The organism is Rhodoferax sp. OV413 (assembly GCF_900104385.1).
GTDB lineage: Bacteria > Pseudomonadota > Gammaproteobacteria > Burkholderiales > Burkholderiaceae_C > Rhodoferax_B.
In genome coordinates, this window is the sequence record NZ_FNJA01000001.1 from 445,719 (window position 1) to 500,922 (window position 55,204).

General features: G+C 62.4%; 60 protein-coding genes, 2 tRNA genes and 1 riboswitch (1 of these 63 running past the window's edge). Of the genes, 35 read left to right on the plus strand and 27 right to left on the minus strand.

The features are described from left to right. Positions 1-121: 121 nt before the first annotated feature. The 3 genes from rho (at position 122) to BLT66_RS02080 (ending at position 3,652) form a co-directional block, all read left to right on the plus strand. Positions 122-1,384 carry a transcription termination factor Rho gene (gene rho / locus BLT66_RS02070; protein ID WP_092755185.1) on the plus strand — a complete coding sequence of 421 codons (1,263 nt, stop codon included), beginning with the start codon at positions 122-124 and terminating at the stop codon, positions 1,382-1,384. Between the two features lie 110 nt (positions 1,385-1,494). Beyond that, on the plus strand, positions 1,495-1,770 hold the full coding sequence (locus BLT66_RS02075; RefSeq protein WP_092755188.1) for a type B 50S ribosomal protein L31: 276 nt from the start codon (positions 1,495-1,497) through the stop codon (positions 1,768-1,770). 136 nt (positions 1,771-1,906) lie between these two features. Further along, positions 1,907-3,652, plus strand: a complete 1,746-nt coding sequence (locus BLT66_RS02080) for a hypothetical protein (RefSeq protein ID WP_092755191.1) — start codon at positions 1,907-1,909, stop codon at positions 3,650-3,652. A 62-nt stretch (positions 3,653-3,714) separates the two neighbouring features. Here BLT66_RS02080 and phoR read toward each other — a convergent pair whose 3' ends face one another. The 7 genes from phoR to pstS are packed head-to-tail and all read right to left on the minus strand — an operon-like array spanning position 3,715 to position 10,324. After that, positions 3,715-5,055, minus strand: coding sequence for a phosphate regulon sensor histidine kinase PhoR (gene phoR / locus BLT66_RS02085; protein ID WP_092755194.1), 1,341 nt, complete (start codon positions 5,053-5,055; stop codon positions 3,715-3,717). 49 nt (positions 5,056-5,104) lie between these two features. After that, positions 5,105-5,836, minus strand: coding sequence for a phosphate regulon transcriptional regulator PhoB (gene phoB / locus BLT66_RS02090; protein WP_092755197.1), 732 nt, complete (start codon positions 5,834-5,836; stop codon positions 5,105-5,107). Further along, positions 5,833-6,534 (minus strand): phosphate signaling complex protein PhoU, encoded by a 702-nt coding sequence (gene phoU / locus BLT66_RS02095; RefSeq protein WP_092755199.1) that lies wholly within the window; start codon positions 6,532-6,534, stop codon positions 5,833-5,835. Before phoU ends, phoB begins: the two co-directional genes overlap by 4 nt. 18 nt (positions 6,535-6,552) lie before the next feature. After that, on the minus strand, positions 6,553-7,335 hold the full coding sequence (gene pstB, locus BLT66_RS02100; RefSeq protein ID WP_092755202.1) for a phosphate ABC transporter ATP-binding protein PstB: 783 nt from the start codon (positions 7,333-7,335) through the stop codon (positions 6,553-6,555). A 2-nt stretch (positions 7,336-7,337) separates the two neighbouring features. Continuing rightward, entirely contained in the window at positions 7,338-8,225 is an 888-nt protein-coding gene (pstA, locus tag BLT66_RS02105) for a phosphate ABC transporter permease PstA (protein WP_092755205.1), read from the minus strand. Continuing rightward, positions 8,222-9,253, minus strand: a complete 1,032-nt coding sequence (gene pstC, locus BLT66_RS02110; RefSeq protein WP_369821568.1) for a phosphate ABC transporter permease subunit PstC — start codon at positions 9,251-9,253, stop codon at positions 8,222-8,224. Before pstC ends, pstA begins: the two co-directional genes overlap by 4 nt. 27 nt (positions 9,254-9,280) lie before the next feature. Continuing rightward, entirely contained in the window at positions 9,281-10,324 is a 1,044-nt protein-coding gene (gene pstS, locus BLT66_RS02115; protein ID WP_092755211.1) for a phosphate ABC transporter substrate-binding protein PstS, read from the minus strand. 169 nt (positions 10,325-10,493) lie between these two features. Here pstS and ppx point away from each other — a divergent pair, with 169 nt between their 5' ends. The 10 genes from ppx (at position 10,494) to BLT66_RS02165 (ending at position 20,355) form a co-directional block, all read left to right on the plus strand. Continuing rightward, entirely contained in the window at positions 10,494-11,999 is a 1,506-nt protein-coding gene (gene ppx, locus BLT66_RS02120; RefSeq protein ID WP_092755214.1) for an exopolyphosphatase, read from the plus strand. 125 nt (positions 12,000-12,124) lie between these two features. Further along, positions 12,125-12,874: a PEP-CTERM/exosortase system-associated acyltransferase gene (locus BLT66_RS02125; protein ID WP_092755217.1), complete on the plus strand. Its 750-nt coding sequence runs from the start codon at positions 12,125-12,127 to the stop codon at positions 12,872-12,874. A gap of 96 nt (positions 12,875-12,970) precedes the next feature. After that, on the plus strand, positions 12,971-13,762 hold the full coding sequence (locus BLT66_RS02130) for a sulfite exporter TauE/SafE family protein (RefSeq protein WP_092755220.1): 792 nt from the start codon (positions 12,971-12,973) through the stop codon (positions 13,760-13,762). 46 nt (positions 13,763-13,808) lie between these two features. Further along, complete coding sequence (locus tag BLT66_RS02135; protein WP_092755223.1) at positions 13,809-15,587, plus strand: nitrite/sulfite reductase; 1,779 nt, start codon at positions 13,809-13,811, stop codon at positions 15,585-15,587. Positions 15,588-15,598: 11 nt separating this feature from the next. Further along, positions 15,599-16,027: a DUF934 domain-containing protein gene (locus BLT66_RS02140; protein ID WP_092755226.1), complete on the plus strand. Its 429-nt coding sequence runs from the start codon at positions 15,599-15,601 to the stop codon at positions 16,025-16,027. Positions 16,028-16,040: 13 nt separating this feature from the next. Further along, positions 16,041-16,664: a phosphoadenosine phosphosulfate reductase domain-containing protein gene (locus BLT66_RS02145; RefSeq protein ID WP_092755229.1), complete on the plus strand. Its 624-nt coding sequence runs from the start codon at positions 16,041-16,043 to the stop codon at positions 16,662-16,664. A 25-nt stretch (positions 16,665-16,689) separates the two neighbouring features. Beyond that, positions 16,690-17,622: a sulfate adenylyltransferase subunit CysD gene (gene cysD, locus BLT66_RS02150; protein ID WP_092755232.1), complete on the plus strand. Its 933-nt coding sequence runs from the start codon at positions 16,690-16,692 to the stop codon at positions 17,620-17,622. Continuing rightward, positions 17,622-18,935, plus strand: coding sequence for a sulfate adenylyltransferase subunit 1 (locus tag BLT66_RS02155; protein ID WP_092755235.1), 1,314 nt, complete (start codon positions 17,622-17,624; stop codon positions 18,933-18,935). Before cysD ends, BLT66_RS02155 begins: the two co-directional genes overlap by 1 nt. 40 nt (positions 18,936-18,975) lie before the next feature. Further along, a complete protein-coding gene (fdxA, locus tag BLT66_RS02160; protein ID WP_092755238.1) occupies positions 18,976-19,305 on the plus strand; it encodes a ferredoxin FdxA in 330 nt (109 codons plus the stop codon). A 3-nt stretch (positions 19,306-19,308) separates the two neighbouring features. Next, positions 19,309-20,355 (plus strand): NAD(P)/FAD-dependent oxidoreductase, encoded by a 1,047-nt coding sequence (locus BLT66_RS02165; RefSeq protein WP_092755241.1) that lies wholly within the window; start codon positions 19,309-19,311, stop codon positions 20,353-20,355. A gap of 50 nt (positions 20,356-20,405) precedes the next feature. On the opposite strand, the gene BLT66_RS02170 is transcribed toward BLT66_RS02165, so the two are convergent. The 11 genes from BLT66_RS02170 to BLT66_RS02215 form a co-directional block, all read right to left on the minus strand. Further along, positions 20,406-21,020: a hypothetical protein gene (locus BLT66_RS02170; protein WP_143029131.1), complete on the minus strand. Its 615-nt coding sequence runs from the start codon at positions 21,018-21,020 to the stop codon at positions 20,406-20,408. Between the two features lie 125 nt (positions 21,021-21,145). Further along, entirely contained in the window at positions 21,146-21,658 is a 513-nt protein-coding gene (locus BLT66_RS02175; protein ID WP_092755247.1) for a hypothetical protein, read from the minus strand. Positions 21,659-21,941: 283 nt separating this feature from the next. Next, on the minus strand, positions 21,942-22,565 hold the full coding sequence (locus BLT66_RS02180) for a recombinase family protein (RefSeq protein WP_092755250.1): 624 nt from the start codon (positions 22,563-22,565) through the stop codon (positions 21,942-21,944). Positions 22,566-22,869: 304 nt separating this feature from the next. Continuing rightward, complete coding sequence (locus BLT66_RS02185; protein ID WP_092755253.1) at positions 22,870-23,811, minus strand: rolling circle replication-associated protein; 942 nt, start codon at positions 23,809-23,811, stop codon at positions 22,870-22,872. A 392-nt stretch (positions 23,812-24,203) separates the two neighbouring features. Then, positions 24,204-25,358, minus strand: coding sequence for a zonular occludens toxin domain-containing protein (locus BLT66_RS02190; protein WP_092755256.1), 1,155 nt, complete (start codon positions 25,356-25,358; stop codon positions 24,204-24,206). Continuing rightward, entirely contained in the window at positions 25,358-25,657 is a 300-nt protein-coding gene (locus BLT66_RS02195; protein WP_092755259.1) for a DUF2523 domain-containing protein, read from the minus strand. Before BLT66_RS02195 ends, BLT66_RS02190 begins: the two co-directional genes overlap by 1 nt. Before the next feature lie 3 nt (positions 25,658-25,660). Then, on the minus strand, positions 25,661-26,986 hold the full coding sequence (locus BLT66_RS26380) for a hypothetical protein (RefSeq protein WP_143029132.1): 1,326 nt from the start codon (positions 26,984-26,986) through the stop codon (positions 25,661-25,663). A gap of 99 nt (positions 26,987-27,085) precedes the next feature. Next, complete coding sequence (locus BLT66_RS02200) at positions 27,086-27,337, minus strand: major capsid protein (protein ID WP_092755262.1); 252 nt, start codon at positions 27,335-27,337, stop codon at positions 27,086-27,088. Positions 27,338-27,412: 75 nt separating this feature from the next. Continuing rightward, a complete protein-coding gene (locus BLT66_RS02205) occupies positions 27,413-27,613 on the minus strand; it encodes a hypothetical protein (RefSeq protein ID WP_092755264.1) in 201 nt (66 codons plus the stop codon). Positions 27,614-27,799: 186 nt separating this feature from the next. Beyond that, positions 27,800-28,120, minus strand: a complete 321-nt coding sequence (locus BLT66_RS02210) for a hypothetical protein (protein WP_092755267.1) — start codon at positions 28,118-28,120, stop codon at positions 27,800-27,802. 266 nt (positions 28,121-28,386) lie between these two features. Next, entirely contained in the window at positions 28,387-28,656 is a 270-nt protein-coding gene (locus BLT66_RS02215) for a hypothetical protein (protein ID WP_092755270.1), read from the minus strand. A 27-nt stretch (positions 28,657-28,683) separates the two neighbouring features. Here BLT66_RS02215 and BLT66_RS02220 point away from each other — a divergent pair, with 27 nt between their 5' ends. Both BLT66_RS02220 and BLT66_RS02225 read left to right on the plus strand, forming a co-directional pair. Continuing rightward, on the plus strand, positions 28,684-28,926 hold the full coding sequence (locus BLT66_RS02220; protein ID WP_092755273.1) for a hypothetical protein: 243 nt from the start codon (positions 28,684-28,686) through the stop codon (positions 28,924-28,926). Between the two features lie 506 nt (positions 28,927-29,432). Continuing rightward, the gene (locus BLT66_RS02225; RefSeq protein WP_092755276.1) at positions 29,433-30,725 is read left to right on the plus strand and encodes a purine-cytosine permease family protein; all 1,293 of its coding nucleotides are present in this window, start codon (positions 29,433-29,435) and stop codon (positions 30,723-30,725) included. 42 nt (positions 30,726-30,767) lie between these two features. On the opposite strand, the gene thiD is transcribed toward BLT66_RS02225, so the two are convergent. Continuing rightward, positions 30,768-31,610, minus strand: coding sequence for a bifunctional hydroxymethylpyrimidine kinase/phosphomethylpyrimidine kinase (thiD, locus tag BLT66_RS02230; protein WP_092755279.1), 843 nt, complete (start codon positions 31,608-31,610; stop codon positions 30,768-30,770). Between the two features lie 41 nt (positions 31,611-31,651). Further along, positions 31,652-31,750, plus strand: a riboswitch (TPP riboswitch). A 26-nt stretch (positions 31,751-31,776) separates the two neighbouring features. Between thiD and BLT66_RS02235 the strand changes: the two genes are divergently transcribed. From BLT66_RS02235 to BLT66_RS02260, 6 genes are all read left to right on the plus strand, one after another. Then, positions 31,777-32,856 (plus strand): FAD-dependent oxidoreductase, encoded by a 1,080-nt coding sequence (locus BLT66_RS02235; protein ID WP_092755282.1) that lies wholly within the window; start codon positions 31,777-31,779, stop codon positions 32,854-32,856. Continuing rightward, on the plus strand, positions 32,853-33,050 hold the full coding sequence (thiS, locus tag BLT66_RS02240; protein ID WP_092755285.1) for a sulfur carrier protein ThiS: 198 nt from the start codon (positions 32,853-32,855) through the stop codon (positions 33,048-33,050). The genes BLT66_RS02235 and thiS overlap by 4 nt, the downstream gene beginning before the upstream one ends. A gap of 3 nt (positions 33,051-33,053) precedes the next feature. Further along, a complete protein-coding gene (locus BLT66_RS02245; protein WP_092755288.1) occupies positions 33,054-33,854 on the plus strand; it encodes a thiazole synthase in 801 nt (266 codons plus the stop codon). A 38-nt stretch (positions 33,855-33,892) separates the two neighbouring features. Next, positions 33,893-34,714 (plus strand): thiamine phosphate synthase, encoded by an 822-nt coding sequence (gene thiE, locus BLT66_RS02250; protein ID WP_255406804.1) that lies wholly within the window; start codon positions 33,893-33,895, stop codon positions 34,712-34,714. Between the two features lie 60 nt (positions 34,715-34,774). Further along, a tRNA-Asn gene (locus BLT66_RS02255) sits at positions 34,775-34,850 on the plus strand. A gap of 84 nt (positions 34,851-34,934) precedes the next feature. Beyond that, a tRNA-Asn gene (locus BLT66_RS02260) sits at positions 34,935-35,010 on the plus strand. Between the two features lie 61 nt (positions 35,011-35,071). Here BLT66_RS02260 and BLT66_RS02265 read toward each other — a convergent pair. Continuing rightward, positions 35,072-36,484, minus strand: coding sequence for an MFS transporter (locus BLT66_RS02265; protein ID WP_176954947.1), 1,413 nt, complete (start codon positions 36,482-36,484; stop codon positions 35,072-35,074). A gap of 168 nt (positions 36,485-36,652) precedes the next feature. Here BLT66_RS02265 and BLT66_RS02270 point away from each other — a divergent pair, with 168 nt between their 5' ends. Then, positions 36,653-37,549 carry a LysR family transcriptional regulator gene (locus tag BLT66_RS02270; RefSeq protein ID WP_092756975.1) on the plus strand — a complete coding sequence of 299 codons (897 nt, stop codon included), beginning with the start codon at positions 36,653-36,655 and terminating at the stop codon, positions 37,547-37,549. Positions 37,550-37,582: 33 nt separating this feature from the next. Continuing rightward, positions 37,583-38,197: a flavin reductase family protein gene (locus BLT66_RS02275; protein WP_092755297.1), complete on the plus strand. Its 615-nt coding sequence runs from the start codon at positions 37,583-37,585 to the stop codon at positions 38,195-38,197. Between the two features lie 59 nt (positions 38,198-38,256). Here the strand turns inward: BLT66_RS02275 and BLT66_RS02280 are convergent, their stop codons facing one another. The 4 genes from BLT66_RS02280 to BLT66_RS02295 all read right to left on the minus strand — a co-directional run bounded on the left by BLT66_RS02280 (position 38,257) and on the right by BLT66_RS02295 (position 41,190). Further along, positions 38,257-39,084, minus strand: a complete 828-nt coding sequence (locus BLT66_RS02280; protein WP_092755300.1) for an anti-sigma factor family protein — start codon at positions 39,082-39,084, stop codon at positions 38,257-38,259. Then, positions 39,081-39,587 (minus strand): RNA polymerase sigma factor, encoded by a 507-nt coding sequence (locus tag BLT66_RS02285; RefSeq protein ID WP_092755303.1) that lies wholly within the window; start codon positions 39,585-39,587, stop codon positions 39,081-39,083. The genes BLT66_RS02280 and BLT66_RS02285 overlap by 4 nt, the downstream gene beginning before the upstream one ends. A gap of 22 nt (positions 39,588-39,609) precedes the next feature. Further along, a complete protein-coding gene (locus tag BLT66_RS02290; protein WP_092755306.1) occupies positions 39,610-39,996 on the minus strand; it encodes a COG4315 family predicted lipoprotein in 387 nt (128 codons plus the stop codon). 105 nt (positions 39,997-40,101) lie between these two features. Further along, positions 40,102-41,190 (minus strand): YeiH family protein, encoded by a 1,089-nt coding sequence (locus BLT66_RS02295; RefSeq protein ID WP_218922546.1) that lies wholly within the window; start codon positions 41,188-41,190, stop codon positions 40,102-40,104. Positions 41,191-41,309: 119 nt separating this feature from the next. Here BLT66_RS02295 and BLT66_RS02300 point away from each other — a divergent pair, with 119 nt between their 5' ends. Both BLT66_RS02300 and BLT66_RS02305 read left to right on the plus strand, forming a co-directional pair. After that, positions 41,310-42,263, plus strand: a complete 954-nt coding sequence (locus BLT66_RS02300; protein WP_092755312.1) for a LysR family transcriptional regulator — start codon at positions 41,310-41,312, stop codon at positions 42,261-42,263. Positions 42,264-42,297: 34 nt separating this feature from the next. Then, positions 42,298-42,867 (plus strand): glutathione peroxidase, encoded by a 570-nt coding sequence (locus BLT66_RS02305; protein WP_092755315.1) that lies wholly within the window; start codon positions 42,298-42,300, stop codon positions 42,865-42,867. A 9-nt stretch (positions 42,868-42,876) separates the two neighbouring features. Here BLT66_RS02305 and BLT66_RS02310 read toward each other — a convergent pair whose 3' ends face one another. Further along, positions 42,877-43,653, minus strand: coding sequence for an anti-sigma factor (locus tag BLT66_RS02310; protein ID WP_092756976.1), 777 nt, complete (start codon positions 43,651-43,653; stop codon positions 42,877-42,879). 10 nt (positions 43,654-43,663) lie between these two features. Beyond that, positions 43,664-44,257, minus strand: coding sequence for an RNA polymerase sigma factor (locus BLT66_RS02315; RefSeq protein WP_092755318.1), 594 nt, complete (start codon positions 44,255-44,257; stop codon positions 43,664-43,666). Positions 44,258-44,424: 167 nt separating this feature from the next. Here BLT66_RS02315 and BLT66_RS02320 point away from each other — a divergent pair, with 167 nt between their 5' ends. The 9 genes from BLT66_RS02320 (at position 44,425) to BLT66_RS02360 (ending at position 53,965) form a co-directional block, all read left to right on the plus strand. Beyond that, entirely contained in the window at positions 44,425-44,808 is a 384-nt protein-coding gene (locus tag BLT66_RS02320; protein WP_092755321.1) for a c-type cytochrome, read from the plus strand. Between the two features lie 51 nt (positions 44,809-44,859). After that, positions 44,860-45,573, plus strand: a complete 714-nt coding sequence (serB, locus tag BLT66_RS02325; RefSeq protein ID WP_092756977.1) for a phosphoserine phosphatase SerB — start codon at positions 44,860-44,862, stop codon at positions 45,571-45,573. Between the two features lie 134 nt (positions 45,574-45,707). Then, positions 45,708-47,630: a PrkA family serine protein kinase gene (locus BLT66_RS02330; protein ID WP_092755324.1), complete on the plus strand. Its 1,923-nt coding sequence runs from the start codon at positions 45,708-45,710 to the stop codon at positions 47,628-47,630. Between the two features lie 54 nt (positions 47,631-47,684). Then, positions 47,685-48,959, plus strand: a complete 1,275-nt coding sequence (locus tag BLT66_RS02335; protein WP_092755327.1) for a YeaH/YhbH family protein — start codon at positions 47,685-47,687, stop codon at positions 48,957-48,959. Between the two features lie 5 nt (positions 48,960-48,964). Further along, a complete protein-coding gene (locus BLT66_RS02340) occupies positions 48,965-50,500 on the plus strand; it encodes a SpoVR family protein (protein WP_092755330.1) in 1,536 nt (511 codons plus the stop codon). Between the two features lie 157 nt (positions 50,501-50,657). After that, complete coding sequence (locus BLT66_RS02345; RefSeq protein WP_092756978.1) at positions 50,658-51,083, plus strand: CopG family transcriptional regulator; 426 nt, start codon at positions 50,658-50,660, stop codon at positions 51,081-51,083. A gap of 40 nt (positions 51,084-51,123) precedes the next feature. Further along, on the plus strand, positions 51,124-52,302 hold the full coding sequence (locus BLT66_RS02350; protein WP_092755333.1) for an extracellular catalytic domain type 1 short-chain-length polyhydroxyalkanoate depolymerase: 1,179 nt from the start codon (positions 51,124-51,126) through the stop codon (positions 52,300-52,302). 59 nt (positions 52,303-52,361) lie between these two features. Then, positions 52,362-53,303 (plus strand): oxygen-dependent tRNA uridine(34) hydroxylase TrhO, encoded by a 942-nt coding sequence (locus BLT66_RS02355; protein WP_092755336.1) that lies wholly within the window; start codon positions 52,362-52,364, stop codon positions 53,301-53,303. After that, positions 53,303-53,965 (plus strand): glutathione S-transferase, encoded by a 663-nt coding sequence (locus BLT66_RS02360; RefSeq protein WP_092755339.1) that lies wholly within the window; start codon positions 53,303-53,305, stop codon positions 53,963-53,965. The genes BLT66_RS02355 and BLT66_RS02360 overlap by 1 nt, the downstream gene beginning before the upstream one ends. Here BLT66_RS02360 and BLT66_RS02365 read toward each other — a convergent pair. After that, positions 53,954-54,439, minus strand: a complete 486-nt coding sequence (locus BLT66_RS02365; RefSeq protein WP_092755342.1) for an Lrp/AsnC family transcriptional regulator — start codon at positions 54,437-54,439, stop codon at positions 53,954-53,956. The two genes, BLT66_RS02360 and BLT66_RS02365, sit on opposite strands and share 12 nt — an antisense overlap. A gap of 154 nt (positions 54,440-54,593) precedes the next feature. On the opposite strand from BLT66_RS02365, the gene BLT66_RS02370 reads away from it, so the two are divergent. Next, positions 54,594-55,204, plus strand: the 5' portion of a protein-coding gene (locus tag BLT66_RS02370) for a 1-aminocyclopropane-1-carboxylate deaminase (RefSeq protein ID WP_092755345.1). The gene runs 406 nt beyond the window's last position; only the first 611 of its 1,017 coding nucleotides appear in the window; it begins with the start codon at positions 54,594-54,596; the stop codon falls past the right edge of the window.

Genomic DNA, 55,204 nt, shown 5'->3' on the forward strand with positions numbered 1-55,204 from the left:
TCACGCATTCACCCGACTGCTACCCCGCAAGACGGTTCGAGTTCCCGGTTTGTGAGGCCCTTCTAGCCTCCTCATAACCTCCCCCCCTTTTTCCTCAAGAACTCCTCACAGGAGTCCATCCATGCACTTAAACGAACTCAAGGCACTGCACGTGTCTGAAGTCCTCAAGCAAGCCGAAGAACTTGAAATTGAGAACACTGGCCGTATGCGCAAGCAAGAGCTGATGTTTGCCATCATCAAAAAGCGCGCCCGCACCGGCGAGCAGATCATTGCCGATGGCGTGCTGGAAATCCTGCCGGACGGCTTCGGCTTCCTGCGCAGCCCGGACACCAGCTACACCGCGTCGACCGACGACATCTACATCAGCCCGAGCCAGGTGCGCCGCTTCAATCTGCACACCGGCGACATGATCGAAGGCGAAGTGCGCACGCCCAAGGACGGCGAACGCTACTTCGCGCTGAACAAGCTCGACAAGGTCAACGGTGGCGGCCCCGAAGAGAACAAGCACAAGGTCATGTTCGAAAACTTGACCCCGCTGTTCCCCAAGGAACAGATGAAGCTGGAACGCGACATCAAGGGCGAAGAGAACATCACCGGCCGCATCATCGACATCGTGGCCCCCATCGGCAAAGGCCAGCGCGCCCTGCTGGTCGCCCCGCCCAAGAGCGGCAAAACGGTGATGATGCAGCACATGGCCCACGCCATTGCCGCCAACTACCCGAACAGCCACATGATGGTGCTGCTGGTCGACGAACGCCCCGAAGAAGTGACCGAAATGCAGCGCTCGGTGAAAGGCGAAGTCATCGCCTCCACCTTCGACGAACCCGCGGCCCGCCACGTGCACGTCGCCGAAATGGTGATCGAGCGCGCCAAGCGCCTGGTCGAGCTGAAAAAAGACGTGGTGATCCTGCTGGACTCGATCACCCGCCTGGCCCGTGCCTACAACAACGTCGTGCCCAGCTCCGGCAAGGTGCTGACCGGCGGTGTGGACTCCAACGCGCTGCAGCGCCCCAAGCGCTTCCTGGGCGCCGCGCGTAACGTGGAAGAAGGCGGTTCACTGACCATCATCGCCACCGCCCTGGTCGATACCGGCAGCCGCATGGACGAAGTGATCTTTGAAGAATTCAAGGGCACGGGCAACTGCGAAATCCATTTGGACCGCCGCCTGTACGAAAAGCGCGTGTTCCCGTCGATCCAGCTGAACCGCAGCGGCACCCGCCGCGAAGAACTGCTGCTGTCGCCCGAGATCCTGCAGAAGAGCCGCATCCTGCGCCAGTTCATGTACAACATGGACGAGATCGAATCCATGGAACTGATGTTGAAGAACATGAAGTCCACGAAGAACAACACCGAGTTCTTTGACATGATGCGCCGTGGCGGATAAAAATCCACGCTATAATCGAAGGCTAATCGCGAAAAGTACCGGGCTTTTGAATTGGGTAAGCACTTTACCCAAGGCACCGGGCGGCTAACGCAATTGAACAAGGAAGAGCTATGAAAGAAGGCATTCACCCCAACTACCGCGAAGTGTGTTTCCTGGACTTGTCCAACAACTTCAAGTTTGTGACCCGTTCTTGCGTTAACGCCAAGGAAACGATCAAGTTGGAAGACGGCCGCGAACTGCCGCTGTACAAGCTGGATACCTCCAGCGAATCCCATCCTTTCTACACCGGTACGCAAAAGTCGGTGGACAACATGGGTGGCCGCGTGGAACGTTTCCGCAACCGTTTCGGCAAGACCACCGCTGCAGCTACGCCAGCCGCAGAATAAGTTTTCCCGCATCCGCATAGGGGCAGCCCGGTTTATCCGCGCTGCCCTTTTGTTTTATCCGCCGTCTGATATCTGGGCCAGCAAGAGGCCGGAAACGCTTTACCGGCGCGCTGCATAAGTCCTATATCCTCTCGCTGTGAACCACCCCACCCCTGCCATCGTGGCGCAAAGCGCCGTTCGCCGTCTGCCACGCATTGCACTGTGGCTGCTATGCCTGGCCTATGTGCTGCCGGGCTTTGTCGGCCGCGAGCCCTGGCGCAACCACGACATGACGGCCTTTGGCTACATGGCCGAACTGGCGCGGGGTGCCAGCGACTGGCTGCAGCCCCAGTTGCTGGGCCGCCCGCCGGAGCTCGAAGCCTTGTTGCCTTATTGGCTGGGCGCCTGGGCGATGCAGCTGGCCCCCAGTGGATGGGCGCCCGACTTCGCCGCCCGCATGCCGTTCATACTGCTGCTGGCTGCCACCCTGGGCGCTACTTGGTATGCGGTCTACTACCTGGCCCGCAGCCCGCGCGCCCAGCCCGTGGCATTTGCCTTTGGTGGCGAAGCCCGGCCTGCAGACTACGCCCGGGCCATGGCCGATGGCGGCCTGCTGGCCATGATCGCCTGCCTGGGCATGGCCCAGCTATCGCACGAAACCACGCCCGCGCTAGCGCAACTGGCGTTCACCGCGCTGAGCTTTTTTGCACTGTCGGCCATGCCGTACCGTACCTGGATACCGGCACTCGGCGTAATGGTCGGGCTGGCGGGACTGGCGCTGTCGGGCGCGCCCAGCATGGCGGTACTGCTGGGCCTGGGCGGCGCTGTGGTGTGCTTCCTGGACCGCAGCGAACCCCACGGCCAAACCGAACCCGGAGAGCAAGGCAGTGCACCGCGCAGCCTGCGCTGGTCCCTGGCCATGCTGGCGATCACCGCTGGGGTGGCACTGCTAGCCTGGTATCTTGATCAATGGCGCTGGCGCATCGAGGCACCCGAAGCCAGCTGGCCCAATCTGCGCAGCATGGCCAGGCTCTTGCTTTGGTTCACCTGGCCGGTGTGGCCGCTGGCCATGTGGACGCTGTGGCGCTGGCGCCGCCAGCTGACCAGCGGCAACTTTGGCCGCCATCTGGCCCTGCCTCTGTGGTTTGTAGCAGTGGCCCTCGGCGCGACGCTGACGACCGATGCCGCCGACCGCTCCCTGTTGCTGGCCCTGCCTGCGCTGGCCACCTTAGCGGCGTTTGCCCTGCCCACCTTTAGCCGTACAGTGACGGCGCTGGTGGACTGGTTCACCTTGCTGTTCTTCACCATCTTTGCGCTGATGATCTGGGTGGTGTGGATCGCCGCACAGACCGGTGTACCACGGCAACCGGCGGCCAATCTGGCCCGGCTGCTGCCAGGCTTCATGCCCAGCTTCACCTGGCTGCCGTTTCTGATCGCAACCGCGGCCACCCTGGTATGGATCTGGCTGGTCAAATGGCGGGTCGGCCGGCACCGGGCCGCCATCTGGAAGAGCCTGGTACTGCCCGCCGGCGGTACCGCTTTGTGCTGGCTACTGCTGACCACTCTGGGCTTGCCCGCCATGGACTATGGCCGCAGCTATGTGCCGCTGGTGCGCAACATCAGCCGGGTGATACACGCACAAAGCCCGGCACAGGCACCGCCAGCCTGTGTGGAATTTGACAACCTGACGCGCGGCCAGGTTGCGGCATTCCAGTTCCATGGCAAGCTGAAACTCAAACCCGCCGGCAAGACACCCCAGTGCGGCTGGCTACTGGTAGATACCGCCACCTCGCGCCCACCCAGCCAAAAGCTCGATATGAAGCCCTGGGTGCTGCGACTGAACGTGCGACGCCGTGCAGACAACGGCGAAGCCGTGCGGCTGTACCAGCGCGTAAATCCATAGGCTTTAGGCCGCTAGCGCTTATACCACCTGCGCTAGAAGCTATAAATTAAATAGCAAACTGGCTATTTGGCGTAAGCGGGTTGGGCTTCCAAACGCAGTCGGTTGGCGGGGAACACGATGGCAAAACGCGAGCCCTGCCCGACCGTGCTGTCAATCTGCAGCTCGGCACCATGGCGTTGCACTACATGCTTGACGATGGCCAACCCCAGGCCAGTGCCGCCGGTTTCGCGAGAACGGCTGGGATCGACCCGGTAGAAGCGCTCGGTCAAGCGCGAAATATGCTCTGCCGCAATGCCTGGGCCGGTGTCCTTGACCGAGAACTCGGCCCGGCCATCCGGCAAAGGCTGCCAGCGTACCTCGATGCGGCCACCTGCGGGGGTGTAGCGCACCGCATTACTCACCAGGTTCGACATGGCGCTCAACAGCTCGCTAGACGCACCTGCCACCATGCCCTCGGGCATGGGCCCGAAGCGCAGCACATGGGACTTAGCCTGGCCGGCGGTGACCATGCCCGACAAGGCCTCGGCCTCGCGTGCGCATTGCGCCATCAGGTCGTGCAGCACGATCCACGCACTGCTGCTGGGCATGGGGCTGCCCTCGATGCTAGACAAGGTCAACAAATCGCTCACCAGGGTTTGCATGCGCTCGGCCTGTTGCGCCATAAAGCCCAGGTAGCGCTCGCGCTGGCCCTCGTCCAGCGGCAGGCTCTGCATGGTCTCGACAAAGCCCGACATCACGGTCAAGGGTGTGCGGATCTCATGCGACACATTCGCCACGAAGTCGCGGCGCATGGCTTCGGCCTGCTCTACCGCGGTCACGTCACGCGACAGCAGTAGCTTGCGGCCTTCGCCGTAAGGGTGCAGGTGTACCGACAAGCGCAACGGACGGCTTGCGCTGCCGCCACGCCCCAGCATCACGGTACCGCGCGCGGTGTCCGGGTCGGCGTAATAGGCGGCAAATGCCGGGTCGCGCACCAGGTTGCCAATCTGCTGCTGCAGATCACGCTGGGCGTCGAAGCCAAAATGCTCAGCTGCGATATCGTTGCACCACTCGATACGTCCCTGGGCGTCCAGCAGCACCACGCCATTGGGTGACGCCTGGATGGCTGCCAGAAACTCCTGCAGCCGGGTTTCTGCGTCCTGCATCTTCTGCTGCGTCTGGCGCAGCCAGCGGCGGGTGCGGTCGGTGATTTCACCCCACCAGCCCTGCATATGAGGAGCCTGGCTGGCCTCCCCGGTGCGCAGCCAATGCATCACGCGCAATCCGCGCACGGCGTCGAGCAGCATCCAGGCCGCTCCCGCCAGTACCACGCCGGCCAGCGCGCCCGGGTAGCCCAGCCACTCCCAGCCGAGCACGCCCGCGCCCAGCTGTATGCCCAAAAAGCTTAAAAATCGAAACCACATAGGGGAAAGAAAGAGGATGCGGATGGCGGCAGGTGCGCCATCCTGGGAATCAAGCGGCAGAAACCGCGGGCTGTGCCGGCGGCACGGCGGCCACAGGCTGCGCAGTAATGCGGTAGCCCGCACCGCGCACGGTCTCGACCATTGCGCCGCCCGCACCCAGGGCTTCGCGCAAGCGCTTCACATGCACATCGACTGTGCGCTCCTCAATAAACACATGGTCGCCCCAAACCCGGTCCAGCAACTGCGAACGGGTATGGACCCGCTCCGCATGCTTCATCAGGTAGTGCAAAAGCTTGAATTCGGTCGGGCCGATCTTCACCGCCTGCTCCTGGAACGTGACCCGGTAGGTCGCCGCGTCCAGCACCAGTGCGCCAATGCTGACCACGCCGTCGTCCTGCTCGGGCGCCCGGCGGCGCAATACCGCACGGATACGGGCCAGCATTTCCTTGGTGGAAAAAGGCTTGGAGATGTAGTCGTCGGCGCCAGCATCCAGGCCGGCCACACGGTCGCTTTCATCGCTGCGGGCCGTCAGCAAAATAATGGGGACCGCCTTGGTGCGCGGATGGGCGCGCCATTTTTTGGCCAGCGACAAACCGCTCTCGCCAGGCAGCATCCAGTCCAGCAGGATCACATCGGGCAGCACGGCGTCCAGCTCGCACTGGGCAGTCACGCTGTCCATCGCCCAGGTAGGCTGGAAGCCGCTGTGGCGCAGATTGACCGCGATCAGCTCGGCAATCGCGGGCTCGTCTTCGACGATCAAGACCCGGGGCATGGTTTTCATTGCAGTGCCGACTCCACTTGTGCTGCCGTGGCGTGGCGCACATCTTCACCTCTGACGATGTAGATGATGAATTCGGCAATGTTCTTGGAATGGTCACCAATCCGTTCGATCGCCTTGGCAATGAACAGCAGGTCCAAGCTGGCGGAGATGGTGCGGGGGTCTTCCATCATGTAGGTGATGAGCTTGCGCACAAAGCCGTCGAACTCTTTGTCCAGCAAGTCGTCTTCCTTCAGGATGTTGACGGCAGCCGCAACGTCGAGCCGGGCAAACGCGTCCAGCGCCTTGCGCAGCAGGCCAGAAGCCATGTCGGCCGATACCCGCAGGTCCAGCGTAGGCAGAGACCGCGGTGCGCCGCTGTGGGCAATCGACTTGGCCATTCGGGCGATCTTATTGGCTTCGTCACCCACGCGCTCAAGGTTGGCCGTGGTCTTGGAGATGGCGATCAGCAAACGCAGGTCGCGGGCGGTGGGCTGGCGGCGGGCAATGATGCTGGAGAGTTCGCGGTCGATCTCGATCTCCATCGCGTTCACCCGCGACTCGGCTTCGGCAACCTGGTCGGCCACTTCCACGCTGAACTGCGACAGGGAGTAGATAGCCTGGCGAATCTGCGATTCGACCAGACCACCCAGTTCCATCACGCGGCTGGAAACGCCATTGAGTTCGCTGTCGAACTGGCTGGAAAGATGTTTATCTGGCATGGTGTGTTCTCCGGGCAGTTAACCGAAACGACCGGTGATGTAATCCTCGGTCTCTTTGCGCTTGGGCTTGAAGAAGATGTCTTCGGTCGCGCCAAACTCCATCAGGTCGCCCAAATACATATAGGCGGTGTAGTCGCTGCAGCGGGCGGCCTGCTGCATGTTGTGGGTCACGATCACCACGGTGTAGTCGTTCTTCAGCTCGGTAATCAGCTCTTCCACCTTGGACGTGGAGATCGGGTCCAGCGCCGAGCAGGGTTCGTCAAGCAACAGCACTTCAGGTTTGATCGCAATGCCGCGGGCAATGCACAAGCGTTGTTGCTGGCCGCCCGACAGGCTGGAGCCGCTCTGGTTTAGCTTGTCCTTGACCTCGCTCCACAATGCGGCCTTGCGCAGCGCCCACTCTACGCGCTCTTCCATGTCCGTGGTGTTCAGGTCTTCAAACAGCTTCACGCCGAAGGTGATGTTGTCGTAGATGGACATGGGGAACGGCGTGGGCTTCTGGAACACCATGCCGACCTTGGCGCGCAGCAGGGCCACGTCTTTCTTGCTGGTCAGCAGGTTCTCGCCGTCCAGCAGGATCTCGCCTTCAGCGCGTTGCTCGGGGTACAGCTCGAACATGCGGTTGAAGATGCGCAGCAGCGTGGACTTGCCACAGCCCGACGGGCCGATGAAGGCGGTGACCTTCTTGTCCGGGATTTCCATGTTGATGCCCTTGAGCGCATGGAACTTGCCGTAGTAGAAGTTCAGGTTCTTGACCGAAATTTTGGAAGTATTGACAGTATTGGCAGTTGCAGTTTGCATGGTTAACCTTTGTTGGAGCCAGCCCAGGCACGGGCCAGAATGTTCAAGCCCAGGACGGCCATGGTGATCAGGAAAACCCCTGCCCACGCCAGCTTTTGCCAGTTTTCATAGGGGCTCATCGCAAATTTGAAGATGGTGACCGGCAGGCTGGCCATAGGCTGGTTCAGACTGGAGGTCCAGAACTGGTTGCTCAGCGCGGTAAACAGCAAGGGAGCGGTTTCACCGGCGATACGGGCTACCGCCAGCATCACACCCGTGACCACACCAGCACGTGCGGCCTTGAGCGTGATGCTCAGAATCACCTTCCACTTGGGCGTACCCAGTGCGTAGGCGGCTTCGCGCAGGCCCGGTGGAATCAGCTGCAGCATGTTCTCGGTGGTGCGAATCACCACCGGGATCACGATCAAGGCCAAGGCCACGATGCCCGCCCAACCGGAGAACGACTTGAAGCGCGATACCACCACCGCATACACAAACAAGCCGATCACGATGCTGGGTGCTGACAACAAGATGTCGTTGACGAACCGGGTGGCCGAAGCCAACCAGCCCTTGGAGTCATACTCGGCCAGGTAAATGCCGGCCATGATGCCCACCGGCGCACCGACAACCGTTGCCAGCGTCACCATCAGGAACGAGCCATAGATGGCGTTAGCCAATCCACCTTCGTCGTTCGGCGGCGGGGTCATCTGCGTCAGGGTGGCGATGCTCAGGCCGTCGATCCCCAGACGCACGGTTTCAAACAGAATCCAGAACAGCCAGAACAGGCCGAAGGCCATGGCCCCCAGGGCCAGTACCAGCGCAATCTGGTTGACGCGCTTACGCTTGGCGTACTTGGCGCTGCGGGTCTGCTCTAGCGCCGAGGCCTTCAACAGCATTTCACTCGTGGTCATGTCTTGGCTCCTTCATTTTTCCGCAGCTGCGCCAGCAGGAGCTTGGACAGGGAAAGAATGACGAAAGTAATAAAAAACAGCACTAGGCCGAGGTACATCAGAGCACCTTGGTGCAGGCCCTCGCCAGCTTCGGCGAACTCATTGGCCAGTGCCGAGGTGATGCTATTGGCCGCCTGGAACAGGCTCAGGGAATCCAGCTGGTTGAAGTTACCGATCACAAAGGTCACAGCCATGGTCTCGCCAATGGCGCGCCCCAGGCCCAGCATGATGCCGCCGATGACGCCCGACTTGGTGTACGGCAAAACCACTTTGGACACGACTTCCCAGGTGGTTGCGCCCAGGCCGTAAGCCGATTCCTTCAGCAAGGTGGGTGTGACCTCAAACACATCGCGCATCACTGCGGCGATGAACGGGATGATCATGATCGCCAAAATAATGCCGGCCGACAAAATGCCAATACCCACCGGAGCGCCTGAGAACAAGGCTCCCATGTACGGCACGTCGCCGAACATGGCCTGCAGCGGCTGCTGCACATAGGTAGACAACACCGGGCTGAATACCAACAGGCCCCACATGCCGTAGACGATGGACGGCACAGCGGCCAGCAGCTCTACAGCCGTACCCAGAGGCCGCTTGAGCCAGGCGGGCGACAGCTCGGTGAGGAACAGCGCGATACCAAAGCTCACCGGCACCGCGATCAGCAAGGCGATGAGCGAAGTCATCAAAGTGCCGTAGATCATCACCAGCCCGCCAAACTCCTCTTTCACCGGGTCCCAGGTCGTGCTGGTCAGGAAGCCCAGCCCGTACTTGTCAATGGCCGGCCACGCGCTCACTGTCAGCGAGCCCAGGATCGCCACCAGCATCACCAAGGTGAAGATGGCGGAGCCTTTGGCCAGCCAGGCAAAAACGCGGTCGAAGACAGGGCCCGAACGGGCCGCTTTGGGGCGGGGAGGAGTGGTCATCGCGTGTCCGGAAGTCTTGGCAGACGGATTCAACGGTAGCTCGTTCGCCGGAAGTGTAGATGACACGTTTTACTCCTTGGTCCGTAACAGGGATTACTTGATGGCGACAGGCTTGCCAGCACCATCGGTAACCTGGCCCCAGGCTTTCTCAATCGAGGCCACTACAGGTGCAGGCAGAGGCACATAATCCAGGTCGTCGGCAATCTTGGCGCCGTTCTTGTAGGCCCAGTTGAAGAACTTAAACACTTCGGTCGCATTGGCGGGCTTGTCCTGCTTGGTGTGCATCAGGATGAAAGTCGCGGTAGAGATAGGCCAGGCTTCCTTGCCAGGTTGGTCGGTGATCAGCTGGTAGAAGGACTTGTTCCAGTCGGCACCGGCAGCAGCTGCTGCAAAGGCGGTATCGCTGGGCTGCACAAACACGCCGTCGCGGTTCTTCAGCAGCGCATAGGTCATCTTGTTTTGCTTGACGTAGGCGTATTCGACGTAGCCGATCGAATTGGGCAGACGGTTCACGAATGCCGCAACACCTTCATTACCCTTGCCGCCGGCACCCACGGGCCAGTTCACGGCTGTGCCCTCACCCACTTTTTCCTTCCACTCGGGGTGGACGCGGCTCAGGTAGTTGGTGAAATTGAAAGTAGTACCCGAACCATCGGCACGGCGCACGGGGGAGATGGCGGCGTCTGGCAATGGCAGACCGGGGTTCAGCGCCACCAGGGCGGCGTCATTCCACTTGGTGATCTTGCCCAGGAAGATATCGCCCAGCACCTGGCCGGTCAGCTTCAGTTGGCCGGGTGCAATGCCCTTGATATTGACCACAGGTACAGTGCCGCCAATCACGGCGGGGAACTGCATCTGGCCCTTGGACTTCAGCACTTCGTCGGTTTGTGGCATGTCGGAAGCCCCGAAGTCCACGGTTTTGGAGTCGATTTGCTTGATGCCGGCGCCGGAGCCAACGGACTGGTAGTTGATCTTGACGCCAGTCGCCTTGTTGTACTCAGCCGCCCACTTGGAATACACGGGAGCGGGGAAAGTCGCACCAGCGCCGGTGATTTCCTGCGCGCCAACCCAACCTGCGAAAGACAGGGCAGCCGAACCTGCAAGGCTGACCATGGCGATCTTGAAACGTGTTTGCATAACTAAACCCTTTAAATGAGTAAGAACCAACCTGACGTTGCACCAAACTGGTACACCGTTGCGATGGCGTTAATTTAAGAAGATTGTGTGACAGCCATGTGACAAAAATAAGCGTAAACCCGGTTCGGCATGGGTGCTATGCTGCGCCCACAAAAATTGCGGCAACACCATGCAAAACGGAACACTTCTCGCCGCCCTGGACCTGGGCTCCAACAGCTTTCGCCTGGAAATTGGTCGCCTCGACCACGGGCAAATCCACCGTACCGAATACCTGAAAGAAACCGTCCGCCAAGGCAACGGCCTGGACGAAAACCGCAACCTCAGCCCGGAAGCCATGCAGCGCGGCTGGGACTGCCTGGCCCGATTTGGCGAGCGGCTCGCCGGTTTCGAGCGCCACCAGGTACGTGCCGTCGCCACCCAAACCCTGCGCGAAGCCCGCAACCGCGACGCGTTCCTGGCCAAGGCGCATGAAATTCTGGGGTTCCCCATCGATGTCATCCCGGGCCGCGAAGAGGCCCGGCTGATCTACCAGGGTGTGGCCCGTCTGCTGCCGCAGTCGCAGGAGCGCCGCCTGGTGGTCGATATCGGCGGACGCTCTACCGAAATGATTCTGGGGCAAGGCTATGACGCCACCGTCATGGAATCCTTCCGGGTGGGCAGCGTGGCCTGGTCGATGAAATACTTTCCCCAGGGACAGTTCACCCGCGATGCGTTCCGCATCGCCGAAATTGCCGCCAAAGCCGTGCTGGACGAAGCCCTGAACGCCTACCGCCGCGACACCTGGGACGTGGCCTATGGCTCCTCCGGCACGGTGGGTGCGGTCGCCGACATCCTGCACGCGGCCGGCTGGCAGCAAAACCTGATCAACCGCGAAGGCCTGGACTGGATCAGCGAACGTCTTTTAAAAGCCCAAACCGTCGACAAACTGCGCTTCGAAGGCATGAAGGATGACCGCAAACTGGTCATCGGTGGCGGCATCAGCGTGCTGCGCGCCGTGTTCGACCTGCTGGGCATCGAAGAAATGCATGCCGCCGACGGCGCGTTGCGCCACGGCGTGCTGTACGACCTGGTGGCCCGTGGCCAGGAAGACACCGACCTGCGCGCGGTCTCGGTGCAACGCATGGCTTCGCGTTTCGACGTGGATACGTTGCAAGCCCAGCGCGTGGCGCACCACGCTTGTGCTCTGTTCAGCCAGCTGCAGCTGCAAAGCGGCATGTCGGTTGCTGAGTCGGCACGCCTGCAGCGCAAGCTCAACTGGGCCGGCTATCTGCATGAAATCGGCTGCCAGATCTCCCACAGCTACTACCACAAGCACGGTGCCTACATCCTCGACCACGCCGATGCACCCGGCTTCGCGCTGTCGGAACTACACCGCCTAAGCCAACTGGTGCTGGGCCACCGCGGCAAGCTGCGCAAGCTGGAACTCGACTTTGCCGATGAGGTGTTTGTGCAGCAGCTGCTGTGCCTGCGGCTGGCCACCATTCTGAGCCACGCCCGGCGCGACCCGGACACCACCGGGCTGCAACTCACCCAGGACCCGGCGCAGCCCAACCAGTTCCTGCTCAGCACCCGTGCTGGCTGGTCGCAAAGCTATCCACAGTCCGCCCATCTGCTACGCGAAGAGGTTGTGGCCTGGCAAAAAACTCCCTGGTCTTTGCTGCTTTCCGAGACCTGAACACGGGGCGTAGCCAATTACTTGAAAAAACCTGCACTTTTGTCAAGGAACGCTGAATAATCTGCCGATATAGTTTGTAAAGAGCATAGTTGTGCTACCCATTGAGACAACCAGCAAGGCCACGCATGACAGAACAATCCAGGCCCAACCTCGGTGATGGCTACAAGCAATACTTCGAGATAGCTCCGGCACTGGACCAGGCGCGCATCAACGACGTATTTTTCATACGCCATGACGTGTATGCACGCGAGCTGGGTTTCGAGCCGGTACGCGAAGACCAGCGAGAAACCGACAAATACGACTACCGCTCGCTGCACTGCCTGGTTCGCAGCGCCGACGGCTCCAGACTCGCAGGTTGCGCCCGGTTGGTGTTGACCGACCCCCAAGACCAGGACTCGCCCCTACCCTTCGAAGTCACCTGCAAAAACACCCTGGACCGCAGCATCATCGACCCGGCCAAACAGCCGCGCGCGCGCATCGCCGAGGTATCCCGACTGGCCGTGATGTCCGAGTTCCGCCGCCGCAAAGGTGAACAGCAAAGCGAGGCCATGATCTCAGAGCAGGATTTCGGCGACCGCAACCAGCCGCGCTTCCCGTATCTACCCGTCAGCCTGTACATGGGAGCCGTCATCATGGCCAAACGCCAGGGAATTGAAACCCTGTTCACCCTGACCGAACCTCGATTAGCCGAGCACTTTGCCAAATTGGGGGTCAACATCATGCCGATTGGCGGCCCGGTGGAACACCGGGGACAGCGCCTGCCCTCCATGTTGCGCGTGGACGAGGTGTACCAAGGTCTTCGGCTGCTGATTCGGCCGCTGTGGCATGTAATCAATGCCCAAATAGACGAGGCTTACGCCAAGGCATCGGTCTAAACAGCCAATTTCGTTATTTCTAAATATGCTTATTCGCATATTGGTAGAACAATAAAGTAGTTTGGATTAAAGGGGCCGGCTTCTATAGTCGCGCCCATGCACGATTTAGCGTTTGTTTTTGCCGGATTCTTTGTCGGTTTTGTCGTAGGTTTGACCGGCGTGGGCGGCGGCTCGCTGATGACCCCGATCCTGATCTTCTTCTTTGGCATGAAGCCCTACCTGGCAATCGGCACCGACCTGCTGTTCGCCTGCTTCACCAAGGCCGGTGGCACCTTGAAGATGGCCCGCTCGGGCATGGTCAGCTGGCGCATCGTGGCCACCCTGTGTGCCGGCAGCATTCCGGCATCGCTGCTGACCTTGTGGGTGCTGCACACCCTGGGCCCGGCCGAGCCGCAAGTGCAAAAAGCTATGACCACCACCCTGGGCGTAGCCCTGCTGCTCACGGCACTGGCCACTCTGTACAAAAGCATCCGCGGCAAATCCGCACCGCGCAGCATCAGCCACCAGGCCATGGCCCAAGCCGAGCGCCCGCGCCACTGGAGCCTGCCGCTGCTGTTTGGCGCGTTTATCGGCACGCTGGTGACCCTGACATCGGTCGGCGCAGGCGCGATTGGCGTGACTGTGCTTATGCTGCTCTACCCGCTGCTGCCGCTGCAGCGGATTGTGGCTGCCGACATCGCCTATGCGGTGCCGCTGACCCTGATCGCCGGCCTGGGCCATGCAGGCCTGGGTTCGGTGGACTGGCCGCTGCTGGCCAAGCTGCTGGCGGGTTCCCTCCCCGGTATCTGGCTGGGTTCCCACCTGATGCTCAAGACCTCGGACCGCGTGATCCGCGGCGTGTTGTCGCTGCTGCTGGCCTATGCCGGCACCAAATTACTGGCACTTTAAAATTACCTGTTGCCCACGTGCAGCCCCTCCCACGATTGCTTTAAAAATGTACCAATACACCGAATTTGACAAACAGTTTGTGCAACTGCGCGCCGCCCAATACCGCGACCAGCTGGAGCGCTGGCAGGCAGGCAAGCTGGCCGAGGACGAATTCCGTCCGCTGCGCCTGCAAAACGGCTGGTACGTACAGCGCTTTGCCCCCATGCTGCGCGTGGCCGTGCCCTACGGCGAGCTGAACAGCGCCCAGCTGCGCGTGCTGGGCACCATTGCCCGCGATTACGACAAAAAAGACGCACACGATCTGGCCAAGGCCAACCCCGGCCTGAGCGATCTGCACAGCCTGCCCAGCGCCTGCGCCCACTTCACGACCCGCCAGAACGTCCAGTTCAACTGGATTCCCCTGGATAAAAGCGCTGACGTGATGGATCTGCTGGCCAGCGTGCACCTGCACGGTATCCAGACCAGCGGCAACTGCATCCGCAACACCACCAGCGACGAGCGCGCAGGCATTGCCGCCGATGAAATCGCCGACCCGCGCCCGCTGGCCGAAATCATCCGCCAGTGGAGCACGCTGCACCATGAATTCGCCTTCCTGCCACGCAAGTTCAAGATTGCCATCGTCGGTGCCACCGACGACCGCGCCGCCACCGCCTGGCACGATGTAGGCCTGCATGTACTGAAGAACGAGGCCGGTGAAGTCGGCCTGCGCGTCATGGTCGGCGGCGGCATGGGCCGCACGCCTGTCGTCGGCACCGTGATCCGTGACTTCCTGCCCTGGAACCAGATCCTGAACTACCTGGAAGCCGTGGTCCGCGTCTACAACCGCTGGGGTCGCCGCGACAACATGTACAAGGCGCGCATCAAGATCCTGGTCAAGGCCGAAGGCCAGCGTTATATCGACGAAGTCGAAGCCGAATACCAGCAGATCCTGACAGTCGATGGTGGCCCGCACACCATCGCCCAGGCTGAGCTGGACCGCGTCACCGCCTGCTTTGTGCCGCCGGCCAGCCGCGTCGGCGCCCTGCCCGCCTTGGCCAAGCCGGTCGCCGCCCCGGTGGATGACAAGGAGTACACCCGCTGGCTGAAGCAAAACGTGGCAGCCCACCAGAACCCGCTGCTGCGCGCCGTGACCCTGTCGTTCAAACGCCTGGGCTACTCGCCCGGCGACGCTACCGCCGACCAGCTGGATGCTGCAGCCGACCTGGCCGACCGCTACAGCGCCGGTGAAACCCGCGTCACCCACGACCAGAACCTGGTGCTGCCCTGGGTCCGCGCCGACGAGTTACCGGCCCTGTATGCCGAAGCCAAGGCGCTGGGCCTGGCCAGGGCCAACATCCGCCTACTGACCGACATGATCGTCTGCCCCGGCGGCGACTTCTGCAGCCTGGCGAATGCCCGCTCGCTGCCGATTTCCGAAGCCATCAGCCAGCGCTACCAGGACATGGACGAGCTGCACGACCTAGGTGAAATCGATGTGCACATGAGTGGCTGCATCAACTCCTGCGGCCACCACCACAGCGCCCACATCGGCATCTTGGGCGTCGACAAGGACGGTCAGGAGTGGTACCAGGTGACACTGGCCGGCTCGGACGGCTCCCAACTGTCCGGTCCCGCCATCGCCGGCAAGGTCGTCGGCCCATCCTTCAGCGCCGCCGAAGTGCCCGAAGTCATCGAAGCCGTGCTGGATACCTACCGTGCGACCCGTAGCAGTGGCGAAAACTTCATCGACACCCTGCGCCGCGTCGGCCAAGACCCGTTCAAGCTGGCCGCCAACAACGCCCGCATCAGCACCGGCAAAGCGCCGCGCGCCACGGCCGAAGCCTGAAAGTAAATACTATGAAAATAATAGCATCCACCGCACATACACCGGGCGCCGAAGGCCAAAACAGCATTGTTGCCCTGGCCAACGACGTAGACCCCCGCACACTGCCACTCGAAGGCGTGACCCGCATCGACCTGAACTTCCCCAAGTTCACCGATGGCCGTGCCTACAGCCAGGCTTTTCTGCTGCGCCGCCGCCTCGGCTTTACCGGCGAAATCCGCGCCACCGGCGACGTGCTGATCGACCAACTGGTACAGATGCAACGCAGCGGTTTTGACGTGGCCGTGCTGCGCGAAGGCGTGGATGCCAGCGCCGCACAGCGCCAGTTCGACCGCTTTGAAGGCTTCTACCAGGGCGACGCCGTCCACGTGGAGCCGCACTTTGCCGAAACCGAGCACTCCGCAGCCTACGCCGCAGAGCTGGCCCGGCAAGACTCGTATTGATCGGAAAAACACCATGAGCACGCTCAACCTCGCACAGATCAACACGGATCTCGGTCGCAACGCACCAGCTTTGGTGGAATGGGCACTCGGCCTGGACCAGCCCGCCATCGTCACCACCAACTTCCGTCCATTCGAAGCGGTCATCCTGCACATGGTCACCCGCGTGAACCCCGACGTGCCTGTGGTCTGGATGGACAACGGCTACAACACCGAGGCCACCTACCAGTTTGTCGATGAAGTGACAAAGCAGCTGAAGCTGAACCTGCGCATCTACCTGCCGCTACGCTCGCGTGCGCACCGCGAGGCGGTAGACGGCGCGACGCCCGCGCTGGACGACCCGCGCCATGCAGCCTTCACCGAAGAAGTGAAGCTGGAGCCTTTTTCCCGCGCACTGCGCGAGACGGCCCCCAAGGTCTGGTTCACCGCACTGCGGGCCACCGACACCGCCGTGCGCGCCCAGATGGACCCGGTGAGCATCAACCCCGACGGCCTGATCAAGGTCGCGCCATTGCTGCACTGGTCGTCCAAAGAACTCCACGAATACTGTGTCACCCACGGCCTGCCCAACAACTTCGACTACGTGGACCCCACCAAGGGTGAAGACAACCGCGAGTGCGGCTTGCACATTGCCCATTGAGGCCGACTGAAACTTGACCCCCGACATGAACTCCCTCGCTACCCCCTCTGCCCAACACCATCTGAGCAATGCCCACCTTGACGCGCTGGAAGAAGAAACCATCTTCATCCTGCGCGAAGTGGCTGCCGTATTCGAGCGTCCCACCCTGCTGTTCTCCGGCGGCAAAGACTCGCTGGTACTGCTGAAATGCGCCGAAAAAGCCTTTGGCGCGGGCCGTATCCCGTATCCGCTCTTGATGATCGACACCGGCCACAACTTCCATGAAGTGACCGACTTCCGCGACTTCCGCGCCAAGGAACTCGGTGCCGAACTCATCGTGCGCAACGTCGAAGACTCGATGAAACGCGGCACCGTGCGCCTGGCCCATCCCGGCGAGTCGCGCAATGTGCACCAGTCGGTGACCCTGCTGGAAGCGATTGAAGAATTCCGCTTCGACGCGCTGATCGGCGGCGCCCGACGCGACGAAGAAAAAGCCCGCGCCAAGGAACGCATTTTTTCGCACCGCGACAGCTTCGGCCAGTGGCAGCCCAAGGCCCAGCGGCCTGAGCTGTGGACCCTGTTCAACACCCGCCTGCAGCCCGGCGAACACTTCCGCGTGTTCCCCATCAGCAACTGGACCGAGCTCGACGTCTGGCAGTACATCGAACGCGAGCAGATCGCCCTGCCCTCGCTGTACTACACCCACAAACGCGAAGTGGTAGAGCGCAAGGGCCTGCTGGTCCCGGTGACCGACCTGACCCCGCTCAAAGCCGGTGAAACCGCCGAGCAGCGCGACGTGCGCTTCCGCACCGTGGGCGACATCACCTGCACCTGCCCGGTGGAGAGCTTTGCCGCCACCGCCGGCGACATCGTGATCGAAACCCTGGCCGCCGACGTGAGCGAACGCGGCGCGACCCGCATGGACGACAAGACTTCCGAAGCGTCCATGGAAAAACGTAAAAAAGACGGATACTTCTAATGAACGCTACTACTTCTATAGCTACTCCCGCAGGTAATACAAGCGCTGCAGTCCTTTCCGCCTTGAAATTCATCACCTGCGGATCGGTGGATGACGGCAAGAGCACCTTGATCGGCCGCCTGCTGGTCGACACCAAAGCCGTACTGCAAGATCACCTGGCCGGCGTGCAGCGCCAGGGCGAAACCGATCTGGCCTTGCTGACCGACGGCCTGAGCGCCGAGCGCGAGCAAGGCATCACCATCGACGTGGCCTACCGCTACTTCAACACCGAAGACCGCAAGTTCATCATCGGTGACGCACCTGGCCACGAGCAGTACACCCGCAACATGGTCACCGCCGCCAGCAGCGCCGACGCCGCCGTGGTGCTGGTCGACGCCACCAAGCTCGACTGGAAAAACGCCGCGCTCGAATTGCTGCCGCAAACCCGCCGCCATTCGCTGCTGTGCCATTTGCTGCGCGTACCCAGCATCGTGTTCGCCATCAACAAGCTGGACGCGGTGGAAGACTCGGCCCTGGCCTTTGCCCACATCAGTGCCGCGCTGAACAGCTTTGCTGCCGCTGCCGAGATTCCCGTGAAAGCCATCGTGCCGATCTCGGCATTGAAGGGCTGGAACGTGGTCGAAGCCGGCCACAGCGAAAACCCCGATTGGTGCAAGTACACCGGCCCGACCCTGCTACAAATTCTGGAGCAATTGCCAAGCACGCCGGCCGAAGTCGACCAGCCCTTCGCCTTCCCGGTGCAGTGGGTGGAAAAGTTCTCGTCCAGCAGCGACACCAGCCAGGGCCGCCGCGTATTCTGGGGCCGCGTTGCCACCGGCAAGATCGAAGTTGGCCAGGAAATCCGCATCCTGCCCAGCGGCCAGACCGCCACCGTGGCCCAGGTGCTGGACCATGCGCGCAACCCCAAGAGCGTGCAGGCAGGCAACAGTGCCGGCATCACGCTGGACCGCGAAGTCGACGTATCGCGTGGCGACTGGCTGCTGGCCCCGGGCCAGTTTGAAGCCAGCCGCGAAATCTCCGCCACCGTCGCCTGGATGGACGACGAACCGCTGGTCGCCGGCCGCGTCTACTGGGCGTTGCACGGCCACCGCTGGGTCAAGGCCAAGGTGAAACGCATCGTGCACAAGCTGGACATCAACACCCTGGCCGAAGAAGACGCGAGCGAGCTGCCCCCCAACGCCATCGGCCATATCGAGCTGGCGCTGCAGGAAGGCATCGCCACCCTGCCCTACATCCAGTCCCGTTCGCTGGGTGCCCTGGTGCTGGTCGATACGGCCTCACACAAGACCTCGGGCGCCGTGCTGGTCCGCTAATTTAAAATCACGGGTTAACCCCGCTATTGAAAAAAATACCATGACTCACGTCGTCTCCGAAGCCTGCATCAAGTGCAAATACACCGACTGTGTGGATGTCTGTCCCGTGGACTGCTTCCGCGAAGGCCCGAACATGCTGGTCATCGACCCGGATGAATGCATTGACTGCGCAGTCTGCATCCCCGAATGCCCGGCCAACGCCATCTATGCTGAAGAAGACATGCCCGCCGACCAGCTGGCCTTCATCCAGCTGAACGTGGAACTGGCCCGTGCCGAAGGCTGGAAGAGCATCACCAAACGCAAACCAGCCCTGGCCGACGCCGACGACTGGAAAGACGTGATGCCCAAGATCCAGCTGCTGGAACGTTAAACCGTGTTGCCCGTACTGGAAACCGGCGCCGTCGTCATCGGCGCGGGCCCGGTCGGGCTGTTCCAGGTCTTCCAGCTGGGTCTGCTGGAAGTCCCCACCCATGTAATTGACGCCCTGCCCCACGCTGGCGGCCAGTGCATGGAGTTGTACCCCGACAAGCCCATTTACGACATTCCCGGCACGCCGGCCACCACCGGCCAGGCGTTGGCCGCGTCGCTGCTGCAGCAAATCCAACCCTTTGGCGCACAGTTCCATCTGGGCCAGTTGGTCAGCAGCATCGCCAAGCAAGCCGACGGCCGCTTTCTGGTGCAGACCGACCAGGGCACGCAGCTCCTGGCCCCGGTGGTGGTGATCGCCGCCGGTGTCGGCGCCTTCCAGCCACGGCGTCTGAAGCTGGACGGCATCGAAGCCTTTGAAGGCAGCCAGCTGCATTACCACCAGCCCCCCAAAGATGTAACTGGCCAACATCTGCTCGTCATGGGTGGCGACGAAGCCGCCCTGCGCTGCGCGTTGGCATTGACTGAGACCGATGCCCAGAGCGTCACCCTGCTGCACCGCCGCGACGTGCTGCAAGCCCCCACCGCCGACATCGTGGAAATGCAGATGCTGGTCCAGGCCGGCCGCATGCGCTTCATGGTGGGGCAGATCGCCAGCTTTGAGGCCGATGCAGGCCGTCTGCAAGCCCTGCAAATCAGCGACGTGGACGCAGCCCTACACCGCCTGCCGGCAGATGCGATCAGCGTGTTCCAGGGCCTATCGCCCAAGCTCGGCCCGGTAGCCGACTGGGGCCTGGCCATGGAGCGCAAGCAGCTGCAGGTGGATACGGCCAGGTTTGAAACCAGCGAACCCGGCATCTTCGCCGTGGGCGACATCAACACCTACCCGGGCAAGCAAAAGCTCATCGTCTGCGGCTTCCACGAAGCCACCTTGGCCGCCTACGCTGCGGCGCCGCTGGTGTTTCCGGGTAAAAAGATTCCGTTTCAATACACCACCACCTCGCCACGGCTGCACCAGCTGCTGGGTGTGATGAAGGCAGCCGACGCCGCCTAACAAGCGCTGGTGCCGGGCATCAGCCTTCTAAGCGGAGGGTCGGCCGGGTGCTAGAACCTCGCCCGGTAGTACACCATGGGCTTGCCGCGGCTGACGCGCAGCACTACCCGCTCGTTGTTGTTCAGCTGCAGGCCCAAAGCGCCGCCCAGCTCGAAACGGATGCCGCGCGAACTGGCGGCACTGAACTGCATTTCCAGCCGGGTGTCGTAATTGTTCGGGCCGTTGGCATTGGCCTGCTGGATCAGGGTCATAGCATCTGGCGTAGGCGACACGCGCTGCCACACGCCAAACTGGAAGCGCCCCTGGCCCACCTCGGCCGAGCGCCAATTCAAACCCAGGTCCAGCCGCTGCGCCGTGGTACGCGGCAACGCGCCGGGCATGCGGTTGTCCGGCACCGCCCAGCCCAGGCCGATACCCACACCCGCCTGGGGCGCAGCGCCCGACCAGCCGGTCAGGCTCAGGCGCGAGCTGCTGGCATCGTCCAGCATGGGCGTGGCTCTGGAGGCCAGCTCCAGGCTCAATGACGGGGTATGGGAGGGAGCGGTAGACGGGGCAAAGCCGCCCAGGTCGGCATCGTGCTGGGCTTGGGCGCAGGCGCACCAAGCGCCCGCCAACGCGCACAGCCAACGCAAAGGCATCACAGGGTAGAGAGCAACAGCATGCATGGCAGCCCACCTCGGTGTAATTTCTGCCATTGTGCGGCAGTGCGCTGCGCTTTGGGGGCTAAAAATCAGCCTCCAAAATGTAAAAAAGCCTGCAAAAAGCAGGTCTTTTCAAAAGCCGAATCGGCTTAAAACTCTTTCACCACCGAATACATCACCCCCGCCGTGCCCAGGAAGTTCAGCTGTGCGGCCCAGCCGGAGTCAAACCGCCAGCCCACGGCCGGCACGATGGCGGGCGAAAAACCCTTGTAGTTCAAAGGCACCTTGTTCTCGTACGGAGGCTTGTAGCCGTACAGAATGCCCGCGGACACCTTCAGGTAGACCTTGGGCAGGCTTTCGAATACGCCGTAAAAACTCTGGCCCGCGTACACGTAGGTGCTGTCCTGGCCAAACGAATTGCTGAACAAGGCCATGCCGTAAAAGCTGTTGTCGCTGGCCTCGCGCTCCAGCCCCACCAGATGCACCGGCCGGTGCTCGGGGTTGTAGCTGTAGTGCGAGGTGTGCGGGCTCAGCTCGATGCGCCACCGGTAACTGGGCGCCAGCGGCGCATCGCCGGGCGTCGCCGACTGGGCCGAGGCAGCGCATACAAACCCCAGCAAGGCACACGCCGCCAACCGCTGGGGCAATACAAAAACATCCATGGAATACCCCGCAAAAATGGCTTGGAAAAATGAAGGCCGACCCGCTTGCAAAGAAGCGTAGACCTTTAACCTGGCTGGCGAGGATTGTATTGCTATTTTTTTAATAGCTTATCGCGCAGGTAGGACCTGCGCTACAGGCATTATTTGTGTATTTTTGTAAATCCAGCCCAGCACGGGCGCTAGGCTAGAATCCGTCCACTCCGCCGCCGCCTGATGGCGAACACGGAGTTCCGCTAGGGGTGTTGCGCTGTAGAGGCCGCGACTGAGAAAGTCCCTTTGAACCTCATCCAGAGGATTTAAACGACGACAGATACGGTCCGAGCACCGGAGGAAACACAGGGCCAGCGGCCCTTTTTTTACGCCTTGCCATCGCCCGATAGATAGATTTGGCGGTAGTGCCGTACTTAGCAGCCAACGCATTCCAGGTGCAACCGCCAGCAGCATATTCAGCCACGATCACATCTAACTGCTCCTCTGTGATCACCAGCGGCTTACCTCCCCACGTAATACCCCGTTCCCTTGCAGCGACCTGCCCCGCTATGGCGCGCTCTCGGATCATTGACCGCTCCAACTGCGCGACGGCACCGAGTATCTGGACCATGAACATACCCAGTGGGCCGGACGTGTCTAAAGGCTCAGTCAAAGACCGTATAGACGCCCCTAACCCGGTGATTCGCTCCAAGATCAAGAGCAGGTCCTTCAAACTCCGCGCTATACGATCCATCTTGTAAACCACCAGCACATCCCCCGGCACAAGCTCAACCAGCGCCCTCTGCAACTCTGGCCGTTTACCAACAGAACTTGCCTTTTCTTGGTAGATCAGCTCAACCCCGATTTTTCGCATTGCATCCAACTGCAGATGCGTCTCTTGATCCTTTGACGACACCCGCGCATAACCTATAAGCATTTACCGTTTCCCAAACAACCCCACGACACGCCAGTTACGGTTAAGGAGGGCAAACCTAACCAAGCTCTGCAGTAGCTCATTTCTGCTGCAATCGAGGTCAAAGCTTATTTCCTCAAGCGTTTTAGCAATATCGCAAGGTAATGTCATATCAATACGCACATTACGCGATCTATATGCAGCAACACGCGCAGCATCGGAGGAATGCTTGCGTGGCCGCCCTTTGTCAGGTTTTTTCGTAGTCAACTCACTATCTGAAACGCCCGCGGCCGCGGATTTTTCAGGCGCGGTAACGAAATTAAATAGATCACGCTGCGTAGGCATAGTCACCCCCACCCGTATAAATCAGCTGAGGCTCAGTTACAAGCCAATATCGCCTTTCCTTAAACACGTTTTCGCTGATCCGATGCGAAACGATCACATCGCCATCGGCACAGGTAAAAACGGCATCCATCATTTCGCCGAAGCTAAGCCCGTAGTACGTCTGAGCGACTGAATCAGGAGGCGTAAGGCCGTTGGATCGGCTGTAGCGATTGGACTCCTTGGGCGCGTCGTGGAAGTCCTTTAGGATGTATTTCGACACGTATGCAGCCAGCTTTGCAAGGCTGAGGTTGCGGCGATAACCGCCGTTTTTGGTTTTGCCACCGACGAAGCACAAGCCATTGTCAGCGCCAACGATAGAGCGCCAAATCTCAGTGCCGAGTTTCCAGGCCTTGATCTTTTCACCCTTGCGAACACCATGAGCGGGCAGCTTATGGCAGGCGACGTGCACATGCATCGCCCCCCGTTCCTGTTTCTCAAAGCTGGCGCAATAGATGAAATCGCCACCCAAGGCAACTTTCATGCGACGCACCCATTCCTTGAAATGCTTTTTACACAGTTCACGATCCTCTTGATTCTCCCGATAGGTGATGGTCAGCAGCTCGTTTAAGCCCTGCGCTTTGATGATCCAACGGCACCTTGTCTTAGCACGCTGGGCAGACTTTTCGCGGGCACGCTCTTGACGCTCTAAGCGCTCTTTTTCGAATTTTTCTTCAATAAGAGACAGGTTCGTGCCGGGCCAGTTTTCCTGATAGTCCTCAAGAAGCCACTTAGGCTTTTCCTCAGATTCTGTCCACTCAACAGCATTGGCAAAGGACACCTCACGATGACCATTGGCCTCACGTGTCCGCACCACCCAGGCATCAGGAATAACGACACCCTCATAAACCACCCGTTCCCCGTCAGGGAGTCTTACAATTCTCTGCATTGCACAACCTCTTTTTGTGTAATCACGGCCCGGGCGTCCTGCAAGATGCGTCGGGCCTTTTTTCGTCTATCGAATACCGAATACCACTTTCAAACCAACTACCAAAACCGGCACTTAGCAGTGCTGTGTTCTAAAGTGAACTATTAATAAATTAGCGGCGCTTCGCGCCGCCCGCGCTTCGCCTGCGGGCTGGCTGCGAATGCGCCCGCCACCTGCATTACGCCGCCCACTCCCGGAGCACCACCGCCCTAGCGGCGATGGAATGGCGGGCAGGGGGTGACGAACAGATCCACCATGGGGCGCTATGCCCCCATACCCCCATCCCCACGCCTGCGGCTCACGCGGCACTATTCGTGCGCTTGGGGCCCCTGCTGGCTTTTCAGTAGACGAGCTCACGGCAGCATCGCGACCGACGACGCGGCAGGAGCAGGAGCAGGGACAGGGGCGGCAGGCGCTGGAGTAGGCAGCACAGGCCGCAATGGGGGCGCCAGGACGCGCGTTTGCTTGGGGAGGGTCAACGGGTCATGCGGAGCCGCAGCGACCGCCACGGGGCTTTCCTGCAGCGGCCTACCTGCGTTGGCATCCTTCAAGGCAGCTTGCCAATCGTTGAAGAAGCCGCCCTTGACGAGCTGGGCGCACAGATCCAGCGGCACATCCAGCTTAGTAGCCTGCTGGCTGAAGCACTCGCAGCGGGTTTTCGACTGGATGCAAGCCGCTGGATACGGGACGTTGACCGGCTTTGTCATTTCGTCATAGCGCGGCGCTGTGTACGCCAACCCTTGCAGCCGCGGCTGGTAGCTGCTGACGTATTCGGCCGTTGTCAGAACCCGTTTTTCTGACCCAGGCGGACGGTCTGGGCCACCCGTGCGGACTTGACCAAGCAGAGGCTGTGCTACAGGGACCGGCCCTTTCGGTGCCACAGTTTTTTGCAGCATGGTCCAGGCGTAATAGCCGAGCAGCGGCACCAGTACCACGCAGGCCACCAGCAGCTTGACCTGAAACGGAATCCTGACCTTGGCGGTATCCAGGCTGGTGGATACGTACCAGTCGTACACCTCCTTTGGATACTTCACCATCGTGACTTGCCCAGAGGCACCAGAACCCGCCTTTTGCGGCGCATCGTTGACAGCGGCCCACTGGATGACGGACACCAAGGGCGCACCGGACGCACGTTTCAAATGCTGGTGCCAACCAGGCGAACCGATCAGACGCCGCACGAACGGGTCCATATTCATGGGGTGCTGCGTCAACAGAAAAAAGTCGAAACCGCGAACACGATGTTCTGCTAGCTGGCTCACATAGCGCGGGACCTCTTTGCCGGACCGGATAGGAAAATCGTTATGGCACTCATCGAACAGGAAAATTGCACCGTCCGGCACAGACTCCCAATCCTTCGCATCGATCTTGATCCAGCCAAAATCAGCGACCATATTGAACCGACCGTTGTAGTAAACGGGGCGGGATTCGGCTAAGGATTTTTCGCGCACATCGCGCAGGGTCAACAGGGTTTTGCCCGCACCGTTGGCCCCAGTGCGTAAATACAGCATTACCGTTTCACCCAGTGCTTGACGGTATCGCTGTTCATGCCGTTAAACGCCAACCGCATCAGGATGGCAGAAAACACCATGTTCACGCAGGAGCCCACACGCATCAATGACAGCATGGCGACCACATCGGGTGGCAAAGCCAGGAAGGCCGACACGGCCCCATCTTTCAACCAACCAATAGTGGCTTGCATGCCGGTATACGTCACCACACCCACAGCCAAAGCGGTCAACGCCTTGGCTACCAAAGAGCCCACTATTTGGTAGAACGCGCCCGCAATTAATCCTGCTAACCATGGCATATATCACCCCCTTGTCACGATACGGATGCACAGCAAAAAAGTGACCGCCTGCAGCACGATGCCGAGCCGCGACAGCCACACATTCACCATCGAAAAGGGCAGCGATACCGTATGCCCCATGAGCGACAAATTCATATCCTGCATGCCTGATGCAGCACCTAAAAACTCTGTCTGATCAAACGAGCCAGACGAGAAATTTACAGTGGAATTTCCAGGTAGATCAGCCGTCTTGTCACCGTCCGCATTCGCCACCGCAGCAGCGTAAGCAGCCGATTCCGCACTGTCGGGAGGCTTCGCCAGGGAGCAGGCCGCTTGAAAAACATAGGTGGCTTGGGCGCACTGGACTGCATCGCCGGTACAGGCTGGCGCCGACCCACAAGCACCGGCAAAGGTCCCCTCTACTTCAGGCTTACATTGCGCCGAGCCCGGGTTTTCGGCGCAGTAGCTGGCCTGCGGAACGGTGGTAGTGGTGGTTTCGCCTGCTGACCCACCGCCGCCACCGCCACTGCCGCCCGTGGTTGTCGTAGTCGTGGTAGTCGTGGTGCACGTCGCACCGTCACAAGTGGTTGTAGACGTCTTGGTCCCCGTGCCATCCGTGGTAGTCGTGCCATCGGGATTGGTGGTTGTTTCCGTTGTCGTCGTGCCACCGCCAGTGCTGGTTGTAGTGCCCGCAGTAACGCAAACAGACACACCGTTTACCTCCCCCGGCACCTGCCCCTTTTTGCATGTGGATGGCGTGGAGGTGGTAGTGCCTGTGCCCGTCCCGGTGCAAGTCGTGCCGTCAGAAGTGAAAGGCCCATACACACACGATTGCGTACCTGTGCCAGTGCCGCCACCTGTACCGCCCAGGCTACCCCGTATTACAAAGCCGGCGTAACAGGTGGTCAGGGCAGGCGTGCCGGTGTAGCAGAGAGGCGCGCCGATCAGGTTTAACGAGTCAGCAATGGTTTTAGCTTGCTTCGCTGCACTCTCTGTTTCCGTGAGCGGACCGGTGCAAGTCTCCCAAGCCGTTGTGTTTTCGTATTTGGGTGAACCGAAATAAGACGGACCTATGTACGAGGTGTACAGCGCAAGCTGCTTAAAACCATTCGACACCCTGTCTTTGATCAGGTAATTGTGTGAACCCGGAGCAGCACAGTTAGAAGCGGGATAGCCTAACGAAAGACAGTAAGTCGTGTCCCGTTCCCCATCAGCCACGTCCTTTTCGCCTGCGATTTTGAGCGTTGCCTTTAAGTCGGCACAGGTGGGAACGGCTGCATTGGCCGATGCCGTAAATCCGAGCAGTAGGGCAAGGATGAAAGAGGCGGCTAGGCGGTAAAAATTAGCCATGCCGCCCCCAGGATTGCGATGATTACAAAAATGCCCATGTGCCGTACCTCTGTTGACACTGAGCCCTAGGCGTCCCCAGGGCACAGCAGCAACAGCCGATCAGGACATTGCGGCACGGACCCACTTGAAGGCCTTCACAGCGACCTGCAGACCGAGCACAGCGCCACCGACGGCAACGATGGCAACCACCGCAGCAGCAATGGACAACAGCACATCGGTGGTATCGATGGTGGTTGCAGCAGCATTTGCGCTCAGCACGGTGCCCATGGCCAGGGCAGCAGCAACAGCGGCTTTGTCAACGCCAGACATGGCCTTAGCGCCGTACTTGCGAGCTTGGGTAACGAGTTTCATTTTTTGCCTTTCAAGACATAAGAGGTGCCGGGATTGACACCCGATAAACCGAGTAGCTGCGGTTTGCCGTGTGGATCACTCACCATGGGAATCAGGGGCCTTGTCGCCTACGGACAGTGCGCGGATGACGACGCGGAACACGTAGCCTGCAGCCCAGCAGCCGAGGATGGCTGCAGCTATCTCCGCACCCTGCGCGGCAGTCAACTGCAGGGGCGGAATGGCAAACTCGTTTTGCGTAGCGGCGTCGCAGACATGGACCACCGTCGCAACAGACATTTGCCCAAACTGGCTTTGGTCAACAGTGCAGGTATCGCCAGACAGGGACCAGGGGAATACCGGCTTGGGGTCGCCCCACTGTTCAGAGGTGGCAGCGGCATAGGCAGCGCATGCACCTTCAGCCGTAGCACCGGGTACGTTCCCAACTGAATACGGCGCTTGCCAGCTCTGACAGGTGGACATGGCTTACAGCGGTACGGGGTTTTGCTTAGCAGAAGCCAGAGGCGCACCCTTGACCGGGTAAGGCGTCAGCGCGGTCAGCACTGCGCCAATGCGGCGATCACGCATCCCCGCCTGCAGAGCAAATGCACCGATGTACGTTCCACGCTTGGGAGCGTTGTCGCCCATCAAGGTTTTAGGCAGTGGGAGAACACCCACTTGCTGCTCTTCGCCGTTGTCGTCCAACAGGATGCATTCGGCATCTTGCATTTCCCAGGGGCGACCGTCTTTCACGCCATTGCGTTTTTCGTTGACGACGAGGATTTTGATGATGGAAGTCAGAGCCATGGTGTTTTGCCTTTCAGGCGGTTGTTAGCTGCGACAGCGCAGCCGGAAGACCTGCACGCAGGGCTTTAGGCTGGACTGTCATGGAGTAGGCAGCGCGTAGGCTTGGGGGAGCAAGGCTGCAGAGCGCGGCGCGTAGGGAAGGTCTGCCATGGTGGGCAACGGAAGCACGCAAACATCGTTGCGGTGGCGGAAATCGCTGGCGACATAACCGAGCACTGCGCCGGTTACGGCATACAGGACGAGAGCCAGACAAATTTCGAGGCGGGTCACAGGCCGTACTCCGCACGAAGCTTTATCACCCTGTCGCGGGCCACGCCCAGATCGTTAACGAACTCCGAGCCAAAAGCCTTACCCAGACTCAGGCACAGCGCACGGGCTAAATGCCACTCTGCCTCACGCATCGACGCTCTCAACGCCGCCATATCAGCCTCATGACTCTCAAAAAGGGTGGAGACCCCCGGGCTAGCAACCGATGGCTGAGCCACCAGCGGATCAGCTGCCCTGATGCCCGGGGAGACCCCGTAATCGGCGCTCATACTGTCACCCCTTTATCAGGAGAAAACATGGACGTCACATCAACGAAATTTCTGGCTGCTATCGAAGCCGACATACTGCGAGCCCAAATTTTTGAACTGGGAGTCCTGCTAATTGCGCTGATCCTGTCGGCATGGATCACGTACATCGTGATCAAAGCAGCCATACGCGACGGCATCAACGAATCGGGACTCGTCCGCAACAGCTGGGAACGAACGGTAGAAAGACATGAAACACGCAAATCTGACTTGCCAGAGATGCGCGCTGATTGAAAAGGAGGTTTCACAGGTGGCTCCATGAAGGTTGATAATTACCAAAGAAAGTAAGTTACTTTCAATTGTAATATTCTAACTATTTCATGTAACTTCACAAGTAGAAAGTGTGCGAAATGTCACTAAACGACCTAATTAGAAAAGCGGCATTCAATGCCGGTAGCCAAAAAGCGCTAGCAGAACGGCTCGGCGTACATCCCCAACACATAAGCGGGTTTAAAAAAGACCGGCCATGCGGGTTCCGCATCCACGCACACATTGCAGCCATAGCTGGCGAAGACCCCCTACCGATCCTGATCCAAGGCTTTGCCGATGAACTAGATGGATCAATTCCCCACGAGGCAGCAGCCAAGGCTGGCCTACAAGCTATGCTCGCGGCCTTCCCTCAAACCTGATTGAGGTAATCCTCGCGCAGGGAAGCATGTTCTTCAACCGGAGCCCGACCACGGGCGCGCATCCGGTACGGTTCAAGCCCACCTGCCAGCACATTGCATGGAGCAACACGCATGGCAACACACACATCGATTTCACACAACGAGGCATTGGCGCCAATTCCCGACGCCAGCCGGGTCTTTGGCTGGTCGGCGCATGCCGCGCTCTGGTTCAGCCTGGGCGTGGGCCTGCTGGTGATGCAGATCGGCGCCTACCTGGTGCCGGCGGTCGGCACCCAGGACGCGCTGATCGCCATCGTGCTGGGTTCGGTCATTGGAGCCGGCCTGCTGGCCTGGGTGGCGCGGATTGCCTGCGACAGTGGCCTGTCCAGCGCCGGCCTGATGCATGCAACCTACGGCAGCGGCTTTGCCCGGCTGCCGGTGCTGCTGAACATCGTGCAACTGGTCGGCTGGACCACCTTCGAACTGGTGGTGATGCGCGACGGCACGGCGGCGATTGCCAAAACCCACTTCGGCGTCGACCTGGCCAGCCCCAGCGGCGTGCTGCTGACCACCCTGCTCTGGGGCGGCGTGCTGACGGCGCTGATGGCCGGCTCGATGCTGACCCTGGTGCGCAAGTTCATCAGCCGCTACGGCCTGCCGCTGGTGGTGCTGTCACTGGTCTGGCTAAGCTGGCAGTTTGCCCAGAAGCTGCTGGCCGCCGACGCGCCGGCCTTCTGGAACCGGCCGGGCGACGGCAGCATGGGCCTGCTGTCGGCCGTGGACCTGGTGATCGCCATGCCGGTGTCGTGGCTGCCACTGGTGGCCGACTACGCGCGCCACGGCCGCAGCGGCCGCAGCGCCATGGGCGGCACCTGGCTGGGCTATGCGCTGGCGAATATCTGGTGCTACGCGCTGGGCGTGATGGTGGCCAGCGTGGCCGCGCCGGGCACCGACCTCGTGACGGCATTGCTGCTGGCCCAGGGCGGCCTGCTGGCGCTGGGTCTGATCCTGGTGGACGAGATCGACAACGCCTATGGCGACGTGTATTCGGGCTCGGTGTCGGCGCACAGCCTGGCGCCCTGGTGGAGCATCCGCCGCTGGGGCCTGCTGCTGGCCGTGGCCTGTACGGCGCTGGCGCTGGTGCTGCCCATCCACAGCCTGGAGCCGTTTTTGCTGATGCTGAGCTCGGTGTTCGTGCCGCTGTACGGCGTGATCCTGGGGCGTCTGGCCCAAGGCACGGTCAGCGGATCGCAGCGCCTGGTCGAGCCCGGCGCCGCCGCTTTGTGGCTGGCCGGCGTGGCGGTGTACCACCTGCTGGGCCAGTACGCGCCGCAGTTCGGTGCCGCCCTGCCCACCCTGGCGCTGACCTTCATCGCCGCCTGGTTGGGCCGCCCGTTGCGCACCATCTACGCACTACAAAAATAAGAGCTGCTGACGCAGATTCCATAAGCGCCAGCGCACTGTTTCTTATAAATTCACCAGCTGCATGGGCAGGGGTGCAAAGCCGTGGTTCAACGGCCCCTGGCCCTGGCCGGTGCGCACGCCGGCGCCGGCGCTGATCGCGCCCAGGATGTAGCTCCGCGCCAACTCCACAGCGGCCGGCAGGGCCTGGCCTTGCGCCAGATACACGGCGATGGCCGACGACAAGGTGCAGCCCGTGCCATGCCCGTTGGGGGTGGCGATGCGCGGCGACTGCCAGCTCTGCCGGCTGCCATCGGCCTGGCCTAGCAAATCCACCACATCGGCGCCCGGTAGATGCCCGCCCTTGACCAATACCGCCGGAGCGCCCAGCGCCAGCAGGCTGGCCACCGCCGGCTCCAGCGCCGCCACTTCGTCCACACTGCGTCCCAGCAGCAAGCTGGCTTCGTCCAGATTCGGCGTGACCACCGTGGCGCGGGGGAACAGCTGCTGCACCAGCACCTGCACGGTTTCCTGGGCCATCAGCCGGTCGCCGCTGGTGGCCACCATTACCGGGTCGAGCACCACCTTCTTGAGCTGGTAGTGGTCTATGGCCCAGGCCACCACGTCGACCATTTCGGGCGAATGCAGCATGCCGATCTTCACCGCGTCGGCACCGATGTCGTCCAGCACCGCCTCCAGCTGCGACTTCAAGAACGCCGGCGGCACCGGGTGGATGGCACGCACGCCGCGGGTGTTTTGGGCGGTCAGCGCGGCCAGCGCCGTCATGCCGTAGCAGCCGAGCGCGCCAAAGGTCTTGAGGTCGGCCTGGATGCCCGCGCCGCCGCCGCTGTCGGACCCGGCAATCGACAACAGGCGCAGGTAGCGGGAGGAAGGTGCAGAAATAGTCATGCCGAAATTATCGGCGCATGGATGTGATGTAATTCGACCCACGGATGAAACAGGGGTGTCTGGTCGATGCGACCGGACTGAGAAAAACCCTCATACCCGATCCAGGTAATACTGGCGTGGGGAGTTTCCAATCAACGACCTCGCCTCGTTTCGTCCTGTTTTTCACATGGATGCGAACTTGGCAAAACCCCTCTCCACCACCATCCTCGGCGCAGGCCTGATGGGCCGCTTGCTGGCCCTGGCCTTGGCGCGGGCCGGCCATGCGGTGCAGGTCTTCGAGGCCGGTGGGCCGGATGCCGAAGGGGCAGCAGCCCGCGTGGCGGCCGCCATGCTGGCGCCGCTGGCCGAATCCGCCATCACCGAGCCGCAAGTGGTACAGATGGGCCAGTACAGCCTGCAGCGCTGGCCGCAGCTGATCGCGCAGCTGGATGCGCCGGTGTTCTTCCAGCAACACGGCACTTTGATTCTGTGGCACCGGCAGGACGCCGCCGAAGCCACGCGCTTTGGCCACCAGCTAACTGCCACACGCCAGCAGCTGCCCAGCCTGCCGGCCCCGCAGCCGCTGGACGCTGCCGGCATCGCCGCATTGGAGCCTGCCATCGCCAACCGGTTTGCCCAGGGCCTGTACCTGCCCGGTGAAGGCCAGCTGGACAATCGCCAACTGCTGGCCGCCCTGCTGCTGCGATTGCAAAAACACCAGGTCGGTCTGCACTGGCACAGCCCGCGGCAGCCAGAAGATTGCCGGGCGGACTGGGTGATCGACTGCCGCGGCCTGGGTGCGCAAGCCCAATGGCCGGGCCTGCGCGCGGTGCGCGGCGAGGTGCTGCGCCTGCACGCCCCGGATGTGGAGCTGCACCGCCCGGTGCGGCTGGTGCACCCGCGCTATCCGCTGTACATCGCGCCCAAACCCGGCAACGTGTTCGTGGTGGGCGCTACCGAGATCGAGTCCGACGATATGTCGCCCATGAGCGTGCGCTCCAGCCTGGAGCTGCTAAGCGCTGCCTACAGCGTGCACCCAGGGTTTGGCGAGGCGCGGATTCTCGAATCCGCCACCCAATGCCGCCCCACTTTGCCGAACAACCTGCCGGCCATCCGCCGCATCAGCCCCCGCGTGCTGCAGATCAACGGCCTGTACCGGCACGGCTTCTTGATCGCCCCGGCGATGCTGGATGCGGTGCTGGAACTCATAGAAAAAGAGCACTCAGCGCTGGCCACGCAATGGGAGCTTGCTATAGAAACTGTATGAACGTCCTGATCAACAACCTCCCCCAGACCTTGCCCGCCGACGCCACGCTGGCCGATGCGGTGGCGCTGCTGCAGGCCCAGCCGCCGTTTGCCGCGGCCGTCAACAAAGCCTTTGTGCCGCGTGCGCAGTACCCGCACACGCTGCTGCACGAAGCCGATAACGTCGAAATCATCCACCCCGTCACCGGCGGCTGAACCATGTCCCAAGACCCTTTGATCCTTTACGGCGAAAGCTTCGCCAGCCGGCTGCTGCTGGGCACCTCGCGCTACCCCTCGCCCAGCACCATGGCCAGCGCCATCGCACGCGCCCAGCCGGCCATGCTGACGGCCTCGCTGCGCCGGCAGAACCTGGGGGCAGCGCCCGCCGGCCCGAATGCCTTCTGGGACCTGCTGCGCCAGACCGGCGTGCCGGTGCTGCCCAATACCGCCGGCTGCCATGGCCTGCAGGAAGCCATCACCACCGCCCAGATGGCGCGCGAAGTGTTCGACACGCCGTGGATCAAGCTGGAGCTGATCGGCGACGACTACACCCTGCAGCCCGACACCCTGAACCTGGTGGAAGCCGCCAGCCGGCTCATCAAGGACGGCTTCAAGGTGCTGCCCTACTGCACCGAAGACCTAGTGCTGTGCCAGCGCTTGGTCGACGTGGGCTGTCAGGCCGTGATGCCCTGGGCCGCGCCCATAGGCACCGGCAAGGGCCCGATCAACCCCTACGCCATGCAGGTGCTGCGCGAACGCATGAGCGTGCCGCTGCTGGTCGATGCCGGCCTGGGCCGCCCCTCGCACGCCTGCCAGGTGATGGAATGGGGCTACGACGCGGTACTGTTGAACACCGCCGTGGCGCTGGCGCAGGACCCGGTGGTGATGGCCGGCGCGTTTGCCGATGCCGTCCAGGCCGGGCGCAGCGCCTTTCTGGCCGGGGCCATGCTGGAGCAGCAGGCAGCCCAGCCCAGCACCCCGGTGCTCGGCACGCCGTTCTGGCACCACGCACAGGAATGAACGCCATGCCCCAAGACATCCTGACCCGCTACGCCGACATGGCGCTGCCGCCCACCGACTACGCCCTCCAGTTCAGCGCCTGCCTGCAGCTGGGCTTTATTGCCACCGACGCCGCCACCATTGCACAAGCCTGGCAAGCCCAGGCCGCGCGCAGCGGCAATAGCAGCGACTGGCCGGACTCTCCCGAAGACTTCGGCCTGGCCCCCTGGCCGCGGGCCAAGGCCTTCCCCGCCTGCCCCCGGCAGCTGGGCTTGTATGCGGTGCTGCCCGACGCCGCCTGGGTCGGCCGCATGGCGCGCGCCGGCGTGCCCACGGTGCAGCTGCGCTTCAAATCCGCCGATGCGGCCGCGGTTGAGCGCGAGGTGCGCGCCGCCGTCGCCGCGGTGCAAGGCACGCCCGCCCTGCTGTTCATCAACGACCACTGGCAGGCCGCCATCGACGCCGGCGCCTATGGCGTACACCTGGGCCAGGAAGACCTGGACCTGCTGAGCACCAACGACCTGGATGCCATCCGCACCGCCGGCCTGCGCCTGGGCGTCAGCACCCACGGCTACGCCGAAATGCTGCGCGCCGACAAGGTCAGCCCCAGCTATATCGCTCTGGGCGCGGTGTTCCCCACCACCTTGAAGAAAATGGCCACCGCCCCGCAGGGCACGGCCCGGCTGGCCGCCTATGCGCGGCTGCTGCGCGACTACCCGCTGGTGGCCATAGGCGGCATCGACACCGAACGGCTGCCGGCGGTGCTGGCCAGCGGCGTGGGCTCAGTGGCGGTGGTGCGTGCACTGACCGCGGCGCCCGACCCCGAGCGCGCCGCGGCGGAACTGCGCGGTACCATCCACGGCCACCTGGGATTGGAATGAACTTTTTAGCGCTAACGCAGAAACCTCGAAAACCCACGCTATAATCTGAGGCTGCAATATTCCTCAATAGCTCAGTTGGTAGAGCGCCGGACTGTTAATCCGTAGGTCCCTGGTTCGAGCCCAGGTTGAGGAGCCAAAATTAGCAAAAGGGCTTACGCCAATCCGTAGGCCCTTTTTATTTCAGCCCATTCAACCATGGATGGCTGATGTTTACCGATATTCCTCAATAGCTCAGTTGGTAGAGCGCCGGACTGTTAATCCGTAGGTCCCTGGTTCGAGCCCAGGTTGAGGAGCCAGAACTTAAAAGGCCCCGCAGCTTCACCAAGCTGCGGGGCCTTTTTATTTGCGTCTGCCCTTCTACCCTCTGCGGCGGTAGCTTGCCAGCGCGGTGGCCAGCGCAACGGCGACCAGCATGGCCGCGACGGTGAATGTGGTCCGTAAGCCGGTGGCCAGCGCCTCGGGGCGCGCGGTAGCGATGTCGGTGCTTGCCGCTGCGAGCGCAAACACGGCGCCCATCGCCGACGCGCCGGTGACAAGGCCCAGATTGCGCGCCAGGCTGAGCAGGCCAGAGACCACGCCCCGTTGGTTCGGCAGCACATCGACCATCACGGCAGTGTTGTTGGCGGCCTGGAACAGCTGATAACCCGGGGTCAGCACGGCGATGGCGGCGATATAGCCCGCCATCCCCCACACCGCCGGCAACACAGACAACGTCACCGCCCCCAGCACCATGGCGACCAGCCCAGCAACCACCATGCGTGGCGCCCCCCAGCGGTCGACCAACCGACCGGCCAGCACACCGCAGAACACGGAAATCAACGGGCCGATAGCCATCACGGCGCCCACCGTTGCCGCATCCAGCCCCAGCCCACGCGCCAGGTAGAACGGCCCGACCACCAGCGTCGCCATCATCACCGTAGCGACCAGCACATTCATGGCCAGGCTGGCGCTCAGCACCGGGTTGCGAAAAGCGGCCAACCGGACCAAGGGTGAGGCCACCTTGGCCTGGCTGAACACGAAGAGGCCGGCGCCACACACCGCTACCAGCACCAGAACCATGTTGAGCCGACCGAAGCTGCCCCGCCCCATGGTCATGGCCAGCGCATAGGCTGCGAGAGTCAACGCCAGCAGCAGCGTGCCGACATGGTCGAAGCCAGGCCTATCAGACTTGGCACCCCGGTGGTCCGCGGGCAGGTGGCGGTGCGCAAGAAAGAAAGCCAGCAGGCCCAGCGGCACGTTGACCAGGAAGATCGCCTGCCAGCCAAGCCTGGCGATCAGCACACCGCCCAGCGAGGGGCCGAGCGCCGTGCCCACGGCCGACATGGTGCCGAGCAAGCCCATGGCGCTGCCGGTCTTTTCTTTGGGCACCGTCTCGCCGACAAAAGCCATGGTCAGGGCCATCATGGTGGCCGCGCCCAGGCCCTGGACTGCGCGGGCCGCGACCAGCAGCCAGAGCGTAGGCGCGATGCCGCACAGCACCGAGGCCGCGGTGAACAGCAGGATACCGCCCAGCAGCAGTCGGCGGCGACCGGTGATGTCACCAAGCCGACCCACACTGACGATCAAGCTGGTGATGGCCAGCAGATAGGCCAGCACTACCCACTGGACTTGCTGGAAGGAAGCGTTGAAGGCCTGCGCCAAGCTGGGCAAACCGACATTGGCAATGCTGGTGCCCAGCGCCGACAGCAACATGGACAGCGACAGGCTCGCCAGTACCCACCGCACAGAGGGCGATAGCGGCGCGGCTCCTGCGCTTCCTGCGACTACCACTGCTTGTTTTGTAATACTTGTTTTCAACCTGAACTCCTGGTCTACCCACTCCCGAAATGGAGTTGCCTGCAGCGTAGTTCTTTCCTTGGCATGGCGGAAGGCGCAGCATTTGCACTTTATTCATGCATCAGACGCCATGCCAGCAGCCAACTGCGCTATGGTCTGCGCATGGCTATTCCCGACCTCAACCTGCTCGTCACCCTGGATGTGCTGCTCGCCGAAGGCAGCGTGGCGCGCGCGGCCCAGCGCCTGCGGCTCAGCCCGTCGGCCATGAGCCGGGCGCTGGCGCGCTTGCGGGAGACAACGGGCGACCCCCTGCTGGTCCGGGCCGGGCGCGGCCTGGTTGCCACGCCCCGGGCGCTGGAACTGCGCGAGCGGGTCCGCCAGCTGGTGCAGGACGGCGAAGCGGTGCTGCGCCCTGCCGAGAAGATCGACCTGCAGCAACTGGCACGCACTTTCACGCTGCGCACCAGCGAAGGCTTTGTGGAGAACTTCGGCCCCAACCTGATTGCGCGCGTCGCCGCAGAGGCCCCCGGCGTGCGGCTGCGCTTTGTGCAAAAGCCCAACAAGGACAGCGCACCGCTGCGCGACGGGACGATTGATCTGGAAACCGGCGTGGTCGGCAGCAGCATGGGGCCGGAGGTGCACGCGCAGGCCTTGTTCCGCGACCGCTTCATGGGCGTGGTGCGCGCGGGCCACCCGCTGGCCCTGGGCGAGATCACGCCCGCCCGCTACGCCGCGGCCAGGCACATCTATGCCTCACGGCGGGGCCTGGACAAGGGCCCGATTGACGAAGCATTGAACGCGCTGGGGCTGGAGCGACAGATCGCCACCATCGTCGACGGCTTTTCGACCGCCGTGGCGCTGGCCCGGGCCAGTGACCTGGTGGCCAGCGTGCCCGAGCGACATACCGGCATCCTGCGCGCCGGCATGCACAGCTTTGCGCTGCCGGTGGCCACACCCGAGTTCACCGTGTCCTTGCTCTGGCACCCGCGGCTGCAGGCCGACCCTGCGCACCGCTGGCTGCGCGGCTGTGTACGCGAGGTCTGCGCGACGGGCAGCTAAGTACCTGCCTGGCTTGCTGGTATCTTTGCGTACATGCCCATCCATTCCTACCAACCCCGCAACGGCCACGGTCTGCCACACGACCCTTTCAACGCCATCGTCGGGCCGCGGCCCATAGGCTGGATCGCGTCGCGCAGCGCAGCCGGGGCGCTGAACCTGGCGCCTTACAGCTTCTTCAACGCCTTCAACTACACGCCGCCCATCATCGGCTTTGCCAGCGTGGGCTACAAAGATTCGCTGCGCAATATCGAACAAACCGGCGAGTTTGTGTGGAACCTGGCCACCCGCAGCCTGGCCGAGGCCATGAATCAGACCTGCGCAGCCGTGCCGCCCGAAGTGAGCGAATTCGAACTGGCCGGGCTCACACCGGCCGATTCACAACTGGTCGCCGTGCCACGGGTAAAGGAAAGCCCGGTGGCGTTTGAATGCCGCAGCACGCAGATCCTGCAGCTGCAAGGCGCGAATGGCGACAAGGTGCCGACCTGGCTGGTGCTGGGCGAGGTGGTTGCCGTGCATATCGACACCGCGCTGCTGCGCAATGGCGTCTACGACACGGCGGCGGCCGGGCCGATCCTGCGCGGTGGCGGGCCGGCCGATTACTTCAGCATCGGCCCCGAGCAACTGTTCCAGATGCGCCGGCCGGTTTAAGGCTAAATCGGCCTCTGGCGCATATATATCCTGCGCAAATAGCTACAAAATATATAGCGCTAGCCCGCCGGCACTAGTGGGGCGATCTGGCGATATATCTCCTGGGCCACGCGCGTCAGCGTCGCTTTGTCTACGCTGCCCGAGAGCGCATAGCCAAAGCTGTGGTCCACCCAGTAGAAGACGTTGACCTTGCCGTCCTGGCCGAAGTGGAAGGCGGTTTCGGCTTGCGGGCTCAGCTTGGGTGCCTCGTGTGTCACGTACAAGGTGAGCCGCTGGCCGCTGGCGTCCTGGTACATGAACTGCGCGACCGGTGCGCTGTCGCCGGGCAGCAAGCGACCACCCATCAGCGCATAGCCCATGGGCTGCAGGCTGGGCACCTTGAGCGCAGCCCCCAGGCGCTTGGACAGCCAGGCCACCAGGTGTTGCTCCTGGTCGGCATTCACTTCCACCGGGTGCCGGACCTCGGGGCTGTACACCACATGGGCCACGGCGGCGCGCTGGGCAAAACCGGCCAGCGTGCCCTGCGCAGGCGGCGCCAGAGCCAGGCGCAAGGCCTCGCCATCCACGCTGCCGCGCACAAACCAGGCGGAGGCCGCACTCACCAGCGCAATCGCAATGCCCGCCGCCAGGCGCTGCGCATACCAGGGCTGGCGCGGCAATGCGGCTTGCACCAGGCGCGGCGGCAAGGTCTCCAGCAGCACCGGGGCGTACAGGGCGCGCAGGCCCCGGGTCTGGGCGCGGTATACAGCCAGGCGCTGGGCTTCGTCGGGCCGCTGCGCCAGATAGGCCTCCATCTCGGCCTGGCGTTCGGGTTCCAGCTGGCCGTCGATATAGGCGTGCAGATCGGCTTCGCTAATGGCAGATGGGGTGGATGGGGCGTGGCTCATTTGACAACTTTCAGGTGCACCGGCTCGGCGCGGCCTTCCATGAGTGCGCGCAGGCGCTCGCGGCCGCGCGACAGGCGCGACATCACCGTGCCCATGGGGATGCCCAGGGTGGCGGCGATGTCGGCATAGGCCATGTCCTCCAGCGCGACCAGCAGCAAAATTTCCTTTTGCTCGGCCGGCAACAAGGCGATGGCAGCCTGCAAATCCAGCACCGCCAGGCGGTCGCCGTGGGTGGGTGCCACCGGCACCTCGGCCGTGCCATCGTCCATGGCCACCGTGGCCAGCCGCGGGCGCCGCACCCCGTCGGCATGCAGGTTGTGCATGATGCCGAACAGCCAGGACCGCATATCCGCCACGCCGCGCCACAGGCTGGATTTGGCCCAGGCGCGCTCCAGCGTGTCCTGCACCAGGTCGTCGGCATCTTCGCGGTTGCGCACCAGCGCCCGCGCGTAGCGGCGCAGGCGCGGCACGGCGCTGAGCAGCTGCAGGTCGTCGTGGTGCATGGAGCTAGGAAGGCCGCAGCTCTTATTCCTTGATCACGTGCCAAACGTCCTTGAAGTTGTCGCCAGTGCGGTCGCTGGCGGTTTTATCCGACTGGAAGAAGTACAGGGGCTTGCCCTTGTACGCCCATTGCCTGCCGCCGTCGTCGCGGGTGACGATGGTGTAGCCGCCCATGGGCTGGTCGCTGGCGGTAGCCATCAACGGCGGCCAGGCGGTGGCGCAGGGACCGTTGCAAGTGCTTTTGCCGCTATTGGCCACGTCCTTATCGAAGGTATAGAGCGTCATGCTGTTGGCCGCGACCAGCACGCCGCCGGCCATCTTGGCCGGCGCATCGGCGGCACTGGCCGCCAAGGACGCAAAGCCCAGCACGAGGGCGATGGCCGAGCGGGCAGCAAAGGATTTTTTGAACATGGTGCAGATTCCTTGGAGTGAATGGGACAAGGTAGAGCTTGGACAGCCTACATCCGGGTAGACGCAAAGCGCCAGCGGTTTATTCCAGCCACCACAAAAAATAGTTCAACCCAACACTGCCGGCACCACCCGGTTGATCAGCGCGCCGCCCAGCAGCAACCAGGCAAACAGGCCACCGGCCAGCAGCAAGGGCTTGATACCTGCCCGGCGAATCGCCGCCAGCGGGGTGGCCAGGCCCAGTGCGGCCATGGCCATGGCCAGCAGCACGTTGTCGACCGCATTGGCCACCGCCAGCACCGGGGCCGGCAACAACTGCAATGAGTTGAACAACACGACCCCGATGAAGCCAAACGCAAACCATGGCACGGCCAGGGTGCCCTGCGATTCCGCCTTTGGCGCACGGCGGGCCAGCCAGGCGGACAAGGCCAGCAACACCGGCGCCAGCATCATCACCCGCACCATCTTGGCAATCACCGCAGCGTCTGCGGCTTCCGCGCCGATAGAGCGGCCGGCGGCCACTACCTGGGCCACTTCGTGGATGGTCGAGCCCGCATAGACGCCAAAGCCGTGGGCACCGCCTGGGACCAGCGGCCAGTGCAAGTTCAGCTGGAACAGCAGCGGGTAGACAAAAATCGCCAAGGTGCCGAACACCACCACCGTAGCCACCGCCACCGTGACCTGCTCGGCACGGGCCCGCAGCACCGGCTCGGCCGCCATCACGGCAGCGGCGCCGCAGATCGAGCTGCCGATGCCGATCAGCATGGCGGTGTTGCGGTCAAGCCCCAGCCAGCGGATGCCAGCGTAGCAGGCCAGCGCAAAGGTCGAGCCCAGCACCAGCGCATCGACCAGCACCCCGGCCAGGCCGACGCTGGCGATGTCCTGGGTGGTCAAACGCAGGCCGTACAGCACCACGCCCAGACGCAATAGGTTTTGCTTGGCATATTGCACGCCCGGGCAGCTGGCCGCCGCCACGCGCGGCTGCAGCGGATACAGCGTATTGCCCACCAACATGCCCAGCACGATGGCCAGGGTCAACGAGCTCAAGCCATGGGCCTGCAGCCCGTCCAGACGGCCAAGCGCCATGGCGCAGGCGGCCAGCAGCGCACTCAGCGCCAGCCCAGGACCGTAACGCCCTAGCGGCTCCCAGCGGCTGGGCCATACGGTGTGCAAAGGGGCAGAAAGAGCGGTAGCCATGGCAGATTTCGGTTCCATTCAAACAATGGACCGGACTTTAGGGCGCAGAAATCAAGCCGTCCAACAGCTTGTTTCTGTAATATCTATTTATTCAATCGATAACAGTGAAAGATGAAACCATGGATGTGCTGCGCCTGAGCCTGCGCCAATTGCAGATTTTTGTCGCTGTCGCCCAGAGCGGCAGTACCACGGCAGCCAGTGCAGCTATTGCGCTGTCGCAGTCGGCCACCAGCTCGGCCATCAACGAACTGGAGCGCCTGCTGTCGCTACAGCTGTTTGACCGCGCGGGCAAGCGCCTGCTGCTGAACGACAACGGTCGTGCCCTGCTGCCGCGCGCGCTGGCCATGCTGGATGGCGCGGCCGGCATCGAGCAGATGGCGCGCGACGGCAGCGGCCAGGCGCAGTCGCTGCGCATAGGCGCCAGCACCACCATAGGCAACTATGTGCTGCCGCAATTGCTGGGCGGCTTTATGGCCTGGCGCCAGTCCGAGCAGGCGCCGGCCTGGCAGTCCAAAGTGAGGATAGGCAACACGGCGGCGATTGCCCGGGCGGTAGCCGATTTCGAGCTGGACATTGGCCTGATCGAAGGCGCTTGCCACGAGTCCACCCTGCAGGTCACGCCCTGGCTGCAAGACAGCCTGGTGCTGTTGGCATCGCCAGCGCACCCACTGGCACAGGCCCGGAATGTGCCGACTGCGGCGCTGCGAGAAGCCGTCTGGCTGCTGCGCGAAAGCGGCTCGGGCACCCGCGAAACCACCGACCAGGCATTGCTGCCCCACCTGCATTCGTACCGGCGCAGCATCGAACTGGGCAGCTCCGAGGCCATCAAGCACGCGGCCGCCCACGGCCTGGGCATTGCCTGCCTGTCGCGCTGGGTGGTGGCCGACCTGCTGGCGGCGGGCCGGCTGTGCTGCATATCCAGTGCGCTGCCCGCCATCCAGCGTGATTGCCACATCATCGTGCAGCGCGACAAGCAGATGACGCCGGCTTTGCTGGCGTTCATGGCCTGCGCCACCGCAGACCTGGCAGCCACAACAGCCCCTGGCGCTACTGCACTTTCGCCAAACCCCTAAAGTGCAGTCCACACCACACTGCAGGACGCACCCCATGCACAGCACCGTTTTCGCATTCGCCATGCTGCTGGCGGCGGCCAGCGCCCCGGCAAGCGCACAAACCGCCACCCCAGCCAACTGCCCGGCCATCCTGCAGCACCAGTTTCCCCGCCTGCAGGACGCCGCGCCCCAGAACCTGTGCCAGTACGCCGGCAAGGTGGTGCTGGTGGTGAATACCGCCAGCTATTGCGGCTTTGCGGGCCAATTTGAAGGGCTGGAAGCGCTGTACGCGAAGCAGCAGGCCAAGGGGCTGGTGGTGCTGGGTTTTCCGTCCAATGACTTTGGCCAGCAAGAGCCGGGCACGTCCAAGGAAATCGCCGACTTTTGCTTCAACACCTACGGCGTGAAGTTTCCGATGATGGGCAAGACGGTGGTGTCCGGACCGGACAAAAACCCGCTGTACGCGGCGCTGGTCAAGGCCACCGGACAAGAGCCGCGCTGGAACTTCTACAAATACCTGATAGACCGTAATGGCCGGGTGGTGGAGAGCTTTTCTTCGCTGACCACGCCCGACAGCAGCAGCTTGACCAGCGCTATCGACAAGGCGCTGGCGCAGAAGCCTTGAACGCCGGCATCACAGCATCTTCTGGATCAGCGCGCCCTTGAACAGCACCGGGCCCGTAGGTCCACCGGCACTGGGCACGCCGCCCTTGGGCTCCAAACTGATGGCCAGGGTGGGCACTTCGCGTACATCGCCCTCGCCCGCCGTCAGACGCAGCAATTTATCCGCCCCCAAGACCCCCAGCGAACGTGGGCCACCAGACGGGGGCAAAGCCCATAGCTGCAAGGATTTGTCGCTGGCTTCCTGGTAGCCGCCCACGCGTTGCAACAGCAGGGTTTGGTTCTTGGCGTCGAAGGTCACCAGCATGGAAGGGTCGGCCTTGCCATCTGCGAGCACCGCCACATATTCGATCTGCGGCGCGGCCTGTAGCTGGGTGCGCAAGCTGGCGATCTGGCTGCCCAGTTGGTCGCGCTGGTTCACGCCCAGTACCACCGCAAAAACGGCTACGACCGCGCCCACCGTCGTGGCAGAACGCCACAACGCCAGGCTGCGCAGCCAAGCGACAGGGCCAGCCACGGCCGGTACCCGCGCCTCCTGCATGGCCTGCTGCTCCTGGTCTGCACGCACCAGGTTGTCGATGCGTGTCCACACCGCAGGCGCAGGTGCTGCCTGGGCCTGCAGTTCGGCCACGCTGCCTAGGCGGGCCTGCCAGATCAAGGCTGCGGCGCGTACCGGCGCCTGTTCGCGAGCCAGGGTTTCAAAGCGCCGGCGGGCGCCACCGCGCAGCGTGCCCAGGGCATAGCTGGCGGCCAGCTTGTCGAGTAGTTCAGGGTGTTGGTTCAATTGCATGGCCGGGTCCTCAGGCAAAGCGTGCCATGCAGACACGCAGCTGTTCCAGCCCGCGCCGTATCCAGGTTTTGACGGTGCCCAGCGGCAGCTTGAGCTGCTCGGCCAACTCGCCATGGCTCAGGTCGCGCAAATAGGCCAGGCTGACCACTTCGCGCTGGCGGTTCTCCAGCCGGGTCAGGCACTGGTGCAGAGCCCAGGCTTGCTGGCTGGCCTGGGTGGTGTCCATTGGATTCGGGGTGTCGCCCTCCAGCGTCTCGGCCATGACTTCGTCCAGTTCCTGGGTCACGCCGCTTCGGTCGGCCGTGCGGCGGCGCAAAAAGTCCAGCCCGCGGCTGCGCACGATCAAGCCCATCCAGGCCATGGGCGGGCTCAGGGAGGCCCGGTAGTCGGCCGCGGCCCGCCATATGGTCATATAGGCCTCTTGCAGCACGTCTTCGGCCCATTCGCGGTTACCCACCACCCGCACGGCCAGGCCATACAGCTTGGACGAGGTCAGGCCGTACAGCGCCTTGAGAGCGGACGCATCGCGGGCGGCGACACGGTCTAGCAAGTCCATAAGTTCGGCGTCCGGGTTGAGGGAAGATGCGGGATGGGGTGGGCTCATGTTGCGGATTGTCAGACATATCTTGACCGGCAATTCTGTGAGGGGAATACGGACCGCAAGCAGCTTTGGATTCAAGCCACAAAAACCCTTTGGCGCACTGGGTTTTGAATCCAGCCACCGAGCGCCTGCGTACCGGTAGAGGCAACCAGCTCAACCCTCTCCATACGATGCATATCGCTCTCTTTTGCCGCACCAGCTTGCTGGCGGTCATGGCCGCACTCGCCACCACGGCAGCCACGGCCCAATCCGTACAGCGCGGCCAAGCGCTGTACTCCACCCATTGCGCCGCCTGCCACAGCGTCACGGCCAACGGCATCGGCCCCAGCCACCAAGGCCTGATCGGCCGCAAGGCCGGCAGCGTGAAAGACTTTGACTACTCCCCTGCACTGCGCCACAGCAAGCTGGTCTGGACCCGCGCCAACCTGCAGGCCTGGCTGCGCGACCCGGAAACCCTGATCCCCGGCCAAGGTATGGACTTCAGCCTGCCCTCAGCCCGTGACCGCGAAGACGTTGTGGCCTATCTGGCCACGGTGGCCAAGCCCGGCAAATAAGCTCAAGCAAAATACGGCATCTCTAACCCGTATTTGCTGCCCCATTTGCCCATGTCCCAAGCCCACGAAATTTCCCCCGGCCTCGTCATCCAAGGCTTCGCCCCACCACTGCGCCTGGCCGACTTCAAGCTGATCGCGTTCGACATGGATTCGACCCTGATCAACATCGAATGTGTAGACGAAATTGCCGATGCCGCCGGCCGCAAAGCCGAGGTCGCCGCCATCACCGAAGCCGCCATGCGCGGCGAAATCACCGACTACAAGGAAAGCCTGCGCCAACGCGTTGCCCTGCTCAAAGGCGTGAGCGTGGCCAGCATGGAACAGGTGTACACCCAGCGTCTGCAACTCAACCCCGGCGCAGCCACGCTGGTGGCCGCCTGCAAGGCCGCTGGCATGCAGGTGCTGCTGGTCAGTGGTGGCTTCACATTTTTTACCGACCGGATTCGTGATTTATTGCACATAGACGCAACCCGTTCCAATCTGCTGGAAGCCGTGGATGGCGTGCTCACCGGCCGCATGCTGGACCAGCCCTGGGGCGATATTTGCGATGGCGACGAGAAGCGCAAGATGCTGCTGGAAACCTGTGCCCAGATGGGTATTGGCGCGCACCAGGCCATTGCCATGGGTGACGGCGCCAATGACTTGCCCATGATGGGCATCGCTGGGCTTTCGGTGGCCTACCACGCCAAGCCGGCTGTGCGCGCGCAAGCCATGGTCGCCATCAATAGCGGTGGCCTGGACCGCTTGCTGGAGCTGTTGCACTAATCCAACCACTATCCAACCACTTCACGCGCATGCTGCGGCGCTTGGCTCTATGATCATCGCAACGCACCCCCGAACTTTTACCAGACCACTGACTCGCACCCCATAAGACCACAGTACAACCCAAGGAGAATGCCATGACCATTTTCGCCCGCTACCAAGGCCGCTTTGCCGCTGCACAGGAAGAGGAAATGTCGGTTCAAGACTACTTGGAGTTGTGCAAACGCGATGCATCTGCGTATGCCAGCGTCGCAGAGCGCATGCTGCTGGCCATCGGTGAGCCCGAACTGGTGGATACCCGTACCGACCCCCGGTTGTCGCGTATTTTTGCCAACAAGGTTCTCAAGGTTTACCCCAGCTTCAAAGACCTGTACGGCATGGAAGAGGTGATCGAGCACATCGTCGCCTACTTCCGCCATGCCGCCCAAGGGCTCGAAGAGAAAAAGCAGATCCTCTATCTGCTGGGCCCGGTAGGCGGCGGCAAATCCTCGCTGGCTGAGAAGCTCAAAACCTTGATCGAGAAAGTGCCTTTCTATGCGATCAAGGGATCGCCGGTGCACGAGTCGCCGCTGGGGCTTTTCAACCCGGCCGAAGATGCCGACTTGCTGGAGTCCGACTACAAGATTCCGCGCCGCTACCTGGGCACCATCATGAGCCCTTGGGCCGTGAAACGGCTGCAGGAATTTGGCGGCGACATCACCCAGTTCCGGGTGGTCAAGCTACGCCCGTCGGTGCTGTCGCAGATTGCCGTGTCCAAGACCGAACCCGGCGACGAAAACAACCAGGACATCTCGGCCCTGGTGGGGAAAATCGACATCCGCAAGTTGGAGACATATTCGCAGGACGACCCCGATGCTTACTCGTACTCGGGCGGGCTGTGCCTGTCGAACCGGGGCATTCTGGAGTTTGTGGAAATGTTCAAGGCCCCCATCAAGGTCTTGCACCCCCTGTTGACCGCCACCCAGGAAGGCAACTACAAGGGTACCGAAGGCTTTGGCGCGATTCCCTTTGACGGCCTGATTCTGGCCCACTCGAACGAGGCCGAATGGCAGGCGTTCAAAAACAACCGCAACAACGAGGCTTTCCTGGACCGCATCTACATCGTCAAGGTGCCGTACTCGCTGCGCGTGTCCGATGAGATCCACATCTACGAAAAGCTGGTGGACAACTCCTCGCTGTCCAAGGCGCCCTGCGCGCCCGATACCTTGCGCATGCTTGCCCAGTTCTCGGTGCTGTCGCGCCTGAAAGAGCCAGAGAACTCCAGCAGCTTCTCGAAGATGCGGGTCTACGACGGTGAGAACCTCAAGGACACCGACCCCAAAGCCAAGAGCTACCAGGAATACCGCGACTTTGCCGGCGTGGACGAAGGCATGACAGGCTTGTCTACCCGCTTCGCCTTCAAGATCCTGTCGCGGGTATTCAACTTCGACCACCGTGAAGTCGCGGCCAACCCGGTGCACCTGATGTACGTACTCGAGCAGCAGATCGAGCAAGAGCAGTACCCGCCCGAGGTAGAAGAAAAATACCTGCGCTACATCAAGGAATTCCTGTCGCCGCGCTACGCCGAATTCATCGGCAAAGAGATCCAGACGTCCTACCTGGAGAGCTATTCCGAATACGGCCAGAACATCTTTGACCGCTACGTGGTGTATGCCGATTTCTGGATCCAGGACCAGGAATACCGCGACCCGAACACCGGCGAAATGCTGGACCGCAGCGCGCTCAACGATGAGCTGGAAAAGATCGAAAAGCCCGCCGGCATCTCCAACCCCAAGGACTTCCGCAACGAGGTGGTCAACTTTGTGCTGCGCGCTCGCGCCCGCCAGGACGGCCACAACCCGCTGTGGACCTCGTACGAAAAACTGCGCGCGGTGATCGAGAAGAAGATGTTCTCCAACACCGAAGAGCTGCTGCCGGTCATCTCGTTCAACACCAAGGGCAGTGGCGAAGAACAAAAGAAGCACCAGGACTTCGTCAACCGCATGATCACCAAGGGCTATACCGAGAAGCAGGTGCGGCTGCTGTGCGAATGGTATTTGCGGGTGCGTAAATCGTCCTAAAAGGTTTGTATAGAAGGCCCCTTCACCCGTTTCACTCTTTTGAACGGAGTCTCCATGACTGTGCGCATCGTAGACCGCCGATTTGACAGCAAGCACAAAAGCTCGGTCAACCGCAGTCGTTTCATCCAGCGCTTCAAAGGGCAGATCCGCAAAGCCGTGTCTGACGCAGTCAACAAGCGCGGCCTGCGCGACCTGGACAATGGCGAGAAAATCGGCATCCCCGGCAAAGACATCGGCGAGCCGCAGTTCGAGCACGGCCAGGGCGGCATCTGGGAAACCGTGCGCCCCGGCAACGACCGCTTCTTACGCGGCGACCAGGTGGAGCGCCCGCCCAGCGGTGGCGGCAAAGGCTCGGGCAAAGGCCAGGCCAGCCAGGACGGTGAAGGCCTGGACGAGTTCGTCTTCACCCTGACCCGCGACGAGTTTCTGGACATCTTTTTTGACGAGCTGGCCCTGCCCAACCTGGTCAAGCTGCAGCTGGCCCGCATCGAGCAGTACCGCCGCATCCGCGCGGGCTTTGTGCAAACCGGGGTGCCGACCAACATCAACCTCAGCCGCACCATGCGCGGCGCGGCATTGCGGCGCATTGCCATCGGCGGACCCTACGCGGCGCAGATCCGGGCGTTGGAAAATGAGCTGATGGAATTGCTGACCACCCGGGCCGAGGACGACCCCGAGGTGGAGCAAGCCCGCCGCGACATCGCCAAGCTGCGCGCCAAAATTGAGGCTGTGCCCTTTGTGGACACCTATGACCTGCGCTACAACAACCGCGTGCGCGTGCCCCAGCCGAGCACCCAGGCGGTGATGTTCTGCCTGCTCGACGTGTCGGGCTCGATGGACGAGGGCCGCAAGAACGTGGCCAAGCGCTTCTTCATGCTGCTGTACCTGTTTTTGACGCGCAACTACGAGCGTATCGAAGTGGTGTTCATCCGCCATCACACCATCGCCACCGAGGTGGACGAGGAAGACTTCTTCACCTCGCGTGAATCGGGCGGCACCGTGGTGTCCAGCGCCTTGAAGCTGATGCACGAAATCATCACTGCCCGCTACCCCAGCAACGCCTGGAACATCTACGGCGCGCAGGCGTCGGACGGCGACAACTGGCACGACGATTCACCGCGCTGTAAGGCCTTGCTGGAAGAGTCGCTGCTGCCGCTGTGCCAGTTCTTCGCCTATATCGAAATCACCGACGGCCCGCCGCAAAACCTGTGGGAAGAATACGAGCGCCTGCAGGGCAGCAGCCCGCGCGGCAACTTCGCCATGCAGCGCATCGGCACCGTCGCCGACATCTACCCGGTGTTCCGCGAACTCTTCAAACGGCGGGCCTGAACCATATGACCAAGCCCAAATCCAAACTGCTTCCCACCGGCTCCGAATGGACGTTTGAAGCCATACAGGAGTACGACCAGGCGATTGGCGCAGTGGCTCGCCGCTACAAGCTCGACGGCTACCCGCACCTGCTGGAAGTCATCAGCGCCGAACAAATGATGGACGCCTATGCCTCCATCGGCATGCCGGTGTACTACCACCACTGGTCGTTCGGCAAGCACTTCCTGGCCACCGAAAACCGCTACAAGCGCGGCCAGATGGGCCTGGCCTACGAGATCGTCATCAACTCCGACCCCTGCATCGCCTACCTGATGGACGAGAACACCTTGCCCATGCAGGCGCTGGTGATCGCCCATGCGGCCTATGGTCACAACTCGTTCTTCAAGGGCAACCACCTGTTCAAACAGTGGACCAGCGCCGACGCCATCGTCGACTACCTGGTGTTCGCCCGCAACTACATCGCCCAGTGCGAAGAGCGCCATGGCGTCGAGGCGGTAGAGCAGTTGCTGGATGCCTGCCATGCGCTCAGCAACCTGGGCGTGGACCGCTACAAGCGCTCGCCCCGCCTGTCGCTGGATAAAGAAACCTCGCGCCTCAAGGAGCGCGCCGACTACCTGCAAGCCCAGGTCAACGACCTGTGGCGCACCCTGCCGCCGCGTGCCGAGGCCGAAGAGAACAAAGAAGAACGCCGCTTCCCGCTGGAGCCCGAAGAAAACCTGCTGTACTTCGTGGAAAAGAACGCCCCGCTGCTCGAACCCTGGCAGCGTGAAGTGGTGCGCATCGTGCGCAAAATCGGCCAGTACTTCTACCCACAGCGCCAAACCCAGGTGATGAACGAAGGCTGGGCCACCTACTGGCACTACACCTTGCTCAACACCTTGTACGACGAAGGCCGGCTGGGCGACGGCTTCATGCTGGAGTTTTTGCAGTCGCACACCAATGTGGTCTACCAGCCGCCGTACAACAGCCCGTATTTCTCGGGCATCAACCCCTACGCGCTGGGCTTTGCCATGTGGCGCGACATTCGCCGCATCTGCGAAGAGCCCACCGACGAAGACCGTGCCTGGTTTCCCGACATTGCGGGCTCCTACTGGCGCGACACCTTTGACTTTGCGATGCAGAACTTCAAGGACGAAAGCTTTGTCGCCCAGTACCTGTCGCCCAAGCTGATGCGCGAATTCCGCTTTTTCTCGGTGCTGGACGACGATGCCCGCAAAACCCTGGACATCGCCAGCATCCACGACGACAGCGGATTTCGCGCATTGCGCCAGCAGTTGTCCGAGCAGTACGACCTGGGCCACCGCGAGCCCAATATCCAGGTTTGGAACGTCGACCTGCGCGGCGACCGCTCGCTGACCCTGCGCCATTTCGCCCACCAACGCCGGCCGCTGGGCGATTCCAGCACCACGGTGCTCAAGCACATGGCCACGCTATGGGGCTTCAATGTGCGCCTGGAGCGGCAAAACGCCGACGGCAGCATCTCGCTGGTGGCCGAGCACCAAAGCGAGAAGCGCCGCCGCGGCAGCAAGACAACGCCGTAGCCAAGTTCTTGCCTCTGCTTCTAATTTCATAGCTTCCTGCGCAATATCCATCAGCACCAGAGGCATTATTTTTGTAAATTTTTGCGATACCTCTGTTGCGTAAAGGGATTCATAAACCATCCCAATACCATCCAACCAGATGGTGCATACTGCAGACATGAAAGTCAAAACCGCTGCAGAACCGGCCAAACCCAAGGCTTTGGACTCGGAAAAAATCACCATCAACCTGGGCTTTGTCGACCTCGGCCACATCGACCTGTTGGTCGCGGAGGGCTTTTACGCCAACCGTACCGACTTCATCCGCACGGCCATCCGCAACCAGCTGACCACCCATGCCGATGCGGTCAAGCAGGTGGTAGCCCGCAAGATGCTGGTACTGGGGCTGCAGCATTTCAGCCAGAGCGATCTGCTGGCGGTGCAAGCCGCCAACCAGAAACTGCAGGTACGCGTGCTCGGGCTGGCCAGCATTGGCCACGATGTCACGCCCGAGCTCGCCCTGGCCACCATCGATTCGATTGAAGTACTGGGTGCCCTGCACGCCAGCCCCGAGGTCAAGACCGCGCTCGCTGCACGCCAGCTTTGAGCCGCGACCTCTCCCCACAAAATATCCCACGAAAGCCACTATGAGTGCCCTGTTCAAAAAATTTCTGCAAGAAGCCACGCGCCTGACCCAGGCCGGCAACCTGCAAGACGCCACGCGGGCCATCCAGCAAGCGCTGGGCCGCATCGCGCCCAACGCTGCCGCCCGCGCCCCTTTCGCTGCCCCCCCTACCGCACCATCCACCGCGCCATCTGCCCCACCATCCACGCCCTGGACCATCGACGGCTGCGTGACTGAAGTGGACACAGTGGCCGACGTCAGCGACAACGCCACCCCCATCCACCGGCCGGTGGTCGAGCCTGTGCACCCCCTGCACGTACCCGACCAGCCCGCGTCCAATGACGGCCCCGGTGAATTCAGCGCCGCCGAGTTCACCCATGCGGGTACCACCCGCGCCTACAAGCTCTACACCCCGCCGCACGCCATCCAGCAGCCCGCGCGCCCTTTGCCGTTGGTGCTGATGCTGCACGGCTGCACCCAGAACCCAGACGACTTCGCCACCGGCACCGGCATGAACGCGCTGGCGCAGGAACACGGCTTCCTGGTGCTCTACCCCGCGCAAAACCAGGCCGCCAATAGCCACCGCTGTTGGAACTGGTTCAAACCCGAGGACCAGCGGCGCGACAGCGGCGAACCCGCCTGGCTGGCCGCACTGGTGAAACAGGTGGCGCAGCAACGCGCCGTCGACCCGCGCCAGATCTACGTTGCCGGGCTGTCTGCCGGCGGCGCCATGGCCAGCATCCTGGGCCACACCCACCCCGACCTGTTCGCCGCCGTGGGCGTACATTCCGGCCTGGCCTGCGGCGTAGCCAATAACGTGATCAGCGCGCTGTCGGTAATGAAGAACGGCCGCAGCCCGGCCGGCGCCGCGTCCAGCCTGCCGACCATCGTTTTCCATGGCGATGCCGATGCCACCGTGCACCCAAGCAACGGCGAAACCGTGCTGCAAACTGTCATCGGCCAGGGCGCCACCGTCCCCCAAGCGAACCAAGGTACCGCTGCCGGGGGCCAAAGCTATACCCGCACCACCTACCAAACAGCCGATGGCAACAGCCTGGCCGAATACTGGAAGCTGCACGGCGCCGGACACGCCTGGTCGGGCGGCAACCGCGCCGGCACCTATACCGACCCGCAGGGCCCCGACGCCTCGGCCGAGATGTGGCGTTTCTTCCAGGCGCATCCGCGCAAAACCCTGCATTGACCGTCGCGGGCAGGGGCGGCGGTACACTGCCCGCCCCAGTTCCCGTCTCCCCCGCTTGCATGTCTGATTTCTTAACCGCCGCGTTCTACCAGTTCGTCGCCCTGCCCGACTACGCCGCGCTGCAGCAGCCGCTGCTGGCCTGCTGCGAGGCGCATGGCGTCAAAGGCATGGTGCTGCTGGCCACCGAGGGCATCAACGGCACCATCGCTGGCCCACCGGCTGGCGTGCACGCCGTGCTGGCCTGGTTGCGCAGCGACCCGCGGCTGGCGCAGTTGCAGCACAAGGAAGCGACCGCCAGCAGCGACCCGTTCTACCGCATGAAAGTGCGGCTGAAGCGCGAAATCGTCACCCTGGGCGTGCCCGGCGTCGACCCGACCCAGCTCGCCGGCCAGTACGTCAAACCCGCAGACTGGAACGCGCTGATCAGCGACCCCGATGTGGTGCTGATCGACACCCGCAACGACTACGAGGTCGCCATCGGCAGCTTCCACGGTGCGATCAACCCGCACACCCGCAGCTTCGCCGAGCTGCCGCAGTGGGTGGAACAGGCCCGCGCCGACGGCCAACCGCTGGCGGCCAAGCCCAAGGTGGCGATGTTCTGCACCGGCGGCATCCGCTGCGAAAAATCCACAGCCTTCCTGCGCTCCCAGGGCTTCGACGAGGTCTACCACCTGGAAGGCGGCATCCTCAAATACCTGGAAACCGTGCCCGAGGCCGACAGCCTGTGGAATGGCCAGTGCTTTGTGTTCGACGAGCGCGTTTCCGTCGGCCACGGCCTGGTGCCGGGCGGGCTGGAGCTGTGCCGTTCCTGCCGGCGCCCGCTGACCGAGGCCGATCTGGCCTCACCGCACTTTGTGCGCGGCGTCAGCTGCGCGCACTGCCATGACCAGACCAGCGAAGCGCAAAAAGCCGGCTACCTGGAACGCGAAAAGCAGATGGCCCTGGCCGAGCAGCGCCAGCAGCCGCACGTCGGCGCCAAGCTGCCTGCGCCCAAAAAATAATGCCACCCATCCTCTACTCGTTCCGCCGCTGCCCGTATGCGATGCGGGCCCGGCTGGCGCTGTGGGCCAGCGGACAGACGGTAGAGCTGCGCGAAGTCGTGCTGCGCAGCAAGCCACCCGAATTGGCCGCCGTCTCGCCCAAAGCCACGGTGCCAGTACTGGTCCTGCCCGAAGGCCAAGTGCTGGAGCAAAGCCTGGACATCATGCGCTGGGCGCTGGAGCGCAGCGATCCTTTAGGCTGGCTCTGCCCCCCGCAAGGCACGCTGGACGAAATGCTGGCGCTGGTGGGCCGGATAGACGGTGATTTCAAGTTCCACCTGGACCGCTACAAATACCCGGGGCGCTATGAAACTGATAGCTCCTCGCGCATTACCGACCTGCACCGCAGTGCTGCAGGGCTTGTAATTTCGGAACTGAACGCCCGGCTCATCAACCAAACCCATCTGTTCGGCCCACAGACCAGCCTGGCCGACATGGCCATCGCCCCGTTCGTGCGCCAGTTTGCCCATGTGGACCCGGCCTGGTTCAGCGCCCAGCCCTGGCCGCAGCTGCAGGCCTGGCTGGCCGCCTGGGAAGCCTCCGACATCCTGGCCCAGGTGATGCAGAAATACCCGGCCTGGCAATCGGGCACGGCCGGGCAGCCCTTCGGTTCACATCGGTAGCTGGGTCGTCGACAGCACCTGCTTGAGCACCATGAACGAGCGTATCTGCCGCACGCCCGGCAGGTACAGCAGCTGCTCGGCGTGCAAGCGGTTGAAGCTCTCGTTGTCCTTAGTGCGGATCAGCATGAAGTAGTCGAACTCTCCCGTCACCACATGGCATTCCATGCAGCCCGAGACCTTTTGCGCGGCCTGCTCGAAGTCGGCAAACGACTGCGGCGTCGAGCGGTCCAACACCACGCCGATCATCACCAGCGTGCCCAGCTCCAGCGCCACCGGGTCCAGCAAGGCGACGATGCCGCGGACCAGGCCTAGCGCCTTGAGTCGTTCGGTGCGCCGCAGGCAGGCGGCCGCACTCAGGTTGACCTTGCGCGACAAGGCGATGTTCGACACCGAAGCATCGCGCTGCAAGGCCCGCAGGATGGCACGGTCGATACGGTCCAGCTCGGGCGTGGCGGCTTCGCTCTTGTTCTGCATTTTTAGTGTGTCAATTGATATAAATACAAAATTAAACCACCAAAAATCATAATTCAGCAGACTATTAACTTGCCAAACTAAATTCATTCACAAGCACATTGCGCAGATTATTTCCTACCATGGCTCCATCCGCAACCCTGCCTTGGAGCCTTGAATGAACCTGCAAAAGTTTCCCCGCCACAGCCTGACCTTCGGCCCCTCGCCCATCACGCCGCTGCCACGGCTGAGCGCCCACCTGGGTGGCCAGGTCGACCTGTACGCCAAGCGCGAGGACTGCAATAGCGGCCTGGCCTTTGGCGGTAACAAGACCCGCAAGCTCGAATACCTGATCCCCGAAGCCATCGCCGGCGGCTACGACACCCTGGTGTCCATCGGCGGCATCCAATCGAACCAGACCCGCCAGGTGGCCGCGGTGGCTGCGCATCTGGGCATGAAATGCGTGCTGGTGCAGGAGAACTGGGTCAACTACTCGGACGCGTTGTACGACCGGGTCGGCAACATCGAGATGTCGCGCATCCTGGGCGCCGATGTGCGGCTGGACGCGGCCGGCTTCGACATCGGCATCCGCCCCAGCTGGGAGCAGGCCATGGAGGACGTGCGCAAGGCCGGCGGCAAGCCGTTTCCGATTCCGGCTGGCTGCTCCGAGCATCCGCTGGGCGGCCTGGGCTTTGTCGGCTTTGCCGAAGAAGTGCGCCAGCAGGAGGCCGAACTCGGCTACAAGTTCGACTACATCGTGGTCTGCTCGGTCACCGGCAGTACCCAGGC

Bases quoted from the DNA above. Each gene is read 5' to 3' on its own strand.
- BLT66_RS02360 (WP_092755339.1), top strand. From the start codon at position 53,303: ATGCCACCCATCCTCTACTCGTTCCGCCGCTGCCCGTATGCGATGCGG.
- BLT66_RS26380 (WP_143029132.1), bottom strand. From the start codon at position 26,986: ATGGCTAATTTTTACCGCCTAGCCGCCTCTTTCATCCTTGCCCTACTG.
- BLT66_RS02365 (WP_092755342.1), bottom strand. From the start codon at position 54,439: ATGCAGAACAAGAGCGAAGCCGCCACGCCCGAGCTGGACCGTATCGAC.
- BLT66_RS02320 (WP_092755321.1), top strand. From the start codon at position 44,425: ATGCATATCGCTCTCTTTTGCCGCACCAGCTTGCTGGCGGTCATGGCC.
- BLT66_RS02170 (WP_143029131.1), bottom strand. From the start codon at position 21,020: ATGCATGCTGTTGCTCTCTACCCTGTGATGCCTTTGCGTTGGCTGTGC.
- BLT66_RS02225 (WP_092755276.1), top strand. From the start codon at position 29,433: ATGGCAACACACACATCGATTTCACACAACGAGGCATTGGCGCCAATT.
- thiS (WP_092755285.1), top strand. From the start codon at position 32,853: ATGAACGTCCTGATCAACAACCTCCCCCAGACCTTGCCCGCCGACGCC.
- BLT66_RS02140 (WP_092755226.1), top strand. From the start codon at position 15,599: ATGAAAATAATAGCATCCACCGCACATACACCGGGCGCCGAAGGCCAA.
- BLT66_RS02345 (WP_092756978.1), top strand. From the start codon at position 50,658: ATGAAAGTCAAAACCGCTGCAGAACCGGCCAAACCCAAGGCTTTGGAC.
- ppx (WP_092755214.1), top strand. From the start codon at position 10,494: ATGCAAAACGGAACACTTCTCGCCGCCCTGGACCTGGGCTCCAACAGC.
- BLT66_RS02245 (WP_092755288.1), top strand. From the start codon at position 33,054: ATGTCCCAAGACCCTTTGATCCTTTACGGCGAAAGCTTCGCCAGCCGG.
- BLT66_RS02130 (WP_092755220.1), top strand. From the start codon at position 12,971: ATGCACGATTTAGCGTTTGTTTTTGCCGGATTCTTTGTCGGTTTTGTC.
- serB (WP_092756977.1), top strand. From the start codon at position 44,860: ATGTCCCAAGCCCACGAAATTTCCCCCGGCCTCGTCATCCAAGGCTTC.
- BLT66_RS02300 (WP_092755312.1), top strand. From the start codon at position 41,310: ATGGATGTGCTGCGCCTGAGCCTGCGCCAATTGCAGATTTTTGTCGCT.
- BLT66_RS02220 (WP_092755273.1), top strand. From the start codon at position 28,684: ATGGACGTCACATCAACGAAATTTCTGGCTGCTATCGAAGCCGACATA.
- phoR (WP_092755194.1), bottom strand. From the start codon at position 5,055: ATGTGGTTTCGATTTTTAAGCTTTTTGGGCATACAGCTGGGCGCGGGC.
- BLT66_RS02310 (WP_092756976.1), bottom strand. From the start codon at position 43,653: ATGCAATTGAACCAACACCCTGAACTACTCGACAAGCTGGCCGCCAGC.
- BLT66_RS02155 (WP_092755235.1), top strand. From the start codon at position 17,622: ATGAACGCTACTACTTCTATAGCTACTCCCGCAGGTAATACAAGCGCT.
- rho (WP_092755185.1), top strand. From the start codon at position 122: ATGCACTTAAACGAACTCAAGGCACTGCACGTGTCTGAAGTCCTCAAG.
- phoB (WP_092755197.1), bottom strand. From the start codon at position 5,836: ATGAAAACCATGCCCCGGGTCTTGATCGTCGAAGACGAGCCCGCGATT.
- BLT66_RS02355 (WP_092755336.1), top strand. From the start codon at position 52,362: ATGTCTGATTTCTTAACCGCCGCGTTCTACCAGTTCGTCGCCCTGCCC.
- BLT66_RS02195 (WP_092755259.1), bottom strand. From the start codon at position 25,657: ATGCCATGGTTAGCAGGATTAATTGCGGGCGCGTTCTACCAAATAGTG.
- BLT66_RS02290 (WP_092755306.1), bottom strand. From the start codon at position 39,996: ATGTTCAAAAAATCCTTTGCTGCCCGCTCGGCCATCGCCCTCGTGCTG.
- BLT66_RS02135 (WP_092755223.1), top strand. From the start codon at position 13,809: ATGTACCAATACACCGAATTTGACAAACAGTTTGTGCAACTGCGCGCC.
- pstS (WP_092755211.1), bottom strand. From the start codon at position 10,324: ATGCAAACACGTTTCAAGATCGCCATGGTCAGCCTTGCAGGTTCGGCT.
- BLT66_RS02145 (WP_092755229.1), top strand. From the start codon at position 16,041: ATGAGCACGCTCAACCTCGCACAGATCAACACGGATCTCGGTCGCAAC.
- thiE (WP_255406804.1), top strand. From the start codon at position 33,893: ATGGCGCTGCCGCCCACCGACTACGCCCTCCAGTTCAGCGCCTGCCTG.
- pstB (WP_092755202.1), bottom strand. From the start codon at position 7,335: ATGCAAACTGCAACTGCCAATACTGTCAATACTTCCAAAATTTCGGTC.
- BLT66_RS02315 (WP_092755318.1), bottom strand. From the start codon at position 44,257: ATGAGCCCACCCCATCCCGCATCTTCCCTCAACCCGGACGCCGAACTT.
- BLT66_RS02185 (WP_092755253.1), bottom strand. From the start codon at position 23,811: ATGCAGAGAATTGTAAGACTCCCTGACGGGGAACGGGTGGTTTATGAG.
- BLT66_RS02190 (WP_092755256.1), bottom strand. From the start codon at position 25,358: ATGCTGTATTTACGCACTGGGGCCAACGGTGCGGGCAAAACCCTGTTG.
- BLT66_RS02340 (WP_092755330.1), top strand. From the start codon at position 48,965: ATGACCAAGCCCAAATCCAAACTGCTTCCCACCGGCTCCGAATGGACG.
- BLT66_RS02210 (WP_092755267.1), bottom strand. From the start codon at position 28,120: ATGGCTCTGACTTCCATCATCAAAATCCTCGTCGTCAACGAAAAACGC.
- BLT66_RS02215 (WP_092755270.1), bottom strand. From the start codon at position 28,656: ATGAGCGCCGATTACGGGGTCTCCCCGGGCATCAGGGCAGCTGATCCG.
- cysD (WP_092755232.1), top strand. From the start codon at position 16,690: ATGAACTCCCTCGCTACCCCCTCTGCCCAACACCATCTGAGCAATGCC.
- fdxA (WP_092755238.1), top strand. From the start codon at position 18,976: ATGACTCACGTCGTCTCCGAAGCCTGCATCAAGTGCAAATACACCGAC.
- BLT66_RS02305 (WP_092755315.1), top strand. From the start codon at position 42,298: ATGCACAGCACCGTTTTCGCATTCGCCATGCTGCTGGCGGCGGCCAGC.
- BLT66_RS02175 (WP_092755247.1), bottom strand. From the start codon at position 21,658: ATGGATGTTTTTGTATTGCCCCAGCGGTTGGCGGCGTGTGCCTTGCTG.
- pstA (WP_092755205.1), bottom strand. From the start codon at position 8,225: ATGACCACGAGTGAAATGCTGTTGAAGGCCTCGGCGCTAGAGCAGACC.
- BLT66_RS02330 (WP_092755324.1), top strand. From the start codon at position 45,708: ATGACCATTTTCGCCCGCTACCAAGGCCGCTTTGCCGCTGCACAGGAA.
- BLT66_RS02270 (WP_092756975.1), top strand. From the start codon at position 36,653: ATGGCTATTCCCGACCTCAACCTGCTCGTCACCCTGGATGTGCTGCTC.
- BLT66_RS02235 (WP_092755282.1), top strand. From the start codon at position 31,777: ATGGATGCGAACTTGGCAAAACCCCTCTCCACCACCATCCTCGGCGCA.
- BLT66_RS02075 (WP_092755188.1), top strand. From the start codon at position 1,495: ATGAAAGAAGGCATTCACCCCAACTACCGCGAAGTGTGTTTCCTGGAC.
- BLT66_RS02205 (WP_092755264.1), bottom strand. From the start codon at position 27,613: ATGTCTGTTGCGACGGTGGTCCATGTCTGCGACGCCGCTACGCAAAAC.
- BLT66_RS02335 (WP_092755327.1), top strand. From the start codon at position 47,685: ATGACTGTGCGCATCGTAGACCGCCGATTTGACAGCAAGCACAAAAGC.
- BLT66_RS02285 (WP_092755303.1), bottom strand. From the start codon at position 39,587: ATGCACCACGACGACCTGCAGCTGCTCAGCGCCGTGCCGCGCCTGCGC.
- BLT66_RS02350 (WP_092755333.1), top strand. From the start codon at position 51,124: ATGAGTGCCCTGTTCAAAAAATTTCTGCAAGAAGCCACGCGCCTGACC.
- BLT66_RS02125 (WP_092755217.1), top strand. From the start codon at position 12,125: ATGACAGAACAATCCAGGCCCAACCTCGGTGATGGCTACAAGCAATAC.
- thiD (WP_092755279.1), bottom strand. From the start codon at position 31,610: ATGACTATTTCTGCACCTTCCTCCCGCTACCTGCGCCTGTTGTCGATT.
- BLT66_RS02200 (WP_092755262.1), bottom strand. From the start codon at position 27,337: ATGAAACTCGTTACCCAAGCTCGCAAGTACGGCGCTAAGGCCATGTCT.
- BLT66_RS02280 (WP_092755300.1), bottom strand. From the start codon at position 39,084: ATGAGCCACGCCCCATCCACCCCATCTGCCATTAGCGAAGCCGATCTG.
- phoU (WP_092755199.1), bottom strand. From the start codon at position 6,534: ATGCCAGATAAACATCTTTCCAGCCAGTTCGACAGCGAACTCAATGGC.
- BLT66_RS02180 (WP_092755250.1), bottom strand. From the start codon at position 22,565: ATGCTTATAGGTTATGCGCGGGTGTCGTCAAAGGATCAAGAGACGCAT.
- BLT66_RS02275 (WP_092755297.1), top strand. From the start codon at position 37,583: ATGCCCATCCATTCCTACCAACCCCGCAACGGCCACGGTCTGCCACAC.
- BLT66_RS02295 (WP_218922546.1), bottom strand. From the start codon at position 41,190: ATGGCTACCGCTCTTTCTGCCCCTTTGCACACCGTATGGCCCAGCCGC.